The sequence below is a fragment of the Maribacter spongiae genome, assembly GCF_047345125.1.
Lineage (GTDB): Bacteria > Bacteroidota > Bacteroidia > Flavobacteriales > Flavobacteriaceae > Maribacter.
The window spans coordinates 115,344-173,014 of record NZ_JBLFEQ010000007.1; the positions used below are offsets into that span (position 1 = coordinate 115,344).

Below are 57,671 nucleotides of genomic sequence, written 5' to 3' on the forward strand. Positions count from 1 at the left end.
TTCGGTAAAGGTTTTTCGTAGTGCTTCTTCTTTTGTATAGCCTTGTGTTCTCCCCAACTTGTATTTTGCCAAAAAATGTATGGTATCATCTACGGCTATGCCAAAAACAATAGCAAAGACCACAGATAGGGAAGCTTCTAACGGAATGCCCAAAAAGCCGAGTACCGCCCCGGCAAATAAAATAGGCAATACATTGGGTACCAGTGAAATCATGAACATTTTAAAATTCCTGAATATCAAGGCCATGATTATCCCTATTAGCAATAAGCCATAGAACAGTCCTTCTAAAAGGCTTTTCCGAATATATTTTGCGTTGTTGTCCAGTAACATACTTTTTCCCGTAACCTTCACCTCGATTTTAGTGGTGTCCAACGCCGAATTGGCGAATGCATTGATCTGTTGGTATATCTTTTGTAAACTATCCATGCCAACATCTTGGAGTTTTCCGTTGATTCTGGCCATACTTTCATCTTTGTTTACGAATCTATTGAATTGTTTTCCGGCCAGTTTTCGCACATCCTTTTTATAGGCTTCATAGGTCGACTCCTCTTGTGGTAATGTTAAATAGGCGGATTGGTTCAGGTTGTTCGCCTTATGGATTATTTTAAAAGGGAGGTTGGGTGATTGTAGGTTCCCAATACTTTGTATGGATCTTAAATGATTTTCGAGTTTCTCGATTTCTTGGGCAATCGTGAAATGGGTCACTTTGGTTTTGTTTTTTGCCCTTACCGCTATTTCCAATGGGCGAAATCCCGAGTAGTGTTCTTGAAAAAAAATAAAATCTTCGGCTATTTTACTATTATTGGGGAGTACATGCTTAAATTCATAATCGGTACTAATGAGGTAAATACCCAATAAGCAAGTGCACGCAAATACAATTGTCCCCAAGATAATCTGGTTTGGATATTTTTTTGTAATCGTATTGATTTGTAATAAATAATTGTTCCAATTACCCACCGCGGAACGTTTTCCCATGAGCTTGTGTTCCGGGAAACTGATCAATAGGGAACCTGTTAAAAGAATAACGGTAAAGTAAGCTATCATGACCCCAATGGCGGCATTGACCCCAAAATCCTGGATACTGGTCAGTCTGGAGGACAATAAGGTCATAAAGCCGATCGCCGTGGTAATGGAAGTGAGCAAAGTTGTAAGCCCCACTTCCTTAATAGAGGAGAGAATGGCCGTGTATCTGGGAATTCCTTTTCTTATCTTTCTGATAAAACTATCGGTAACATGGATAACGTCCGATGTGCCGACGATTAACATGAGTACGGGATAGAAAGCCGCCATGGCATTGAGCTCTTTGCCCAATGCGGATAACAATCCGAGAAAAAGCAATAAGGACATTCCTATAGAGATCATTGAGATGGTTACCAAGGGGATACTTCTGTAGACCAACCATAAAATAATAAAGACCAGAATGGAAGCTACTATAGCGGTTCTCAAGACTTCACTCTTTTGCATTTCAACAATGGCCTCGTAAAAAAAAGCCCTTCCCAGCATATGATATTTTGAAAGGTCGTTTTTACGAAGCGAATTTCTAATCTGACCGAGCAATACTTCGGATTGTTTATAGTCCAAATTATCTTCTGTTTGAAGTGCAACGACCAATGATTCCGATTTTTTATCTATCAGGACATTCAAGAAAAGGGAATCTTCCTGTATCTTTTTCCAATCTCGTGCATAACGTTCGGTATCTTCTAAGTGAATTATGGGAAGTGCCGTATAGCCCAACGTTGTTTTTAAAGGGTAGGATAATGTGGTCAAAGAGGCGGATCGGGTAACATATTCAAAACTTTTGCTCGCTTTGGAAAAGGAGTGAAACCTGTTTAAGAATTCCTTCTTGAACACATGGGGTTCATTTTCAATAGCGATCAAAAGAAAATTATCGTCCGTTCCGAATTCTTGGATAAACGATTCATAGAAAATAAGATCCGGGTCTTCCTCTGGAAAAAACTGACTGAAATCAAAAGAGAATTTTAGATTGCCCAGAACGGAAACCGAGAGTGTTCCCAGACAAAGAAAAAGAATGATGAAGATTTTTTTTAAGAGGGATAACTTTTTCCTCATAAGGCTATAACGACCGAGTGCTAATATTTATGCACGAATTTTTAAAGTGTCCTGATTTTGCCACGAACTCTATAAAATAGGGTAAATGAAAAAGCTGCCCTAGGGCAGCTTTTAGGTATTAAAAATCGTTTTATTGGATTATTCCGGTACAACTTACCCTTGCGCCCGCTGCCCCGCTAGGTTGTGAAGTAAAATCATCCACACCTTGATGTACGATAACCGCCTTGCCAATAATATTCTTGTTTTCATCATCACATCCAATGCACCATTGATCCGTGGAAAACTCAACAATGGCATTTCCGTCGGCATCCGCGGTAAAGTTTCCGATATCCCCTTTATGATATCCTTCAGCCGCTCCCCATTTGCCATGTGGTTCATTGGTGGGATTCCAATGTCCTCCGGTAGATTTACCATCTGCCGATGAACAATCCGCGGTTTGATGAATATGTATGGCGTGTTCCCCTTCGGATAGGCCGGATAATGAGGCCATCATCTTAACGGTGCCGTTTTCGTCCTTAAAAGATACTTCACCTTTTACATGGCTGTCACTTTTTGGCTCCATCATGAATTTTATGCTTTCCGCCATTATTTCTTCTTTTACCTCTTCCATGACTTCTTCCTTGGTCTCCGAAGTTCCTTTCTTTGTCTCTTTGCAGCTGAAAAATACCAGTAGGGTAAATAATGCCGCAGGGAGTTTAACTATTTTTTTCATCTCAATATTTGTTTTTAGGTTTTATACTTCTAAAATTACTAAAATAGCATCGGTATTTTAGCGCATTTCATAAGGATTTTAAAAGACCTCGAAAATCACGAACATTTTTTTAAAATTTCCATGATGTAAAAATTAATGATGGTTACCCGTAATCGTAGTTTCAAAAACCGCAATTTCCGTTATTCCAAGAGCTTGGTAATCACTTGCGTTTCGCTATGCAAGGTTCTATGTACGGGGCATTTGTCCGCTATTTGCATGATTCTGGCCTTTTGTTTTTCATCCAAATTCCCGGTCAGTCTAACCTCTCTATGAAAAGTGTCGATCTTTGCACTGTCCGCTCCACAATCTTGACAATCTTCGGCATGTGATTTGCCGTATGAGGTATGGACTTCTACATTTTCCACGGACCACCCTTTGCGTTTGGCATACATTTGTATGGTCATGGCCGTACAGGCGGACAAGCCTGCCGAAACCAGTTCATAAGGTGATGGGCCATAGTCATTACCACCCACGTTTAACGGTTCATCGGCAATTAAAAAGTGGTTGCCTACTTTCATGTCCGTAGTAAAATCATCTTCTCCGTTCAAGCTGACGACCACTTGATGTTTTGTTTTCAATATGGGTTTTGAAGGCATATCTACATAGCGCTGTGACCAACCTGCTATGACTTTTCCCACATATTGAGAATCCTCTTTGTTCATTAAAAGATGGTCTGCGCCATCCAGGGAAACGAAACTTTTGGGATGATGGGCGGCAATATAGATTTCCTCGGCATTTTTAATACCTACGGTGTCATCTTGCGGCGAATGTAATATCAATAGGGGTATTCGGAGATTTTTTACTACGGCGGTCAAAGATTTGCTTTCCAGATCTTCCAAAAACTGTTTTTTTATGGTAAAATCCCTACCGCCCAAATTCACCACTGCTTTTCCGGTACTTTCAATTTCCTTTAAGCCACTTTTGAACAAATGTTGAACATGAACGGGACTTGCGGGCGCGCCTATGGTGACCACTGCTTTTATAGAGGGTATTTCGGCCGCCGCAAAAATTACCGCCGCTCCCCCTAAGGAATGGCCTATTATAAGTGACGGTGCCTGATATTCTTGTTTTAAATGTTCCGCTGCAGCGATTAAATCGGATACGTTTCCTGAAAAATTGGTGTCCGCAAAGTCCCCCTCACTTTCTCCCAGACCGGTAAAGTCAAACCGTAAAACGGCAAAACCGTTTGAAGTAAGTGCTTTTCCAATAGTTTTTACCGCTAATAAATTTTTATTGCACGTAAAGCAATGTGCAAAGATGGCATAATTATGAGGGCGTTGATCTACGGGCATTTCCAATCTACCCACCAATGTCTGGCCTTCTTTGTTTTGAAAGGTTATTTTTTTAAGGTTCATCGTTCTTTTTCTTAAAGACACCCCTTAAGTCGGGATTAAAGAACACTCCTATCTGTAACCTGTCAAAATTAAGTGCGGAAAAATGATTTTTAAGATAACCGGCCTGTATACTCAGGTTTTCGGTAACATTTACACCTAATGCCGCATAAAGGCGGTTTTGGCCAAAAACATCATCCTGTAGATTTAAAAATACTTCATCGTAAAAGTTCAGGAAAAATATATCGGTCAATGGCAAGGTCAGTTGCAAGCGATACCTGGCTCGATGTTCGGTTTTTTTAATATTCTGTTCCGGATCACTTCTTGTATCCAAGGACCGTAGAAAGCGCTGTTCCAAACGGTATCTATGTTCGAACAAAAACTCACCGACCTTATTTTTTAAGATGAACTGTTCAAAGATACGGTGCTCGGTACTGTTATCTTGTTCCGTAAAATCCTCAAATGAAGGGTCGGTATCAATATACCCATAACCCACGGTCGCTATGGCATTGGGATTTATATGGTAATTAAGTCCCGTACGGAGCAATAATTGATTAAAATTCTCACCTTGCTGATAATAACGCAGTTGTGCCTCGGTATGGATACTCAATTTTTTGGAAATCCTATTCGTACCAAAATACATATGCCATGATCCCAATCTTTTTTCACCGGTATCTTGTGCGGTTATGGCCATTGACCCTGCTAATACTATCAATAAAATTAAACTTCTCATATATGCTATAATTTGTGCTATTAAACGTAATCGAAACCCTGTTGCATTATTGCTTTGATCGAAAATTTTTATCGTTCCCTATTCTAATTGAAATACCTTTATATCCTTAAATGGGGAATTGTCCAAACTTTCCATCAATGCTCTATAAGGGGACCATTTTTTGGTGAAGAAAATATTGGTTTTATTCAGTGCCGATCGTAGATCCTGTTCGGCATACATTATCAAATCCTTTTCTGTTTTGGTAATACCATTTTTTCTTGTGGCGGTATAAAAGCTAGCGTCATCAATACGTTTCATAATATTTATTTCGGGATTTCTTGTAATACCCTGTCTTTTATCTTCCTTTCCGATATATATGGCTATGACCGAATCGATTTCTTTTATGATATCCTTTGATGCCTTGATCTGTTCTTTGTATTTTTTTTCATCCAGTTTTTTCAGATCCTTACTGTACCGTTCCGCCGTATTTTTGCTTTCCACCAGTTGTGTAACGGCATCGGTCACAGTCTGGATCATGATGTCTAATCTTTTTCCCGCCTCGTAGACCGCATTGATGGAGGCCATATTGATAGCAATCCTTGGGTCGGATTTCACGGTAATGGTCGTTTCCTCGGTAACTTCGCCAAAGCTCATTTTAACTTTGTATATGCCTGGTTTAACGGAAACACCACCGGGCTCGTTCTTGGACTTGGTGATTTTCCGTTTGGGACGATTTGGCCCTTTCTCGTTCATGTCCCAATAAACCCTATGGAAACCTGCTTTTTTCGGGGTTTTATATTTTAAAGTGCGTATCAATCGGTCACCATCATAAAAATCGAATTGAACGGAATCCTTTTTTTGTATTCCCGTCAACGTTTCCGTTGTGGTATTTTCTTCTTTTTTCTTTTCATCATCTTTGTCTTGATTTTCCTTTTTTATATTTTTTTTACCTTCCTTGAGATAATAGGTAATCATAGCGCCCGATTTTCTGTTTTCCCCATTATAGAGTGCATCTGCACCAAATCTACTTCCCGTAGGCTGTTGATAGGCGGCTTGGTAGGCGATCGGAGGTGGAAATAATTTTGCTTCCCGATTTAAAATAGAGGTGTCAGTTGCCAGGGCCCGCAGAGGGCGTATGTCATCCAATACCCATGCTGCACGACCAAAAGTTCCAATGACCAGATCGTGTTCCCTTGGATGTATGATCAAATCCTTTGTAGAAACAGTAGGGTAGCCTTCTGTCCATTTTTTCCATGTCCCTGCCGCATCGAAGGAAATATAAAGACCATCGTCCGTACCTAGAAACATCAAATTGGGATTTATAGGATCTTCCGCAATGCTCAGCGTATAGCTTTGCACATCTTTTTCGTCTACGATACGGGTCCAGGTTTTACCATAATTTTTGGTACGATAGGCATAAGGGGTATAATTGAACCTTCTATAGTCATTGGCGATCAATAAGGCTTCTCCCTTGTTTTTTGATGAAGCCTTTATTTGCGGGATCCAACTTCCTTTTGGTAATCCTTTGATATTGGCGGTTACTTCCGTCCAGGTGGAACCCCCGTTTTGGGAATAATGTACCCGGCCATCGTCTGTTCCCACCCATAACATATCCTTTTCCACCGGTGAGGGTTCTATGACAAGAATGGTGCAATAATTTTCGGCTCCCGTAGCATCTATGGTGAGTCCACCACTCTCGCTCTGTTTTTGCTTTTCCGGGTCATTGGTCGTAAGATCGGGGGAAATGACCTCCCAAGTAGCCCCTTTATTGGTGCTTTTATGTACAAACTGACTTCCAAAATAAACGGTATTGTTATCAAAAGGATCTTGGCCAATACCCGCGTTCCAATTAAAACGCAGTCGAGTATCCGCATTGGGCGAGGTGGGCCTTACGATGTAATTGTTTCCGGTTTTCCAATCATATCGGAATACAAAACCCTGTTGGCTCATAGCATAACCAAATTGTGAATTGTCCTTGTCGGGAATTACATCAAAACCATCACCAAAGGCAATTTCTTGCCAGTAACTATTGCGAATGCCCTGTGCTCGCCAAACATAGGCAGGCCCTCTCCACGAACCGTTGTCCTGCATCCCCCCATAAACATTATAGGGGTATTCATTATCTACATTAATATGATAAAACTGGGCTACGGGAAGATTTCCTATAAAACGCCATGATTTTCCACCATCCTTTGAAATATTGAAGCCTCCATCATTACCGTTCAATATAAACTGACCATTGTTTGGATGTATCCATAACGCGTGGTGATCAGGATGTACCCCGTTATTGGCCTGATATGCCGGCATTAATTGGGTGAAGTTTTTCCCGCCATCCTGGGATACGTTCACATAGGTGAACACAGAATATATACGATTCTCATTTTGTGGATCCACATAAATTTCGGAATAGTAAAACGGTCGATTTCCGATATCTTTCTTTTCATTGATTTTTTTCCAGTTAAAACCACCATCCTCGGACTTGTACAGGGCATTTTTTTTCGCTTCTACCAGGGCATAGACAATATTTGGTTTTCCGGGGGCTATGGCAACACCAATACGTCCCAATTCCCCTTTTGGCAACCCTTCTTCCTCGGTCAGTTTTTTCCAGTTCTCACCGCCGTCATGGGTCATGTAAAGCCCACTGCCTTTTCCACCGGACTTAAAGAACCATGGATCACGTTTATGCTCCCACATGGCGGCAATTAATTTGTTGGGGTTGACAGGGTCCATGACCAGATCGGCTACTCCGGTACTGTTATTTACAAAAAGTACTTTTTTCCAGGTCTTGCCACCGTCCGTAGTTTTAAAGACACCTCGTTCCGGGTGCTCGCCCCAGGGCGAACCAATAGCGCCCACATAAACCGTATTGGGATTCATGGGGTCGATTTTTATCCGATGGATATGACGTGTTTTTTCCAGACCCATGGATTTCCAGGTCTTGCCACCATCCAATGATTTATATATTCCATAACCTCCGTTGAGACTGTTTCTTGGATTCCCTTCCCCGGTACCTACCCAAATAACGGAAGGGTTGGACTGCTGAATGGCGAGGGCACCTACCGAAGCGGTCAGTTCTTTGTTAAAAAGAGGTTTCCATGCAATACCGCCCGAAGCGGATTTCCATAGACCTCCAGAGGCGGTCCCTACATACATGACGTCTGGATTATTATGGACCACATCAATGGCCGTAACCCTGCCACTCATGCCTCCCGGACCTATATTTCTGGGTTTTAGGTCCTGAACAAGGTCCATTTTAAATTCTTGTGCAATAAGGGAGAAAGATGCAAAAAACACCGAGAGAAAAAGTAGTTTTTGTTTCATTATTGGAGAGGTTAATTAGTCGGATTAAATATAGGGGAAAAGGATGATGGGGTTTCTTAAAAGGGTGTTAAGAGATGTATGGGGACTGCGGTTTTAAATCTAAAAGATCTCCAAGGGCTTTTTCCCGGGATTTCCATTCTTGGAATAACAATGGTTTATTGGGTTTTGAGGCTGAACAACCCGGTGGTCGCCAGTATATTGTGCCATGGAATCTGTGGATTTTTATTCCATATCGGTTTGTTTTTCGAGGTTGGGCCTCATCCGGAACAAGTGATTTATAATTAAATGGATTCGTTTCTGAATCTCAATTCCTTGCCGCATTCTTGGCTATCTCATCCAATTTGATATCGATTTCTTCTTTGGAAATCCATTTGCCTTGCCGTATCACCCCTGAAAGCTGTTGTAGGGCATCCAGGTTTTCCAAAGGATTGTGATCTATTAATATAAGATCTGCCTCTAAACCCACTTTCACCTGCCCAAAAGTTTCTTCCATGGTAAAGAATAAGGCCGGATTAATGGTCCCCGCCTGTAAAATCTCCAAAGTACCGAGCCCTGCCCTTTGCATACCATCGATTTCATGATGAATGGAAAAACCGGGCACATTGAATAACTGTGGCGCATCTGATCCCAAAAGCATGCCATGCCCGTTTTCCTGGAGTTTTTTAATAAGTTGAAGTCGAATGGCATCAAAACGTTGCCATTGCACCTCATTAAAACTCTCATCATCCATATACCTGTCCTTAACGGATTTCCAATGGTCCAAAACGGTTTTTGGCATATATTTCATTTCGGGCTGTTCCAGTAATCGGGTTGTGGAAATTGGGGCGAACCAACGTTCAAAAAGACTTTGTGTAGGCACGATCCAAACCTTATTGTTTTTTGCCAGAGTGACCAATTCATTAATTTTAACGGTATCCGCTAAAGGAGTAAAGGCATATCCGAAAAAGCCGTTGTCCGAGGGGGATACATCGGCAGATTTGGGTACCAGGCCTTCTAAAAATCCGTCCACATGATCAATGGAAGCGTATTTGCTTTGTAATGCATGGCGAATCCCCACATTCACAGGAACATGTCCGGCAAAGGGAATCCCCATGGTATTGGCCGTGGTTACTATTTGATCAAAAACGGCACGTTGGATACCCGGATGAATTTTAAGAAAATCATAGCCCGCTTTTTGGTAAGCGGTCACTTTGGTAATGGCCTCGTCTTTAGAGGTAACTGAATTTCCGTTCAAAGAAGGACTGGATGTAAATATTCTAGGACTCAAAATTTCACCCTTTTCGGATTTTTCCCTCAGGATCAAATGAGCGGGATCTCCGAGCATGCCCCTTATGGTGGTAATGCCATTGGAAAGGTATAGGAACAGGGTTTCCTCAATACGTTTCGAATTGGTAGAAGGTGGTGGAATATGTGCATGCATTTCAGCTAATCCAGGCATCAGGAATTTCCCTTTTCCATTGATGATTTGCTTAAATTCCTCTTGTTTCGGGCTATCTTTTAAGATTGCTTTTATCTTTCCCGAATCTATGATCACGGTTTGGTTCTCAATAATTTTTCCCGAACGAACGTCTATGATATTAACGGCCGTAATGGCTATATCCTTAAGTTGGTTTTTGTCCTGTGCCCGGTGGCAAGAGACAAATAAGAGAGCGGTGAGCATAATATACAGGCTGTGCATCGTTTTATTTTTATAGTGTTCAACTAAATATAGGTTTCATTGCTATTAACGGGTACTTCTGGATTTAATGTTCGCTTTGCAGCAACGTATAATTTCTTTTATTCTTTTTTGTCTTGTTTCCTCCCTTTTGGCCTGATTCAACCAATATAGGTAGCTTTTTCGTTGTCCTTGCGTAAAACCTTGATAGTGCATAAAAGCCTCGGGGTTCTCGTCAAAGGCTGTTTTCAAATCTTTAGGTACGATGCCATTTTCCACATCGTCCAAGGCTATCCACGAGCCATTTCCCTTGGCGATTTCAATGGCTTTTAACCCACTTTCATGGATCAAACCAACACTTTCGAGTTCTTCGATATGCGTTTTATTTACCTTGCTCCATACACTTTTGGGTTTTCTTGGACAGAAATATTGCCTTCGCTTACCATTTCCTAAACTTTTAACGGTGCTATCTATCCAACCATAACACAGTGCTACCCGTACGGCTTCTTCCCAACGCATACTCTCTTTTTCATGGGCCACGGTATAGAAAATAAGATAAACACCCTCCTTACGACTGTAATTTTTATGCAGCCATTCTCTAAATTCCCTATCGTTTACAAAATATAATTCGGGGATACTTTTCACCATCTGGACGTGTTAACATTTATTTTTATGAAAATACGACCTTAAGATGACTTCAAAGTTGGTTTATGAACTATCCAGTGCGTATTTTTAAAACCTTTATTAAATTAACAAACCTATGGCTTTTAAGCAAATGAAAAAGATAATGCCCATAGCTGTTCTTTTAGGTCTTTTGATCTTGGGTTCCTGTGGAAATAGGAGAGATGAAGCACCTAGAGTCCTGATTTTTTCCAAAACGCTTGGTTTTGATCATGTCTCCATTCCGGCAGGAATAACGGCTATCCAAAAATTAGGGTTTGAACATGGTTTTGCTGTGGACACCACAAAAAATGCGAATATGTTCAACGAGGAAAACTTAAAACAGTATTCCGCCGTAATTTTTTTGAGTACCACGGGCAATGTCCTGGATCACTACCAGGAAGCGGCATTTGAGCGCTATATTCAGGCAGGTGGTGGTTATGTTGGAATACATGCGGCAACGGATACGGAATATGATTGGGGTTGGTATAATAAATTGGTAGGGGCTTATTTTTTAAGTCATCCTTCTGGAACGCCGGAAGCCGACTTCATTATTAAGGACAGAAATTTTATGGCCACAGCGTTTTTTACCGATACGGTCTGGCGAAGAACGGATGAATTATACAATTACAAAAAAATAAACCCGGAGGTCCATGTCGTCATGACCCTGGATGAGTCTAGCTATAAAGGTGGGGAGAACGGCGATTTTCACCCCATTGCCTGGTATCATGAATTTGATGGGGGAAGGGCCTTTTACACTGGTGGCGGACATACCAATGAAAGCTATTCAGAAGAATTGTTCTTAAGGCATATGTTTGGAGGTATTCAATATGCCATTGGCGAAAATGAGTATTTGGACTATAGTAAAGCCACTTCCCGGATTCCACCAGAGGCAGATCGTTTTTCTAAAAAGACCCTAACTTCAGGGGCATTTAATGAACCTACTGAAATGACTATTTTACCCAATAACGATGTACTTGTGGGGCAACGTGGGGGGGAGATTATGTTGTACAAAGCAGGGACCGGGACATTGATGGAAGTTGCAAAGTTGGATGTGTACCATAAAACCCAGAATACACCGGGTGTCAATGCAGAAGAAGGACTAATGGGTTTACAGAAAGATCCCGATTTTGCCATTAATAACTGGATCTATGTATATTACGCTCCTACGGGCGATAAATGGTTGAATAGACTTTCCCGTTTTAAATTCAAGGATGATACTTTTGATAGGTCTTCCGAACAAGTAATCTTGGAGGTGGACAGCCAACGGGAAATTTGTTGTCATACCGGAGGTTCCATAGCTTTTGGCCCCAAAGGATTATTGTATTTGTCTACTGGGGATAATACCACACCCTTTAATGAACCCGATGAAAAATATGTGAACAATGGCTATGCGCCTTTGAACAATATTCCGGGGCATGAGCAATATGATGCCAGAAGATCTTCTGGGAATACCAACGACTTAAGGGGGAAGATACTTCGGATTAAAGTAAACGAAGACGGTAGTTATGCCATTCCCGAGGATAATCTTTTTCCCGTAGGAATGGAGAAGACCAGACCGGAAATCTATACGATGGGCCATAGAAACCCCTATCGGATTTCTGTTGATATGAAGAAGGGATATTTGTATTGGGGGGATGTTGGCCCAGATGCACAAGTGGATAGTATGGAAACAAGGGGCCCCAAAGGTTATGATGAGATGAATCAGGCCCGTGAAGCCGGAAACTTTGGGTGGCCTTTATTTATTGGGGACAATAAACCGTACAGAACCTATAATTATGAAACAGGAGAATCCGGGAAAGAGTTTGATCCACAGCGGCCCATCAATAATTCAAGAAACAATACGGGTCTAACAGAATTGCCTAAAGCAATGCCGGCCTATGCTTTCTATCCCTATACACATGATCGGGATTTCCCACAATTAACTGCTGGTGGGCGTAATGCCATGGCAGGTCCTACATATTATTCCGATTTATATACAGGGAAAGGTAAACTACCGGATTATTATGATGGTAAGGTCATTATCTATGATTGGATGCGCGGTTGGATGAAAGCGGTTCATTTAGACAAAGAAGGTAATTATAGCAAAATGGAACCTTTTGCTTCCGATATCAAGGTGAATAATTTGATCGATATGGAAGTAGGGCCAAACGGCAAGATCTACTTGCTTGAATACGGTAGTGGATGGTTTGCCCAAAACGAGGACTCCAGCTTGGGCTATATTGAGTATAACGATGGAAATAGGCCCCCGTTAATAGATGGCATAACCGTAAACAATACTTCGGGCAAGGCACCCTTGTCCATATTGGTAAACGTTGAGGCCAGAGATCGAGAAAAAGATGCCCTGACCTATATTTGGGATTTGGGCAATGGCGAGACTAAAGAAACCTCAACTCCTCAAGTTGATTATACGTATACCGAAAAAGGAGATTATCGCATTGCCGTTACCGTTAAGGATGATAAGGGCGAATCTGTTAAAAGTGAAACGGTAACCGTTGTTGTGGGTAACCTAAGACCTGAAGTCATTATTGATCTGGAAGGAGGTAATTCTTCCTTCTTTACGCCCGGACAGGATATAGCATATTCAGTTTCCGTTATAGACCCGGATAGCGATGGGGGTATTGATGAAGGGAATATTTTTGTGAGTGTGGATTATTTAGAAGGAATGGATAAAGCGGCCATGTCCCTAGGACATCAAGAAGTCTCTGAAACGGTTGCGGGAAAAGCTCTGACCCGAGCTATGGATTGCAAGGCATGTCATAAAGAAGCTGAAGCATCTATAGGGCCTAATTATACGGAAATCGCCCAAAAATATAAGAATAAAAAAGATGCCCTATCGTATTTACAGAAGAAAATCAGAACTGGTGGAACAGGTGTTTGGGGAGAAGTAATGATGCCCGCCCATTCCAATGTAACATTGAACGAGTCCCGGCAAATAGCTATGTATATTCAATCTCTGGCGAATGATGGGGACAAAAGACGATCCTTGCCCATAAAAGGAACGATAAGGGCAAAGAACCAAAATTCTGGTCAGGTAATCGCCATTACAGCAAGTTATACGGATAACGGGACCGAAGGGACCGCTCCATTAACGGGCTCAAAATCTGTAGTTTTGTCCAATAATACGGTTACTTTTCACGAGTCTGTCAAAACCAAGGGAATGCAGCACGTACAGTACAATGGTACAGATCTGCAATTATTGGCATTGACCAATGGCTGGTTGGTAATGGAGGACATTGATTTAAATGGTATTAAGACGGTAACCCTTGCTCTGGGGTGGCAAGAGGTACCAAAAAAGGGTTACAATTTTGAAATTCACCTGAATTCATCCGATGGACCGCTAATAGGTAAGGGGGGCATGTCCCGATCTGGCTCCGAGGAGCTTAGGGGCATGGCCATAATTCCTATAACGGAAAAAGTGGAAGGAAAATCAAATCTCTACATTACCTATGCTGTTGAAGAAGGCGGGGAACCTTCAGAAGTAGCGTTGATCAATGCTACCTTTACGAAATAAGATTGCGGCCCATAAACAACAAGGCCCGCTCGTAAGCGGGCTTTGTTGTTTTATGGATATTGTTCATCTGATTTTAAAAAATGAGGGAATTCTCGATAATAATCTATAAATTTTTAAAAAGAACGGCTTATTAATGACTTCAAAATAGTCATTAGTCGAATTTTGTTCCAACGCTAAAGTTTTTGTTTTTATCTTAAAAACCAACTGAACCAGAGTTTTCTATGAAATTTCATGGGTTTTTACGTTTTTTTCGAACAGTACATATTTATTGCAGTTTCTTTTTGTGCTGTTGTTTCTATTCCTGTCAACAAAATTCCGGTATGACCGAAAAAACGGTCGCTATAAATAATATTGGGGACATTCCCGAGCGCATTGATTTTACATTCGACGTTAAACCAATCTTGTCCGACCGCTGTTTCAAGTGTCACGGACCGGATAAAAATGCTATTGAGGCCGGACTTTCCCTTCATAACCCAAAAGACGCCTACGCAGCTTTAGGTGAGCTTAAAGACCGATTTGCCATTGTTCCGAACAACACGGAAAAAAGTGAGCTCATACATCGTATTTATACGGAAGATCCAAATTTATTGATGCCTCCCCCGGAATCCAATTTAACAGTGACTCCCAGGGAAAAGCTCATTTTAAAAAAATGGATCGAACAAGGAGCGGAATACAAAGCGCATTGGGCATTCATAGCTCCGGAACCACAATCGATACCTTCTGTTCAAAATACGGCTTGGGGAATCAATGAAATAGATAGATTCGTGCTTTCCAAAATGGAACAGCAGGGGCTTTCTCCATCAAAACCGGCACGGAAAGAAAAGTTGTTACGTCGTATATTTTTTGATTTGACCGGTCTTCCTCCCAATCCGGAGCAAGTAAATGATTTTGTAAATAATGCTTCGGGCGATGCCTATGAACAAATTCTGGATTCACTTTTGGGTACGGTGGATTATGCGGAGCACATGACTGCGGAATGGATGGATATTGCACGTTATGCGGATACCCATGGATATCAGGATGATTTTGAACGAACCATGTGGCCCTGGCGGGATTGGGTCATACATGCTTTCAATAAAAATATGCCCTATGATCAATTTGTAACCTATCAGTTGGCAGGAGATCTATTACCCGATTCCAATTTGGAACGAATATTGGCCACAGGCTTCAATCGCAACCATAAAATCACGTTTGAAGGTGGTACGATCCCCGAGGAATATCATGTGGAATACGTGGAAGACAGATTGCAGACCTTTGGTACCGCTTTTTTAGGATTAACATTGGAATGTGCCCGTTGTCATGATCATAAGTATGACCCCATTAGTCAAAAAGAACATTTTGAACTGTTCAGTTTTTTTAATAATAACAAGGAAAAACAAATAGTACCGTTGCCGGACGAAACACCGGAACCCTATATTACCATTACGGAAAAGGAAGTAAATGACGTATTGGGTTTTGTGAATCTACAGAAATCAAAGAAAAAAGAGATTCCCGTAATGGTAATGTATGAAAAGGAAGAAGCCAATCCTGCCTTTATTCTTAATAGGGGAGTTTATGACCAACCCACGGAACGGGTTTACCCCAGTACCCCTTCATCCGTTCTTTCCTTTCCGGAACATTATGCTAAAAACAGGATGGGGCTCTCCCAATGGCTTTTTGATAAGCGAAATCCATTAACGGCCAGGGTAACCGTTAATAGGTTATGGCAACGTATGTTCGGTACGGGCCTGGTCAGTACCTCTTATGATTTTGGAAATCAAGGGGCCTTACCTTCCCACCCGAAATTATTGGATTATCTGGCACTTAAGTATCAGGAAGAAGGTTGGGATACCAAAAAAATGTTGAAGTACATGGCCATGTCCGCTACGTACCGACAAAGTGCCGTTATCGGTCCCGAGCTTTTGGAGAAGGATCCGGAGAATAAATGGCTGGCAAGGGCACCCCGTATGCGCCTTACCGCGGAGATGATTCGGGATCAAGCTTTGTTAATTAGCGGTTTGCTCGTCAAAGAAGTAGGTGGCCCCAGTGTAAAACCCTATCAACCCGAGGGTATTTGGGAAGAAACCACGGGCGGTGGTGGCGGTAGTACCGCCAGATATGTTGAAGGCACGGGAAGTGATCTTTATAGAAAAAGCCTTTATACCTTTTGGAAAAGAACGGTACCACCACCAAGTATGATGACCTTTGATACATCATCCAGGGACTTATGTTCCGTAAAACGACAAGAAACGAATACTCCCTTGCAAGCATTGGTTTTACTGAACGATCCGCAGTTAATAGAAGCAGCACGGGCATTGGCATTAAATACGATTTATGACCATCCTGGAAATATCGAAGAGCAGATAGCTCATATTTTTCAAAAAGCTACATCCCGTTTACCCGATGAAGAAGAAATGAATATGCTAACAGAGCATCATAGCGATATGATTTCCGGGATCGAAGATGGGACCTTTATCGCTTCCGATTATGTTACCATCGGTGAATTTATTTCCGACGGAAATATTCCTGAAAAGGAATTGGCATCATTGGCCGTTGTGGCACATACTATTTTAAACCTGGATGAAACCATTACAAGAGGTTGATTATGAGTGAAAAGAAAATTTTACAAGAACGTTCCCTTTTGCTCAATAGAAGGTCTTTTTTGGGCAAGGCTGCTTTGGGAGCCGGTTCCGTAGCCTTGGCTTCATTATTGGGGAATCAGTTTTTTAGGAAAGGTGAAAATGGGATTATAGCCCCTACTTCCGATTTTGGTGGAAATATGGGCATTTTAGATGCATTGCACCATGCTTCAAAAGCAAAGAGGGTCATCTACCTTTTCCAAAGTGGTGGACCTTCTCAGTTGGAATTATTCGATTATAAACCACTTCTCATTAAAAGAAGAGGGGAAGAACTTCCCGAATCCATTCGTAACGGTCAGCGGTTAACGGGAATGACGTCCGGTCAGGACAGTTTTCCCCTGGCGGGCTCTATATTCGATTTTAAACAATATGGAAAAAATGGCACCTATATAAGTGACCTGTTACCCTATACCGCTAAAATGGTAGATGAACTGTGTATCGTAAAATCCATGTACACGGAAGCCATCAACCATGACCCTGCGGTCACTTTTTTTCAGACCGGTTCCCAACAGCCCGGTCGTCCCAGTATGGGATCTTGGTTGAGTTACGGTTTGGGAAGTGAAAACAAGAACCTGCCCGCCTTTACCGTTTTATTGTCAAGGGGTTCCGGAAGGCCTAATGGTCAGCCATTATATACCAGATTATGGGGCAATGGGTTCTTACATTCCCTGCACCAAGGTGTACAGTTCAGGGCGGCAAAAGACCCCGTATTGTATTTGAACGACCCCAAGGGAATTACCAAAGAAAGCAAAAGGGCCATTTTGGATAAACTGGCCCAGTTGAACGAAAAACAATTTGATGAATTCGGGAGCCCTGAAATCCAAAGCAGGATTGCCCAATATGAAATGGCGTACAAAATGCAGACATCGGTACCCGATGTTATGAAAACCGATGACGAGCCGGATTATATTTATAAAATGTATGGAGCGGATGCCAAAATCCCCGGAACTTATGCCGCCAACTGTTTGTTGGCCCGCAGATTGGCGGAACGGGATGTACGTTTTATCCAACTCTACCACATGGGTTGGGACCAACATGATAATTTGCCCGGTGCCATTGAGAAACAGGCGAAAGATGTAGATCGGGCATCCGCCGCGCTGGTAGCCGATTTAAAGCAGCGTGGATTGTTGGAGGATACCCTGGTAATCTGGGGCGGGGAATTTGGACGGACCAATTATTCCCAGGGGCAATTAACGGATACCAATTATGGTAGGGACCATCACCCCAGATGCTTTACCATGTGGATGGCCGGTGGCGGCATCAAACCCGGAATGGTCTATGGCAAAACCGACGAGTTTGGTTATAACATTGTGGAGAATCCGGTGCATGTACATGATTTTCAAGCTACTATGTTGCATTTATTGGGTATAGACCACGAGAAATTAACATATAAGTATCAGGGTAGGAGATTTCGATTGACCGATGTTGAAGGGCAGGTTTTAAATGATATCTTGGTGTAATGAAACGAAGGGATTTTGTTATAAACAGCAGTATTTTTTCCGCAGGTATTGCGAGCGGATTGGCACAGGCCAATAATTTTCTGTCCTATAAAAATGCCGTTATAGGCCATAACTCCCATCAGTACAAAATAGATTTGCAATGGGGGGCGTTAAATTCCAATTTTTACCCTGTGAATGATTGCCATGAAATGGTTCAGGATTCCCAGGGGAGGATTATACTCTTGACCAATCATACCAAAAACAATATTATCGTTTACGATCGTTCCGGCAAACTTTTAGAAGTTTGGGGAACACAATATCCCGGAGCGCACGGGCTTACCCTGCATATTGAAAATGGGGAAGATGTCTTATATATTTCCGATAATAATCGGCATGAAGTAATCAAAACAACGATAGGTGGCAAAGTCATACAAGTATTTCCATACCCCAAAGAGAGCGGTAAATATGAGGCCAGGGAGCATTATATTCCTACGGAGACCGCCATTGCTCCCAACGGGGATGTTTACGTAGCCGATGGTTATGGAGAGCAGTATATTCTCCATTACAATGCCAACGGGAAATTATTGAATGTTTTTGGTGGCAGAGGAGAAGAAGATCGTTTATTCAACAATGCCCATGGTATATGTTTGGATACCAGGGATGTGGCCAACCCCACCTTACTTATTACGGCAAGACAACAAAATAAGTTGAAACGGTTTAGTTTGGGTGGTGAATATCTAAGTGCCATAGACCTTCCCGGAGCTTATATATGCCGTCCGGTGATACATGATAAACATGTGTATTTAGCTACTATTTGGTCCGGAGATGGTTCAGAAGGTACGGGTTTTGTCAGTATTTTAGATGAGGAAGATAAATTGATATCCGCACCCGGGGGCTGTAAGCCGATTTATGTGGATGAACAATTAAACCCCATGTATCAAACGATACAGGTCTTTCGGCATCCTCACGATGTTTGTGTAGATGATGACGAGAATCTCTACGTGGCGCAATGGAATTCCGGGAAAACCTATCCCATCAAGCTATATCGTGTATAATGATAAATAGAATATTGTTCATATTATTTTTTGCATGTGCCATACTTTCCTGTAAGGAAGAGGTTTCCAATGATTTTGCCCCTACACGGACTTTTAAATTGGCTCCGCCCCAATTCGTTGTAGATTCATTGTTATTTAAAGAATCGGCAAGGATAGAAGTGGATTTTGACTTGGCCGATGCGCAAATTAGATATACGGATGATGGTAAGGAAGTAACCGAAAACTCAAATTTGTATCAACATCCATTATCAACAGATACTTCGGCCTTATATACTTTCAGGGCTTTTCATCCGGATTATCAAAAGAGTGATGCGGTATATGTTAAATTGATCCAGATAAAAAATGATATTTCAGGAACAGCGGTAACTGTTGCCCCCGATCCACATTCCAACTATTTGGGCAAGGGAAGTAACGGGCTGACGGATTTGCAAAAGGGAACCATTCAATTTAGGAAGGGAAAGGAATGGTCGGGTTTTCAAACGAAGGAAATCAAAATCAATTTAAACTTTGAAAAAGCGATCCTTATTTCAAAATTAACGGTCAGTACCTTAAGGGATCATGGTTCATGGATTTTTTCGCCCCGATCCATTATTGTCTTAACGAACGGTAAAAAGCTTGGGGAATTGATGTTGGCACCTCCCAAAAATGGACAAAGTACCCAAACAGAATTTTTAGAAATCCCTATCATAAAAGGAAAATATAAGACGGTTGATGTGCAAATACATTCCTTGAAAAAGATTCCGGAATGGCATCAAGGCAAGGGCACCGTCCCTTTCTTTTTTATGGATGAAATTTTAATAGAATAGGTGATGGTACAGTTGGCAATAAATATCGGTAATTTTCACCCTGTCCTGGTACATTTACCTATTGGTATTATCATTTTTGCCTTTATACTGGAACTCTATCAACGGATCAAACCTACCGAACAGGTTGGAAATAGCATTAAACTGGCTATTGGATTCGGGGCGTTGAGTGCCCTTGGGGCTATGGGTACCGGCTTGCTTTTAGAATCGAATGGCACCTATGACGAGGAATTGCTTTTTAAGCATAAGTGGATGGCCATAAGCCTTACCGCAATAACCTTAGTCCTGTTCTTTGCCAAAGGTGCTAAAAACGTATTCTTGAAAAAAGCTTATTTTCCTTTGTTTATTGCAGTAAATATCATGCTGACTTTAGCAGGACATTGGGGAGGTAGTATGACCCATGGGGCCGATTTTTTGACCAAGGCCGATACGCCCAGGAAAATTATTGAAGATGTAAATAAAGCCCTTGTCTTTAATGATATTGTTCAACCCATCTTGGATACCAAATGTGTGAGTTGTCACAATACCAAAAAGACAGAAGGAGCGTTGTTGCTCACTTCGCAGTCGGAAATTCGTAAAGGCGGGGATTCCGGGAGTATTTTAGATTCCATTGAAACAAAACCACCGTTGTTGGTACAACGGATAGCCCTGCCCATGGAAGATGAAGAGCATATGCCCCCCAAGGGGAAAATACAACTGACCCCTAACGAAATTGCATTACTAAATTGGTGGATGGAAAATAAAAACTGCTTTGATTGTGTTGCCGGAACGCTAAAGCGATCTAAAAAAATACAGGGATATTTGAATGAATTGGAAGAGGATACCACCACCCGGGCATTATTGGCCAAAAGATTGGAACCCGCTTCAAAAGAATGGCTGAACGATCTTTTGTCCGGGGATATTTCCATTTCTCCGTTACAAGAAGGAAGTCCGCTTTATATTGTAAACCTTTCCAATACGAAGGACCTTTCCAAAAAAAGTTTTAAGATTTTAAACGATTATGTCGAAAATATTGTAGAAATGAATCTGGGGAATTCCAATTTTCATGACTCATTGGCTATTGTATTGCCTTCCTTTAAAAATTTGACCAAACTCCAATTGCAGAATACGGCAATTACAGATGGGGCTATGGATCAAATAGAAGGATTGACTTCTTTGGAGTCCCTTAATCTTTATGGTACGGCCATTACGGACAGGGCATTGGACGGGGTGAAAAAGCTCACCAACTTAAAAGACCTTTACCTATGGGGAACTGAAACTTCTGAAAATGCTGTAGACCGATTAAGGAAAGAACAAGTTGGGATTACAATCCATGAGATCGACCGGGATATATTTAAAGAATCTGCCTTATTGCCACCGACCGTGGTTGCGGGTTCCTATTTTATAAAAGACACTTTGACGATAGCATTGAGCTATCCTTTTGAAAATACCGATATATTTTACACCCTAAACGGTTCGGAACCGGATACCACCTCCCTTAAATATAAAGATTCGATTGCATTGAACAAGGCCACCGTCTTAAAAGCGATTACCTATAAAAAGGATTGGGGGAAGAGTGAAGTTGTTATGGCCAACTTTAAAAAGAGTACCGTGACCTATGATGCAGTGGTCTTGAACAAATCGCCCAATGAAAAGTATGCGGGGCAGGGAAGCCAGACCCTGGTGGATTTAAAACGGGGTTCCAATAATTTTGTAGACGGGAATTGGTTGGGGTATGAAGGTTCCCATTTCAACGCTACATTTACCCTTGCAGAAGAGCAGGAGATAAGTTCCGTATCTGTGGGTGCCCTTTCCGCACCGGGCAATTGGATTTTCTTCCCAACAGGTTTCAAGGTGTATGTTTCCAATGATGGTCGGCAATTTAGGTCGTGGCATACCGTAAAATTAGATGAACAAGAACCTTCTTCCTCCATTGCCCTGGATTTTTTTGATGTTGAGTTCCCAAAGACAAGTGCCAAATATGTACGTGTTGAGGTACGGAGTATTTTAAAAAACCCTTCATGGCATCAATCGCCCGGTGGTAAAAGCTGGCTTTTTGTTGATGAGATCGTAATCAATTAATGTGATTTGTAGTCTTTGTATCGGTTTTTTCGAATGTTTTATATCAGGGTCATAGTATGATTAGTCGGGGATTTTTCCAAAGGAAATTGTCCAGCTGCTATCAATTATGCACCGTGTTGGAATTGGTTATTACCTATATAATCGTTGAATCCCACTCCTAGATTTGAGTTTTCGAATTAAAGAGAAAATAGCAATTGAGATTAAAAAGACATAACCATAATTTTATGAATTTAGCGATGCCCTAAAAGGGGTAAGTCTTCATTTTTAGGGAAGGCTACAAAATAATGTAGTGCCTCTTGTTCGGAAACGGTCTTGATGTTTGATCTTTCATTTTCAACGAAAGCATCGTCGGTATCACAGTGCCATAACAATAAGTATTTTTATAGGTTGTAATGTGGTTTGTATTTATTAAGCTAGTGACAAGGTTTTAGATTGAATGACTTTCCAATTTCCATTTACTTTTGCTAATAGATATAAAATTTCTGTTCCTGATAATTTTCCATAACTTTCCCTAAAAATTAACGCAGCTTTATCTTTAGAATTATTTAAGCTAATGTCAGAAAAGGAAACGATAACATTAAACTTTTTAAATATTTTTTTTCTTTCATAATTTGAATCAACTAATGTGATGTCATGGAAGCTTTTGAGACTAGAAAAATCCAAATTTAGTTTTTGTTTTTTTCCATCAAAAAGTTTCTCCACAATTGAAACGTAGTCTTCATGTCCTTTTAATTCTGGTGGTGCTCCAATTGGGTTTATAATGTCAGAAGAAACAGCGATATTTAATCTTATTTTCGTTATTGAATCAATCTTTTTTTGAGAAATCGTGATAGTGGAATCTCCTATATTTGGAGGTGCAGGTGGAGGCAAAGATTTTACACTGTTTTCTATGGCCAAAAGAAAAATTTCGGCACTATCCGATGAATTACCATGCTTACAGTTCAAATTAATTGTTACTAAAACAATAATAATAGTTAATCTTAATAATTTTAGTTGCATGATATTTGTGAATTTTGAATTACAATCTTTCTATATTGTTCATATTTTGAGTTCATCTCCATTTTAAGTAAACCATTGGCGTCCCATGCTCGAAGACCATCCCATGCAAATGCTTTGTAATAATCCAAGGGGTATCTATTATCATCTAACAGTCGCAATGAGGATGCGAATGGATTAATATATTTCTCCGTCATGTATACATGTTGTATGTTACCCGTATCGTAGTTCAAATCACGATAATATTTGTAAAGTTGAAATATTCTTTTACGGTTATTAGGATCTACCCCCGATTGAAATCTACTTACGTATCTGTGCAGTTCGGCATGTATAGCTTCATGTAAAATATATTGAGCTATTTGTAATGGATTAGTATTTGAATCTTCAATTGTGATTACAATGTTGTTGATATCGGAGGAATTAGTGCAAGCGTCGTCGGTGCTAGGACAATCTCCATTTTGAAATGTTAAATTATATTTTGGGTCATCGATAAACTCGGCGATGGTCTTTTTGAACAAATTTCCATTTTTTGATTTTAATTTGTTATACACACAATCTGCTTTACCCGTAAGTTTATTGATAACCTTTACCGGAGCATATGTGCTTCCCCTCCACCACCATGTCCCCAATACTGACTATCATTAAGTAGATATCCCAGATTTCTATGGGGGTTAACAAGATATTGGACTTTGGTACGGTTACGACCACTTCATTCAGTATATTTGTTAATACACGATATATATCTTCGCCGTTTTTAATTAAGAAAGACTTAAAGATAACATGGTCATAAAAAGGTTTTAAAAGAAAGATAACGGAAAAAAACCGAACTCTCGATTTAACCCTTTTCTACTATTTTTCATATACCATCATTATGGTCTGACATTAAAAGCAAATCAATTCTATTGCAGAGACCTTGTTGGAACGATCAATTTTAAATGATAGCCCAACACTTCCTGTATCTTTATCGGTAAAATTATAGCTACTATCTGAGGGATTGAATAACAAATTTCCAAACTTATTTTTATCATCCCCTATTTTTATAGATAACCCTTTTACATTTACAATAACGTTTGAATTTAAGATATCTATATATGTCAAATCATAATTATTTCCAGAATCGGTTTCATCTTCAAAACTAAATACAATGTTATTATTTGACAATTCTTTTCCAATATATGGACCTGTATCATTAGCTTCTTCTACAATATTATTTCCAAACAAAATTTTCATTTGGTTTAGCTTTCCTTTCGATTTCATTATCTGACTCAGGGTTACATTATTAAATCGTATTCCATCAAACAATTCTGTATCGTTTAGATTATTTAGCTGTGATTTGCACGAAATTGTAGCAAATAAAATTATTATGGTTAAAATTATGTTTTTCATGATTTTTTATGCTTTTAAATTAATTACAAGGATTTGTTACTTTTCCTGTTTGAGGGTCTATCGTTGTTTTCAAATAAGGTAACGGATCTACATTTGCTCCATTTTCCTGTGCTTTTACATGAACATGAGATACTGCATACCCCTGCTTGATTCCGTTTTTTAAATTGCCAGAGTCTCCTTGATACCCTATTATATCACCTGCTTTAACCGTGCCAGATTTTCGATTGTTTTTTTGCATATGAAAATATAAAACCTTTACAGTTTTTCCATTGATACCAGAGGTTATTCCAACATAATGTCCAGCTCCAGCAACATTCCCTTTCTTATTATATTGTGTAATCAATTTTGAATTACCATCATACATAGCATATATAGGGGCTCCATAGGGACTTTTTAAATCTAGTCCATTGTGTTTTTTGGGAATTAATTTTGTATGGCTTTTATTCCATTTTTTTCTAGTCCATCCATACATTCCACCTTTTATACCTGAATTGGTTTGTTGTGCAATCTCAGGGTTTTTAATTGGGTCACCCTTGCAAGGCTTTTGGTCTTGGTTTTCCCCTCCACTATACTCCCAATAAGGAAGGGGTGTTGGATTGGTGTTGGTATTATTTGTGTTTTGTACTATTGGGCCTATTTTCCTCTATCCATTTTTCCAAATCTCCAATGTTCTCATTGACGAAAGTTTTCCAGTCCATACCTCTAAATTGAAACCCTTCTTTCTTTAAAGCATTGATATACCAATTTTTATATTTGAACATAGGCATTCCATAGAAATCTGGAACATCTGTTCCCTCAAACCATAATTCTTCAATATAATTAAGTATTTGTTTTTTCGAAAGCTCCGTTCCATTAAGTTTTTCGTTATAATTCCCCCAGTGGAAAACCTCAATCAATTCTAAGTCAAAGAGTAGTTCGATGACCTCAAGACCTCCGTCTCTAGCTTGCTTTGTACTGAGGTTTTCGTAAGTATATCCTAGTCCAAATAGAATTGTCGAAATGAATTCAATACCTTCAGGATGGAACAAATCCATATCACTTTTTTGAAAAAGGTCGCCTTTCGTCATATTATCATTTATTAAGGAATTTCACATTTCTTTGCTTTGACCAAATATTTTTAAAATCCAACGATATGGTTGCTGGAGCATTACTGAAAGATGCAGATATTGGTCTAAAAGTAATAAAATTCCCATTGCCCATATTGGCCTTTATGGCGCCATTCGTATCTGTAGTTTTGGACATTGCATGTTTTGTCAATACAGTGAAAGACTCTATTGCTTTTGTATTCTTTAAAGTTGTTGAACCAATACGTTACCATGAGGTTGTTGGAATTGATTCGACAATAGACCACTGCCCGTCGTTTTTTTCCAAACAAAATATGGTTGAATAACCGCTCAATCTACTTCGGCTAACACCTGCTTCAAAAGCTGCTCTGGTTTTTTCTTTGTTGTACCAAATTCTAGAAAAATGATAGAGTAAGTTAAATTGTTTAAAATCGTATGACTCTTTTAATTTAATTGTATCGGCCAATTTTATCGTATGTTCTTTTTTACTCAGGATACCATAAATATCTTTTAGAATCTTAGGTTGCTGGGAGGTATCGATTATCTCTTCAAAACTTTTTGGGATTTTATTTCTTCCTTGCCTATCTAATGTACTTTCCATTATTGGGTAAATAGCCACGACCATCTTAATTTTAAGAAGTGAGTCAACTATTTTACTTGGAATAACTGTGTCTTTATCTCCTATTGATGGGGGTGGGGGCATTGGAAAGGAGAATTCATCAATTATTTTTGATATAATCACTTTGTCCTCTTTCGTGATTTCGTTGGATTGAACACAACTATTGAGTAAAATACAAAGACAAAAGATTGTTAATATTAATTTAAACAATGCTGATATTTTAATGTTGTTTATGTTTCTTTCAAAGACGAACCTACTGACAAACTGTACCATTGTCAAAGAGGTCACTTTGGATAATATTCTTGTTTTGAACCCTTCAAAGGCCTTGGAATGGTTCCTTCTTATCATGAACTGGTCGCACAATTGTGAGAACGGTGTCTCTATGCGCTTCCTGCACTTTCTTAGGGAAAAGGGCTGTTGTCGGTATCCTTTTTGGTTGGTCCGCATCGGTGTCCGTAGTTTTATGTTGCACGTGCTGAACAGGTCTAGTTGCCATTGCGTTGAGAGATAACCTTTGTCGCCAAGTACGGTGCAGTCGGCCATTTGGTTCTTGATATCCTTTAGGTAATTCACATTGTGCACCGATGCGGGACTTATGTCCAAGCTATGGAAGACACCGCTATTTGAACAGACCGCATGCAGTTTATACCTATAATAACCGCTCCCTTGTGAAGCGCAATACCCTTTGTCAGGTGAGGAAAAAGTCTCCTCCCTACAAACAGTGGAACGGCCGCTCCTTGAAAGTCTACAGACCTCCAACGGCATACTGTCCACTATGAATACGCGTTCATCTACGTTCAACTTCTCGGAAAGCTTCCTCCTTATGATCTCTACATGCCCAAAAAGCCTCCTTCTACGTTTGTTGAAAACCGACCTTTCGATGCGGGAGTCCACTCGTGGCGGAAGCCTACGGAACATATCGCTCTCGCTATCCATGCCAAGATACTCTCCACAAAGGGATAGGCAGATAACCTCTAGGTCACTCATTCTTGAACGTCTCCGCTGATGGGTTTGAAACTGTTTGGGCGATATTTCTCTGAGTACTTCCAATATTCTTTCGTAAATTTCATCAAAGTTGTGCATATAGATTGTTTTGTCGCTATTACAATTTACTGACGTTCAGTAGCTTGCACAACTTCTTATCTCTCGATCAAAATGCACAACGGGTATTCTTTCAATATGTCCTTATATATATTTTTGTTATTAGTTTAGAATTCTTATCATAAGCTATATGAACATATTTATCATTAGGGTCTTTTAACCAAATTGTTAGGTGTTCTTCTCCTTTTTTATTGAAGCTAATAGGATAGATTCTTTTAAGTCTATTGATATTCTCTCCAATTTTTATGTTATGCTTAGTAAACTTAAAGTTCGAATTTAAAATTTCATAATCATCAACTAAATCATTTATAACATAAAAAATCACCCCATTATAATGGTGTAGATACATATCTTCATTACTCATTTCAGAAAAATCTTTATCGATTTTAACAGGTTGCCCAAAATGTTGTATTAGTATTGGTTTCTTTTTTCCTATTACATTTATTCCATTGATAGTAAGAGTACTTGAATCAACTGTGTTTTGGGAGCTGCAATTAAAAGAAATGATCCCTAAAAAGATTACTATAATTTTTTTCATGGTTTTAATTTTTAACATTTATTAGGTATCGAATTATAGTTGCTATCAAATTTGGTGTGCAAAAAATTTGCTGGATTTATACTTTTCCAATTAGAATCATATGTTTGTATATGTATATGAGGAATAACTCCCTTGGCAGCAGCATTTCCCGTGTTCCCATTAATGCCAATGATATCTCCTGCTTTTACCTTATCTCCTTTTTTGACACTAACCTTATTCAGGTGATTATATTTAATGAAAATTGTTTTTCCATTTACCTTAGCGGTTAATAACACGAAATTTCCGTAAGAATCTTTTTTATATTGTCCTGGATTAAATGAATTTCTTATTTTTGAAACAGTAGCATCATGCATAGCAAAAGTAGAAGTATTAACTTTTGCTTTTATGTCAATTCCATCATGGTTTTTCAATCCTTTGACACCTCCACAGACCATGTTAGAGTCCTTTCTTGTGCATCCAAATGTTCCACCTTTCTTTCCAGATTTTCCAGAAGAAACGATTTCAGGGTTTTTAACTGGGTCACCCTTGCAAGGCTTTTGGTCTTGGTCTTGGTTTTCCCCTCCACTATACTCCCAATAAGGAAGGGGTGTTGGATTGGTGTTGGTATTATTGTTACCAAGCCCATTTCCCGGATTTCTATAGGGATTGATAAATATATCACTGATATTTATATTGTTATCGGACCTTGGTGCGGTTACCGTTACTTCCGCTTTGTCCAGCCTGTATCCATAAAGCAGTTCGTCCTTCAGGTCGAAGGCATACATCTTGCTCAAATATTTATAGACCGTATTCAATCTCTAGTTTTCCATTTGTAGCTTTATACGGATTAAAAACCCAGATAACATCTTCTGCTCCGTAAAAATCTCCATTTAATATAGTGTCTATTTTTCCAGATAGAATTATATTATAATGACCTTCTCTTTCGATTTTTATACTGTCATTTGTTTCACCGTTTACCTTAACAAAATATGCATGATAGGTTTTATCTTCATGAGGCCGTAAAGTATCAATTCTTTTTTTTGAGAAATCTATAATAGTAATTTTTTTATAATCTCGGATGTGTTTGTTGGCACAAGAGATTACCAATAAAATAATAAATAGCATTGCGCTTCTTTCTTTCATGACCATTTAATTTGTAGGTATTAATTGTGATTGATTTGTTGCCCTGCTAATACCTCCATGTAAATGCGATAAATATCGTAACTCTCCGTTTGACATAGCATCCAATATACTTTCTGATAGAGAAGAATAACCATTTGATAACCAATTTGACCTACTCCGCCCAACACTGTTATTAAATAAATCCATCTGTTTTTCTTTGTTACTATATGCATAAATGGGAGGTTTATCTTCATGAGCCGTTGCTAAATTGGTCGCTAAAGCATCTCCCAATAAAATCTCATTTAAACCATTCCAATAGGCATGTCTGAATGCATCTCCTTTACCATTACGTAAAGAATTTGGAAAAAGCTCCTTGGCTTTCCATGAAGCTTTTTGCGCATTAAATAAGTAACCTAATTGTTGAGCTCTTGACATTGATTCAAATATTGCCTTTTCTGAAGCCGCCATACGATTTTTATAATCTTGTTCAAATCGTATAATATCATTGCAATTAACATTTATAGCTAAATTTTTAAGGATAATACAATCTGTGTTAACGCCACCACCACCACTTCCACTACCATATCCCCAATATTGACTATCATTAAGTAGATATCCCAGATTTCTATGGGGGTTAACAAATATGTTATTGTTATCGGACCTTGGTACGGTTACGACCACTTCATTCAGTATATTTGTTAATACACGATATATATCTTCGCCGTTTTTAATTAAGAAAGACTTAAAGATAACATGGTCATAAAAAGGTTTTAAAAGAAAGATAACGGAAAAAAACCGAACTCTCGATTTAACCCTTTTCTACTATTTTTATATACCATCATTATGGTCTGACATTAAAAGCAAATCAATTCTATTGCAGAGACCTTGTTGGAACGATCAATTTTAAATGATAGCCCAACACTGCCTGTATCTTTATCGGTAAAATTATAGCTACTATCTGAGGAATTGAATAACAAATTTCCAAACTTATTTTTATCATCCCCTATTTTTATAGATAACCCTTTTACATTTACAATAACGTTTGAACTCCTAATTCTGATATAGGTTAAATCATAATTATTTCCAGAATCGGTTTCATCTTCATAACCAAATGAAATATTATCATTCCACAAAAATTTAGCCAAAAATGGGGCAGTATCATTAGATTTTTCTTGAATATCGTTGCCAAACAAAATTTTCATTTGGTTTAACTTTCCTTTCGATTTCATTATCTGACTCAGGGTTACATTATTAAATCGTATTCCATCAAACAATTCTGTATCGTTTAGATTATTTAGCTGTGATTTGCATGAAATTGTAGCAAATAAAATTGTTATGGTTAAAATTATGTTTTTCATGATTTTTTATGCTTTTAAATTAATTACAAGGATTTGTTACTTGACCAGTAGTAGGGTCTATTTTTGTCTTAAAATGGTTTAACGGATCTACATTTGCTCCATTTTCCTGTGCTTTTACATGAACATGAGATACTGCATACCCCTGCTTGATTCCGTTTTTTAAATTGCCAGAGTCTCCTTGATACCCTATAATGTCACCTGCTTTTACGGTTCCAGTAGCTCTTTTGTCTTTTTGTAGATGAAAAAAGACCATTCTAACGGTTTTTCCATTTACAGTTGATTTTATTGCAGAATAATATCCAGCTCCTACAAGCTTGCCTGTCTTTTTGTTTGTTTGCTTATGTATAGTTGCTACACCATCGTATATAGCATATATTGGTGCTCCATAAGGGTTTTTAATATCTACGCCATTATGCCATTTTCTTCCTCTGATTCCCTTACAAGTATATGCATCATTTCTCCTTGCGCAAGTATCATGCATTCCACCTTTTATACCCGAATTGGTTTGTGGTGCAATCTCAGGGTTTTTAACTGGGTCACCCTTGCAAGGCTTTTGGTCTTGGTCTTGGTTTCCCCCTCCACCATACTCCCAATAAGGAAGGGTTGCTGGATTGGTGTTACCAAGCCCATATCTTGGATTTCTATAGGGATTGATAAATATATCACTGATATTTATATTGTTATCGGACCTTGGTGCGGTTACCGTTACTTCCGCTAACGTATTCGTTATGGTATGGCATCTGGTCCCGTTTACCATTTTATAAGACCTGAAGGTAACATAGGCCCTCCAATCGGGAACCACAATATAATCGCCCGTGCAAATGCAGTTGAAATATAGGTAAAAGCCGGATTTCCCCGTCTGATCTTGATTTTTTGCCGTTGCCCCTTCAGTTTCATTATTTTGTTTTCTGATCAGCTTGGAAACCGTTTTGCCCTCTTGTACCTTATAGCCGAACAAAAATTCATCTTCCAGGTTAAAAATATACAGAATACCCGTATAACTAGCTTCGTTGGAAGACTCGTTGGCGGTCATATGTAATTTAACGCTTTGTATGCTATCGTTTATCTTTAACATTAAGATCCTACTTTGCAGATGCTTGCGAATGGGATCGTCGATGTCCATTACCAATAAGGACTCGGTACTGTTCCCTATTCTTTCATAGGCTATGGCATCGGCCTTAAGCGTAGTACCGTTTTTGCCGGATAGCCCTTTTAATGAATTACCGGCTATTTTACCCGTTAAATATTGTAATGGCTCTTGTTCGGAAACGGTCTTGATGTTTGATCTTTCATTTTCAACGAAAGCATCGTCGGTATCACAGTGCCATAACAACAGGGGGATTATGAGAATCGCAATCGTTAATTTTTATGGTTGTTTTTTATGGTTCTTTTTCCATAATCTTAAAGTTCATTATTAGCGGTCTTTAGTAAAAATCCGTTTCGATAATATACCATAATCCTAAAATACGGTTACCGGTCAATATTAAATGGTATTCTCAAACTAAATATAAGTATAAATACTAAAGCTTGTAAGATTTAAACTTAATTTTATTTGACCCGATATTAGGGCAAGGATGCGTTGGCCGTTTAAATTGATTTTGGAACATGCCATTGCACATTGGGATTCAACGAAGTATAGACGAAGAATGGTAAATTGCTCCCGGATGTATGGCATGTAATTATTCTTTGGAATAATGCCTTTATTTTCATAATCGTCTAATTGTATGTTCTTTTTTATACAACAGAATAACTATATAACCCTTGATCATATTCCTAATTACAGTTTCTTCCGTTCCACAAAAAAATCACGATCAACCTTTAAGTTGCCCGAAGCCGTGTTAATTTTCTTGGTTTGCCATTCCGCAGTGGGATAAATACTATGGGACGTTTTGCCCAACTGTATTTTTAAGGGCATATTAAAATCTTGGACCACATGGGTATATCTGTATTTCAGCATATTGGGAGACAGTTTATACTCCAAGACCGGAATCAAAGTGGTCCGTAAATACTGATCAAAAATAGGTTTTAGGTCCAACCCCGTTTTTTCGATCAGATAATTTTCAATTTGTTCCGTGGTCACGGTCCGGTGGTAAAAGGTTGTATTGAGGCCCCTTAATATTGCTCTCCATTTTGTATCATCGTCTACCAATTTCCTAAGGGTATGTAGCATATTGGCACCTTTGTAATACATATCCCCGCTACCTTCTTCGTTTACGTTGTACGGGCCAATAATAGGACGATCGTTCAGGATACTTTTTCGTGTACCTATCATATAATCCGAAGCTGCCTCCTTACCGTAGTAATAGTCCAGGAACAGGCTTTCGGAATATGCCGTAAAACTTTCATGGATCCACATATCCGCAATATCCTTGTTCGTAATATTATTGGCGAACCATTCATGGCCCGCTTCGTGTATAATGATAAAATCAAATTTTAACCCCCAGCCCGTACCGGACAGGTCCCGCCCTAAATAGCCCTTCTTGTACTGATTTCCATAAGTGACCGAACTTTGATGCTCCATGCCCAGATAGGGAACTTCCACCAACTTAAAACTATCCTCATAAAAAGGATAGGGGCCGAACCAATGTTCAAAGGCTTTCATCATTTTGGGCGCATCTTTAAAATGTTCCTTGGCCTTTTCCAAATGGTCCTTGAGTACATAATAATCCATATCCAATGTGCCTTTTTCACCGGCATAGGTTTCCCCAAAATGCACATAATCGCCAATATTGACGTTTACCCCATAGTTGTTTATAGGATTGGAGACGAACCATTCGTAACTTTTATACCCTTTATCATCATGGTCATACGTATGGCGTAACCTACCGTTGGCCACGGCGACCAGATCTTTGGGAACGGTTACGGTAATACGCATACTGTCCACTTCATCATACATATGGTCTTTGTTGGGCCACCATACACTGGCACCCAAACCTTGGCAGGAGGTAGCGATAAAATGTTTCCCGTTCTTGTCCTTTTTCCAGGAAAGGCCACCGTCCCACGGTGCGCGAACGGCTTCTTTGGGGCGGCCCGAATAGTAAACATAAAGCTCGTTGTATTCCCCTGGAACCTGTTTTTTCTTTAAATCGATGAAATAGGCCGGACCTATTTTGGAATAGTCCAACGGTTCGCCATCCTGGGAAATGCCGGTAATTTCCATCGGTCTTTGTAGATCGATCTGTAGTCTGTTATGTGCTTTAAGAACTTTATAACGTACAATATTATAGCCCGATATGAATTTTTTATCCGGTTGAACCTTAATATTTAGGTCATAATAGTTCAAATCCCACCAGGCCCTTTCCGGGGTGATACTTCCACGAAGGGTATCATGTTTGGTAAAGTTTTTCTTTTCTTGGAGTAATTGTGCATTTGTTATTAGTGTAAAGCAGAAAAACGTTATAAAAAATATGGTTTTGGTCATTCTTATAATATATTGGATTTATGTCTCTAAGTCCTGTTTTGATAAGTTTTGTGTCTTGTTTTAAGAGGGTGAATTCGGGAATGGAGTTGTATTCATCGAAATATCCCGTTGGGGAATACTACCGGACTTTCAAACCCATCTGCACCTACCGAAGCTATTCCAAAAAAGTAATTATCAATAACAATGCCGTTCAACGTAAATTCGGTTACATTGCCCACATATCTACTATGGTCCCAAGTAGGGGAGGTGGTGTCTCGCCAATAGATTTTATAGCCTTTGGCACCGGATACTTTGCTCCATTGGAATTTGGCGGATGGTGCAACAATACCGCCGATTTTCACTTCTTCGGGGGCCGGTGGTGCCCATGCCAATGAGGCCAAATTAATGGCGTTGACGGCCGTAAGCTTTTTGGCATATTCAAAATTCACGTGTTCCAGAACATCACCGTAGGCGATACCGTTTTCCACTCGGATATCCTGGTGCTGCTGGGTGTAGTTTTCATGGGCCTCCATAATACGAATGCCTGCAAAACCGGCATCGTTAAAAGGGCGATGATGGCCGCCACGCCCAAAACGATCCAGACGATAGATCATCATGGGATTCATTTCCGGCATATAGATTTTGGTGTTTTTGTGGACATACCTGGCCAATTGGCGCGAAATTCCATCAACTTCACCACCGTAAAAACGTCGTGCCCTTCGCTGCTGTTCCGTTTCATTGGGCGGAACCGGTTCGGAAAATATCCTAAAGTCGGTACTGCTGGTAATACCGTCTACCCCTGTAATATTCCCGATCATATCATTATTGAAAATACCCATGATTTCCCATCCTTGTTCCTTGGCATAGCCCGCAACACCACCACCACCGAACAGTCCCTGTTCCTCACCCGAAAGCCCCATATAGATAATGCTATTGTCAAAGGTGTATTTGGATAGTACCCGAGCGGCTTCAATAGTACCGGCCATTCCACTGGCATTGTCATTGGCACCGGGCGAATCGTCCGTATAATTGGCCCCATCGCTTATCCGGGAATCAATATCACCGCTCATAATAATAAACCTGTTGGGGTATTTGGTTCCACGCTGTATAGCGAGTACATTCACCACTTCCACATCTTTTATAATTCTTGCATTGGCCCCTTTCTTGACCAGGTCTTTTTGGTATAAAACATCCAGACAATCGTTACAGGCGGCAGATATTTTTTCAAGTTCGGATTTGATCCATCTCCTGGAGGCTCCGATTCCACGGGTATGTGAAACGGTATCACTAAATGTGTGACGTGTCCCGAAATTGGCCAAAGCGGTAACGTCCCTTTCTATTCGCTCCGCAGAGACGGCATTGATGATGTCGTAAATCCGTTGATCCGTCTGCGCATAGCCCAACATGCAGAACAATAGGACGGGAATGCATACTTTTTTCATTTATAATTATGATTATCAGATTATTGTAAAATATCACGTTGAAATAAAACAATAACAAACAAAGTAATGGTAGAAGCGATACCATCCCTTAAAAGCCAAAGTTTTACAGCAATTTTGTTTTAGTTAAAAGTATTAAAAATTAATCGGTTTTTCTATAAATTAACTGCCATACCCCCAATAAAGGACCTATTGCCAAAACCATAAAAAGATAGGTGGGATGTATTCTTTCAGATAAAAAAGATAACAGTTGTATGCTTAGAATGGTAATGGCAAAACCGATAGAATTGACCAACGTTAGACCGGTACCTTTTAATTCAGGCGGAATTGCCGAGGCTACCAAATTGGAAAATTGAGGAGAATCGGCTATGACGGCCATGCCCCATAGGCACCAGATGGCCAAAAATAAAAATGCGGATAACTGATAAAATAATGGGGAGGTCAAACAACAAAATCCCGAGACCAACAGGGAAAATAAAGCTACCTTGTTACTTCCGAGCTTTTGGGACAATAATCCGCCCAATACACAGGATATCCCTCCCAGGGCAATGATAATACCTGTCCATAAGGAAACGGACAAGGGGGTATCCGAAAATTGATTGAAAACGGTTATGGCAAAAGGCGTAAATGCCCAAAAAGCGTAAAGTTCCCACATGTGGCCAAAATAACCAAAAGCTGCTTTTCTAAAATTTGTGATATGGAACAATTTTGGACCAGACCTTAAATCGAGTTTTGTGCTTCTTTTTCTATAGGGGCCATTGGGAACGAAGACAAACATCAATAATCCGCCCAATACCGTTAATCCTGACGTGAACCTTATAACAAAGGTTGGATCCGTACCTAAAGAGGATCCTCCAAAAATATAAGGAAAGGCGGTGCCCAACACCAATGCACCTACTAAAAATCCCAGGGCTTTTCCCAGTCCCTTTTCATAATAATCAGCTGCTATTTTCATTCCCACCGGATAAATACCGGCTAAGAAAAATCCGGTTCCGAACCTGGCCAAAAGCAGGGATGCCAGGGTTATATTTTTGTGAATAAGGACCAAATTACATAAGGCCGCCAATACCGCACAACCAAAAAATACCCGGGCAGGAGGGAAACGATCGGCAAGCATCAACAATGCAAAGATCAGCGTACCGCTTATAAAGCCAAATTGAACGGAAGACAATACGTATCCCACAATTTCGTTGCCCAGGCCCGTTTTTTCGATAAGATTTTCTATAATGGCATTTCCGGCAAACCAGGGCGAGGTACAGGCAAATTGGGAAAGGATGATTACGGACAGGATATGCGGTTTGATCTTTATTGTATTATCCATTAAAAATTACATCGGCGACCATGCCATTCTTAAACTCATTTATAAATAGATTCCCATATTGGGCCTTGCAAGAACACGCTGAAAGGACAAAAACGAATATACTACCGGTATGTTATACACTCCTATTGCTTTGCTGTATATTAGCTTTTATCGGCGAACCTTCCCAGAATATTGCGTACATTTTTGGTATTGTCCACAAAGTAACGTGCATGTGTTTTTTGGCGACCTACTTTTACCGTAACCGCCGTTTCGGGTAGTTCCTGAAACATGAACTCATCGGTCCAGTCATCACCAATGGCAAAAACAAAGTTGTATTCGTCCTCTGAAAAAACGCGCATAGAGGCTCTACCTTTATTCACATTACTGCTTTTGATTTCCATGACCTTATTGCCGTTCAAAACACTTAAATCGTCATTGGCGATCAGACTGGTCAATACGGTATTGAGCTCCACGGCCCTCTTTTGCCCAAAATCGGGGTCTGTATTGCGATAATGCCACGCCAATGAATAGTTTTTTTCTTCTATAAAGCTACCTGGAGTGCGGTCTACAAAAGATTCCAAAACGGGGAGTATTTTTTCCATCCAATCTTTTTTTACATTTTCCAACATTCTAAACTCCTCACCTCCCTGCGAAATCCATACCCCGTGTTCCACGATCATATTGTATTTTTTAGGCAGGAACCATTTGGCAAAAGTTTCCTTGTCCCGCCCACTGATCAAATACATCTCCGTACCTTCCTGGGACGAAATCTCATCCAGTAGTTTATAAAGGGCCGCATCTGGACTAGCTTTTTGAGGGTCGTTTTTAAAACCGGCCAAAGTGCCGTCATAATCAAGAAAAACAAGTCGCTTTTTCGCTTTTGTATAATCCGTCACGATTGTATTCAACAAATCTTTGGATAACCTTCGGGAAACAGCGGTCTGGTCCCTTTGCTTTTGATTTATGAGCGAGGTCATGAAGTCATTGGCCCATTTTTCAACATTATAACGTTCCAATCGCTTTTGTAACAATATGTTCCTTCTTTGTTGCTCACCCTCGGGCATATTTATGGCCTTGTACAAGGTATCCGCGATCTGTTCGAAATTATTTGGGTTAATGAGGAGGGATTCGTTCATTTCATTGGCGGAACCCGCCATTTCGCTCAATATCAATACCCCGGTTTTATCCGTTCGCGTGGCTACATATTCCTTGGCCACTAAATTCATACCGTCACGAATAGGTGTTAACCACGCAATGTCACAAGTGGTATATAGATCAATAAGGTTCTCAAAGGGCATTGATCTATAAAAATACCAAATGGGTGTCCAGCTTACGGTAGAAAGTTCACCGTTGATACGCCCTACCAGTTCATCTACTTCTTTTTTCAAAAGTTGGTATTGAGGTACATTGGAACGGGAGGGAACCGCCAGGATAATCAGGCGTACCTTCTCTTTATATTCCGGATATTTGTTTAAAAAATATTCAAAGGCGTTCAACCGTTTGGCAATTCCCTTGGTATAGTCCAAACGATCGATGGATAGAAAGAATTTAGCATCTGGAGCCGATTTTTTATGGGTGTCTAGCCGCTTTTGAAGCTCTGATTTTTGTTTTTCGTTTCGTTGTGCATGTTCCTTTGCGGCCGTACTGAACTTTTTATAATCGATACCCATTGGAAAAGAATCTACTTTGATTATCCTGTCATCCAAATAAATATCGTTGAAACTTACATCCAACCCTAGAAGCCTGCGCACGGAACTTAGAAAATGACGCTCGTAATCATAGGTATGAAAACCGATAAGGTCCGCTCCCAATAACCCTAAAAGAATTTCCCTGCGCCAGGGCAGTGTCCTGAAAATCTCAAAGGAAGGAAAGGGAATGTGCAAAAAGAAACCTATGGATATATTGGGACGTTTTTCCCGGACCATTTGCGGGACCAGCATTAATTGATAATCGTGGACCCAAATGGTGTCCTCTTCTCCGGCCTTTTCCAAAATGGCATCGGCAAATTTTTGATTTACCTTTTTATAGATTTCCCAACTGTCCAGTTCAAATTCCGAATATTCTAAAAAATAGTGGAACAGGGGCCATATGGTCCTATTGCTAAACCCAAAATAAAATCCGTCTACCTCTTTTTGGGTCAATTCAACCTTGGAAGAACCATGTTCTGCCAAAGCCTTGTCTATTTTTGGGGAAAGCTCCTTTGGAATTTCCTCGTCCGTAAGCCCGCTCCAACCGATCCAAAGACTGTCACCGCTGGAGTGAACAGATTTCATACCGGTTGCCAAACCACCTACACTGGGAGTTGCGTTTATGGTACCATTGCTAATTTGCAATTGTACGGGTAATCTATTTGAGATTATGATAGTTTTGGACATAAATAGCGGGTTTTACTTTGATATAAATTTTATTTCTCTCAATTTCGGGAAAAAGATGGGTAATAACAATTGAAACCCCGATTGAATTAAGATTTTTATTGAATGGATAATTTAGATTACGGAATTATAGGAAATTGTAGAAGTGCTGCCTTGGTATCCAAAACAGGTGCGATCGACTGGTGTTGTCTGCCCGAATTTGATTCTTCTTCGGTCTTTGCCAAACTGCTGGATGAAAAGATCGGTGGTAGTTTTGAGATCATAACGGATGGTTCCTATAAAATAAAGCAACGTTACAAAAAACATACGGCGATTTTGATAACCCATTTTTCCGATGGCAAAAATGCCTTTGAAATCCGTGATTTTATGCCGCGATATCGCAAGGAAGATAGCGGATACAATGCCCCGCCGGAAATCGTCCGATACATAAAACATATATCTGGAACCCCCTGTTTTAAGGTGCTTTATGACCCTAAATTGGAATATGCCCAGGGAAATACGGAAACTTACGTCAAAAAAAACTTTATCGTAAGTCTTACCCATGGTGAAAAGTTCGACACCTGCTTCTTATACACCTCTTTCAATAAAAATGCGGTTATGGAAGGGCGTGAGATCGAAGTGACCAAAGACGGTTATTTTTTATTGGGGTACAATGAGAAATTATTTCAACCCACGGTTCGGAAAATGTACACGGAACTGGAACGTACCAAGGTATACTGGTTGAATTGGAGCAGTAAGACCCCTAATTACAAAAAGTACAATTCCCAAATTAGCCGAAGTGCCGTGACCTTAAAATTATTGAGTTATGATAAGACGGGCGCGGTCCTGGCAGCGGCTACAACATCACTCCCCGAGACCATAGGCGAAGTACGCAACTGGGACTATCGTTTTTGTTGGATCAGGGATGCTTCTATGGTCATTAAGGTCATTGGGGAGCTGGGCCATAAAAATGTGGCCAGACGCTATTTGCAATTTATTGTGGATTTGATTCCGGACAAGGACGAGAAGCTGCAGATTATGTACGGTATCAATAAAGAGAAGAAACTCACTGAGGAAACTTTGGACCATTTGAGCGGTTATCGGGATTCCCGTCCGGTAAGGATCGGCAATGCGGCCTATAAACAACGACAGCATGATATTTATGGAATCCTCATGGACGTAATTCATGAACAACTGGCCAAATACAGTAATGATATTGAGAATGGTGAGGAACTTTGGGGAATTACAAAGGGTATTGTTTGGATCGTTTCCAACCACTGGAAAGAAGCAGATAAGGGGATTTGGGAGTTTAGGGCGGAAGACAGGCATTTTACTTTTTCCAAAGTACTTTGTTGGGTGGCTATAGACAGGGCGATAAAAGTGGCCCGGTTATTTAGAAAGACCCGAAAAATTGAAAAATGGGCCGCTTTGGAACAGGAGATTAAACAGGATATCCATGCGCATGCCTGGAACCCCGATGTAAATGCTTTTGTCCAATCTTATGGTTCTGCCCATTTGGATGCTTCGGTATTATTAATGGAATCCTATGGCTTTATCCATGCCAGAGACCCCAAATTTGTAAGTACCGTAAAGACCATCGAAAAAGAATTGAGTAATGACGGATTGTTATATCGCTATAAAAACGAAGATGACTTTGGGCTGCCTTCTTCTTCCTTTACTATTTGTACTTTCTGGTTTATCAATAGCTTGTTCAAGATAGGCGAGGAGGAAAAGGCCATGGCGCACTTTGATCAATTGTTAAGCTATAGTAACCATTTAGGCTTATTTAGTGAAGATATTGATTTTAAGACCAAACGATTATTAGGGAACTTTCCACAGGCATACTCGCATTTGGCATTGATAGAATGCGCCATTAATTTTTCCAAAAAGGAAAGTGAGGAACAGGTATTGGAATCGTTGAGGGTATAGGGGTTTAATTTTTTTTCAATAGTACGGAATGGGCGGTCTTTTTAATTTTTACCAATAATTTTTTAAACTGATCTGTTGTGGTAAACGGATTCATTAGCGAAGTTCGTAAATAATGGTTTCCCCTCAACTTTGTTTGTACCAAATAGAATTCCCCGTCAGCCAATAACTGTGCCCTAATTTGGGCATTCAATGAATTCAATTCATCGTTTACAAGACTGGAATCCACATATCTAAAGCATAAAATGTTGGATTGAGGTGTGATCGCAATTTCAAAATTTGCATCGTTCAATAACAATTGTGCCAGCTCACGGGCCAAATCGTATTGTCGGGTAACAAACTCATCAAAAAGTGCTTCACCATAGCACTTTAACAGGGCATACCAATGCAGGCTCATCATGGTTTTGGTACATTCAAAAGTACGTTTGCCACCATTATACCAGTCTTCATGATCTGTGTCATTCAGCAGATAATCCGCTTTTTGACTAAATGTGGCATGGGAATCCATACCATTTTTAAAGAGGAGGGCCGTAGTGAGAGCGGGCATTAGCATCATTTTATGTCCGTCTATTACCACAGAATCCGCTTCTTCCATTCCGTTGAGGAGATGCTTGTATTTTCGGGAATAAATGGCCGCACCGCCATGGGCACCATCCACATGAAACCAGAGGTCATGTTGTTTCACAAAATTTCCAATAGCTTTTAAGTCATCATAAATACCGGTTGCTGTAGAGGGTGCGCTACCTACTATTGCAAATACTTCGATTCCTTTTGCCTTGGCTTCCCGATATGATGTTTCTAACTGGGAAGTATCCAATGCATAGCCATCATTTGCGGGAATTTTAATAATACCCTTTTCGCCCAACCCCATTATTTTTGCCGCTCTGTCCACACAATAATGTGCCTCTTCACTTACCATGATTCCTAAGGGTTTGATGTTGCCCTCGTTCCATACGTCATGGGAAACTTTTGCTTTTCTGGCCGCAAGTAAGGCGGTGAGGTTCGCTAAGGTTCCACCCGAGGTCAATAATCCACGGGCATTGGAATCCCATCCGATTTTTTGGCATAAATGATCTGTTACGATCCGTTCCATGGCCGTGGAGGACATTCCCATTTCATAGACCGCCATCCCGTTATTGAACATGGCGCTTATAAGGCTGGTCAATACGGTAATAGGAGCGGTTGCCGCTATCTGATGCCCTATATATTTTGGATGGTGAACATGGATGCTTCTTTTTAGGGTTTCGGAAAAAAGGTCCTTCTCATTTCCTTTTTTTAAGAAATTCCTCCAAAAGTCCAGTTCGTTTTCGGGCTCGTTCCAGTTAATGGTTTTAGCATTTTCTCCCGTAGTGGTGTTTTTCAGATGGTCTGCCAGCTCAATTATAATTTGCTGTCCTTTCTTTTTAAAGTCATCCGGGGAATAAACGGATGCGAGAAGTTTACTTTTCATCCGTTAAAAGTATAATCCCATTGGTTTGTAACCAAATAAAAACCGCTCCAATTGGAGCGGTTTTTCTTCTGTCTAAAAAACAAAAGGGCAATCTGAATTAGTCAAAGGTATAACCATTGTCCGCAGCTACTTTATCCGCAATTTGTATGCGTAAAGCCACTACGTTGGGGTTATTGGTATATTTTGTAAAGCGTTTTAAGCCCATGAGCATCATGCGTTGTTCGTCACCTTGAACAAATGAGACTATCGCTTCTTTTCCTTTTTGGATAATAATATCGGTAGCCCTGTACAAATAAAGTTTGGACATGGCTATTTGGGTAGATTGCGATGCTTCGCCAGATCGCTTTGCATTCTTTTCGGTTCTTAAAATGGCGGATTCGGCCAAATACACCTGTATTAAAATATCCGATGCGGATAATAAGAGTTGTTGATGCTCTTCCAATTGGGGCCCGAATTTTTGTACGGCACTGCCCGCTATCATCAAAAACACTTTTTTCAAACGTTTTATCAAATCCTTTTCCTCGGCAAACAATTCCGAAAAGTCAGGAGCATCAAATGACGGAATACCCATCAATTCTTCGCCCACTGCCGTTGCAGGGCCTAATAGGTCTACATGGCCCTTCATGGCCTTTTTGACCAACATGCCCACGACCAACATTCGATTGATCTCATTGGTTCCTTCATATATCCTTGAGATACGGGCATCTCTCCATGCGGATTCCATAGGCGTATCCGCACTAAAACCCATTCCTCCAAAAATTTGGATGCCCTCATCGGTCGTGTGTTGTACGTGTTCCGATACCCCCACTTTTAGGATGGAACATTCTATGGCATATTCTTCAACGCCTTTTAGTTCTGCTTCTTGATGCGAATTTCCTCCGGCTTCACGAAGGGCGATCCTATCTTCAATATTTTTTGCGGCCCTGTAGCATGCGGCTTCGTCCACATATGCGTTGGTGGCCATATCTGCAATTTTAGCCTTTATAGCCCCAAAATTGGCAATGGGCGTTTTAAACTGAATACGCTCATTGGCATATTTTGTAGCCTCATTGATAACCCTCCGTTGTGCTTCCAAACAAGCTGCCGCAAGTTTGATCCGACCTATATTCAGGGCATTCATGGCAATTTTAAATCCGTTACCACGTTCGGAGAGCATATTTTCAATAGGAACCTTGGTCTCACTGAAAAATACCTGACGGGTAGAAGAGGAGTGGATTCCTAACTTTTTTTCCTCATCGCCCAGGGTAATCCCATTGGCAGGATCATTTTCAATAATGAAACCGGTAATATTCTTATCATCTTCAATACGGGCAAAAACGATGAACAGATTGCAAAAACCGGCATTGGAAATCCACATTTTTTGTCCGGTAATGCTATAATATTTGCCATCATCGGATAAAACCGCTTTTGTTTTTCCCGAATTGGCGTCCGAACCAGCACCTGGTTCCGTTAAGCAATAGGCACCAAACCACTCCCCGGAGGCCAGTTTTGGTACATATTTTTGTTTTTGTTCTTCCGTTCCGTATAATGTAATAGGCATGGTGCCGATTCCGGTATGTGCCCCAAAAGCAGTACTGAACGAACCTGTAGCCCCAGAGATATAATCGCATACCAATACGGTAGATACAAAGCCCATTCCCAGACCTCCGTAGGACTCGGGTACGGCTATACTCAATAATCCCAGTTCACCCGCCTTGTGCATGGTTTCCTCGGTATAGGCATAGTCTTTTTTCTCAAAACGTTCCCAATGCGCCCAAAGTTCCCGATCAACAAATTCCTTGGTACTCTCACGCATCAATTTTTGCTCTTCGTTCAAATCCTCCAAAGTGAAGACATCTTCACAACTTGTTTCCTTGATAAGAAACTGACCTCCACGAAGGATTTCTTTTTGTGTTGTCTCGGTACTCATATCGATTTGTATTACATGTTTAATAATAAGTATTGGGGTTAAGCTAGAGAAATCCAACTGTTCAATACCAACACTTTTCTTAATTTAAAAATTCAAAAATCCCGGCAGCCCCTTGTCCTGTACCCACACACATGGTCACCATACCGTATTTGCCCTGCATTTTGCGCTTACGCATTTCATCGAACAATTGCACCGATAATTTAGCCCCTGTGCAGCCTAACGGATGACCAAGTGCAATGGCTCCACCGTTAACGTTTACAATGTCGGGATTCAGATTCAGTTCCCTTATGACCGCAAGGGATTGTGAAGCAAAGGCTTCGTTCAATTCGATCAGTTCAACGTCCCCTTGTTTTAACCCCGCTTGTTTTAATGCCTTTGGGACAGCGGCTACCGGCCCAATACCCATAATTCTGGGTGGCACTCCCGCGGCGGCGTAGTTGACCAACCTGGCAATGGGTTCTAAATTTAATTCTTTGACCATTTCTTCGCTCATGACCATTACAAAAGCGGCACCATCGCTCATTTGCGAAGAATTCCCCGCAGTTACGCTCCCATTGGCGGCAAAGACAGGCCTTAATTTGTTCAGGGTAGGGATATTGGTCCCGGCCCTTGGGCCTTCATCTTTGGTTACCGTATATTTTTTAGAAGCCTTTTTCCCATCTGGACCTACATAGGTCTGTTCCACTTTAATGGGGACAATTTGATCTTGAAAACGATCTTCTGCCTGTGCCCTTAAAGCTTTCATGTGGGAATTATAGGCAAATTCGTCCTGATCTTCCCGAGAAACCTTATATTCCTGTGCTACGGCCTCTGCCGTGTTTCCCATGCCCCAATAATAATCTTCATGTCCTGCTTTTACGATATCATAATTCAATTCTGTTTTATACCCTGTCATGGGAACGGAACTCATACTTTCGGCACCTCCGGCAATGATACAGTCTGCCATTCCCGCTTGGATTTTTGCCGTGGCGATTCCAATGGTCTCAATGCCCGAAGAGCAAAAACGATTTACGGTAACCCCCGGTACATCAACAATATCCAGACCCATAAGTGAAATCAAGCGGGCCATATTAAGGCCCTGTGACCCTTCTGGCATGGCATTGCCCACAATAACGTCGTCAATACGTTTTTTGTCCAACTGTGGAAGTTCCGCCATCATATGTGCAATAGTCTCTGCGGCCAATTCATCCGTTCTCTTGAACCGAAAAACACCTTTTGGGGCTTTGCCCACTGCTGTGCGATATCCTTTGACTATGTATGCTGTTTTGTTCATGTTTTTTTCGGATTAAAGATTGAAGGAGCAAAGACATGGGATTATTTGTCTAATCCTCCCTGAAATCCTGATGTCATTTTTTGTAATTGTCGTATTCTTTGTTCAAGATTTTTGAATTTTTCATCGGTCAAATACCCTTGGTTAAATGCAATTATGAGTTGGGTTTCCCACTCAAAAGCAGAGCCTAAACTGATTTCTAAAAACTTGCCAAAATGCTTATTTGTACCCTTACTACTTCCTTCGGCAATATTGGAAGGTATAGAAACTGCACATCGAATCATTTGACTTGTTAGATTAAATTTTTCAATATCTGGAAAATTTTTAGTCATTCTATATGTTACATTCACTAACGATATTCCTTCATTCCAAACCTTTAATTTTCTAAAATTATGTGTCATTCCAATCCTTACTCTTTCATTTAAGGTCTTTCAGTCTTTTTTCTAATTTCTAAGTACGGTGTACCAAGTACCTGATACTAAAACCTTTTAGTTTCTTAAAGGTTTTCCTGTTTTCAACATATGTTGAATTCGCTCTAAAGTCTTACGTTCCGTACAAAGCGATAAAAATGCTTCTCTTTCTATATCTAATAGGTATTGCTCCGAAACATAGCTTGGTTCCGATAAATCGCCTCCGGCCATAACATAGGCCAGCTTATTGGCGATTTTTTTATCATGCTCGCTAATATAACGGCTTGCTTCCATGGCATCCGTACCCACCAGGAACATGCCCAAGGCCTGTTTGCCCAATACTTTTACATCCTTTCTTTTTGGTGGTCTGGTGTAACCGGCTTCCGCCATTAATTTTGCATGTGCCTTGGCCGTGGCTATCTGTCTGTCTTTGTTCACTACAACAATATCCTTTCCTTTTTGAAGGATTCCAAGATCATAGGCCTCGTAGGCCGAAGTAGAGACTTTGGCCATGCCTATAGTGAGGAAATATTCCTGCAGTATATTCAATTCCACGTCTCCTTTTTTAAAGGAATCGGAAGCCCTTAATGCAAATTCTTTGGAACCGCCACCTCCGGGGATTACGCCAACGCCAAATTCTACCAGACCTATATAGGTTTCGGCAGCGGCCACTATTTTGTCCGCATGTAATGAAAGCTCGCATCCACCGCCTAGCGTCATTCCATGAGGGGCGGAAACTGTTGGGATCGAAGAATAGCGCATACGCATCATTGTGTCCTGAAAGACTTTAATGGCCCTATTCAATTCATCATATTCCTGTTCCACGGCCATCATGAATATCATTCCGATATTGGCACCAACAGAGAAGTTAGCGGCTTGGTTACCCACTACTAAACCTTGATAGTCTTTTTCGGCCATATCAATGGCTTTGTTCAATCCTGCTATAACGTCTCCTCCAATGGTGTTCATTTTGGACTGGAATTCACAGTTCAAAATACCATTGCCTAAATCCTCAATAACCACTCCGCTATTTTTAAAGATTTCGTTAGAGGTTCTGATATTGTCTAGAATGATAAAAGCGTCCTGACCGGGTACTTTTACCATTTCCTTCTTCGGAATGTCATAATAATAGGTAGCTCCTTCTTTTATGGTATAGAAAGAATCAATACCTGCAGCTTTCATTTCCGATATCCATTTGGCCGCTTCTTGATTTTCCGCGGTAATATACTCCAAGCCTTTGTCCAGACCTATGGCATCCCAAATTTGGAAGGGGCCATGCTCCCAACCGAAACCGGCTTTCATGGCATCGTCTATTTTGTAAAGCGCATCCGTAATTTCGGGAATCCGATGGGACACATAGGCGAAAAGTTGTCCAAAACTTTTTCTATAGAATTCTCCCGCCTTATCTTTTCCGTCCGCCAGAACGGAAAAACGATCTATTACCTTATCTATGGTCTTGGTATGTTCCAAGGTGGCAAATTTGGCACGTTTTTTAGAGCGATAATCCATCGTATCCAAATCCAGGGTAAGGATTTCGCTTTTGCCTTTATCCCCTTTTATCTTTTTATAGAATCCCTGTCCTGTCTTACTTCCCAACCATTTATTTTCTACCATGGTCTGGATAAAACCAGGTAATGAGAATAATTGATGGCGTTCGTCATCCTTACAATTTTCCGAGATTCCATTGGCGACATGCACCAATGTATCCAGCCCTACAACATCAACAGTTCTAAATGTGGCCGATTTAGGCCGGCCGATTACCGGTCCCGTTAATTTATCGACCTCTTCAACGGTCATTTCCAATTCTTTGACCGCATGAAAAAGACTTTGAATGCTAAAAATACCGATTCGATTGCCGATAAAGGCAGGGGTATCTTTAGCGACTACGGAAGTCTTTCCCAAATATTGTTCGCCATAACTATTTAAAAATTCCAAAACCTCTGTATTGGTCTTGGGACCGGGAATAATTTCAAAAAGCTTTAGATAGCGTGCCGGATTAAAAAAATGTGTTCCACAGAAATGTTCTTGAAAATCGTCGCTCCTGCCCTCGGACATGAACTTAATGGGAATACCGGAGGTGTTGGAGGTAATTAAAGTTCCGGGGGTTCTGTGTTTTTCCAGATTTTCAAAAACTTGTTTTTTAATGTCAAGGCGTTCCACTACCACTTCAATAATCCAATCTACTTTACCTATTTTGGCAATATCATCCTCCAAATTTCCCGTAACGATCCTATTTGCGAATTTTTGGTGATAAATAGGGGAGGGCTTCGACTTTAGGGCCATCGCCAAAGAATCGTTCACCAAACGGTTGCGAACTGCCTTATCTTTAAGGGTCAACCCTTTGGTTTTTTCTTTTTCATTGAGTTCTCTGGGAATAATATCCAACAATAAGACTTCAACCCCAATATTGGCAAAATGACAAGCGATACCGCTTCCCATGATACCGGAACCAATAACGGCAACTTTAGTAATATGCCTCTTCATTATATAGGAATTAATTCGATGTTTTTGTATATATTTTTTTATCCAAGATCAATTTGTTGATAACCTCTACCGTATTAAAAAACCCCGCAAGATCATTTTTACTTACATGGGCCCGGACTACTTCATTGAAGCGCAATACCACTTCTTTGGAATCTTTACGTTTTTCCAGCCCCAGTTCCGTTAAATGAATCAAAACACCTCTTCCATCCTCTGGATTGGGTCTTCTTTCTATATAGCCTTTCTCCTCTATACGCTTTAGGATTCTTGAAAGACTGGTAGATTCCATTCCCATCTTTGGCCCCAAAGCGGTACTGGGCGTTCCCTTTTTTGGATCAATGCTCAATAATGTAAAACCAATGGCCATGGTGGTCTCATAGTTCTTGGCTTCTTCATTGTACATTCTGGCAACTGCTTGCCAAGTAGCCCTAAGGGCATAATCAATGGTCAAATCTTTCATAGGCTCAAAATCCGCTCTCAAATATAATGAAATTTATTATGCATGCATAATAAATTTCATTAATTAATGCTAAAAAATTCAGAAAGGTTTATCTGGAAGAGGTAAGGTTGTTTCTTTCCGTTATTATGGCCTTATTAAACCAGTTCATTTATAAAATTTTTGCGGTTCAATTTAACGGTCATAGATATTATTATATAAATGAATATATTTTTCTTTGACGATTTTTCTGCGCAATTTCATGGTAGGGGTCAGGTGACCACCATCTATACTCCATATATCCGGTGTTAAACGAAATTGTTTTACTTTTTCCCATTTGGCAAAATCGGCATTGGCCAAATCCACTTCTTCCTGTATTCGTGCAATTACCTTTTCATTCTGTACAATATCCGAATTTTCGCCCAATGTAATTTTATGGAGTTCCGCCCAATCGTATAAAAAATCAAAATTGGGCTGGATCAGGGCGGCAGGCATTTTTTCACCCTCACCAACGATCATGATCTGTTCTATAAAACGGGATTGTTTAAATCTATTTTCCAATAATTGCGGGGCGACGTATTTACCGCCCGAGGTCTTGAACATTTCCTTCTTACGGTCCGTAATGCGTAAAAAACCATCGGTATCTATTTCACCAATATCACCGGTATGAAAATACCCGTCTTTTAATACTTCTGCGGTTTTCCCCGGATCTTTATAATATCCCATCATAACATTGGGGCCTTTGCATAGGATTTCACCGTCTTCGGCAATTTTTATTTCCACGTCTTTAATGATCCTGCCTACGGAACCAATTTTCCATCCATCGCCTTTTTCCTGGTTTACGGAAATTACGGGAGAAGTCTCCGTTAATCCATAGCCTTCCATTACGGGGATGCCCGCAGCGCCAAAAACACGGCTCAAACGCTGTTGTAATGCCGCACTACCGGAGACCATCGTTGTTAGGTTCCCGCCTAACCCTTCTTGCCATTTACTAAAAATAAGTTTGCGCGCCAACCTTAATTGTTTTTCATACCACCATCCGTTTTTACCATAAGGTTCGTACTTGAGCCCAAGGGCTACCGCCCAAAAGAACAGTTTCTTTTTGATGCCCGTTAATGCCGCTCCCTTGGCGATGATGGCATCATAGACTTTTTCCAATAGGCGTGGCACCACGGTCATAACATCCGGTTTTACTTCCTTTAGGTTATCACTGATCTTGTCCAGGCCTTCCGCAAAATAGATTTGGATACCGCAATACTGATACAGGTATAAGATCATACGCTCAAAAATGTGGCAAACGGGTAAAAAACTTAGAGCGCTTGCTCCCGCCTCAAAAGGTACCCGAAGCTCACTGGAAATAACATTGGAAACAATATTATGATGGGACAGCATGACCCCTTTTGGTCTCCCGGTTGTTCCCGAGGTGTAGATCAGAGTGGCCAAGTCTTCCGGTTTAACGGCCGCTTTCCTTTGCTCCACTTCTTCCTGATTGGAATCATCTTTTCCCTTTTCCAGTACCTCGCTCCAATGGCTACAATTTTTTAGATCGTCAAAAGAAAATACCGCTTCCAGTTTCTTTAACTTGGAACCAATGGCCATTACTTTTGCATGCACTTCGTCACAGGACACAAAACAATATTTGGCTTCTGAATGGTTAAGGACATATTCATAATCTTCTTCTGAAATTGTTGGATAAATGGGTACGCTTTGTGCACCGGTCTGTAGAATTCCAATATCCACAATATTCCATTCCGTGCGATTGGTCATGGCAATAACGGCAATTTTATCATTGGGTTTTACTCCCAAACGCAATAACCCTCTACTTATGGCATTGGCCTGATCAATATATTCCCGGGTGGAGGTTGCTATCCATTCCCCGTTCCGCTTTGTAACAAGGGCCTTGTCCATGTTATATTTTTCTAATTGATAGAAAGGAAAATCAAATAATCGGGTTACCGTTTGCATATCTTGTCGCTGTATAGTACTTGCAAATTAGGGAAAGGAAGCGGGATTTTAAAACGGATCGTTCATAATTGGATGTTCGGATAGTCGGATGCATGCCTTTTTCTTGATTTTTTTGAGGATTATATCCTTTTATATGTTTAGCGAACAATCCCCCTATTTTGTACCTTATGTGATATTTGACAGTGATTTTATAAAAAGATAATCACTAATTTCAATATGGTCTTATGAAAAATATTTTGGTAACATTGCTTGTTCTTGCATTTTTATGCTCATGTAAAAATGAAGGTCCCGTAAAAAAAACGAATGGGCATACGGCCCCAAAAAACAAGAACGTAGTATTTATTTTGGTAGATGATCTGGGTTGGAAAGATTTGGGCTGTTATGGCAGTTCTTTTTATGAGACCCCGAACATAGACCGATTGGCGGAGCATAGTAAGGTGTTTACAAATGCCTATACCCCAAATCCGGTATGTTCACCGACAAGGGCGGCAATATTAACGGGACGTTATCCATCCCGCATAGGTATCACGGATTGGATTCCGGGGGATGACCCCAAAAATAGAAGTTTGCTGGGTCCAGAAGATTTACATCAGCTACCGTTGGAAGAGACGACCATTGCGGAATCCTTGAAACCTTATGGTTATAAGACTTTTTTTGCCGGAAAATGGCATTTGGGCAATGCGGGTTATTTTCCGGAAAATCAAGGTTTTGACAATAATAAAGGAGGACACCATATGGGACAGCCACCGGGAGGTTACTATTCACCTTATAAAAATCCAAAACTTTCCGATGGCCCGGAAGGGGAGTACCTTACGGATAGGTTAACGGACGAATCCATAACCTTTCTAAGGGAAAATAAGGAATCCCCTTTTTTATTGTATTTGGCTTATTATACCGTACATACACCGATCCAAGCCAGCAAACGACACTTACGCAAGTTTCAGGATAAACAAAAGAAAATAGGAGATAGTTTGGCATTGACACATAGGGAAGGAAAAGCCTTTACGGTCCAAAATCAATATAACGCCGAATATGCTTCTATGGTTTACGCTTTGGATGAAAATGTTGGCAGACTGTTCCGGGAACTGGAACGGTTAAAGCTTACAGATGAAACGTTGATTATCTTTACTTCGGACAATGGCGGGTTATCCACTATTACAGGAGAATGGAAAGCCCCTACCAGTGTTAAACCGCTCCGGGCAGGAAAAGGATGGGCCTATGAAGGTGGCGTTCGGGTACCATTGATCATAAAGCCACCTGGTGAAACCAAAGCTGCCAAAATCACCGCTCCGGTCATAAGTATGGATCTTTTCCCTACCATTTTGGATGAAATGGACCTGCCGTTACAACCCCGGTTGCATAAAGACGGATCAAGCCTTAAACCGATAATGGATGGCGAGGTCCGTACGGTCCATGAAGCCTTGTTTTGGGATTATTCCCATTATCACACCAGTGGTTGGACACCCGGGCAAGCCGTCCGAAAAGGAAACTGGAAACTCATACACTTTCTGGAGGACGATACTTTTGAATTGTACAACCTCAAAAATGATATTTCCGAACAATATGATCTGGCCACTGAAAACATTGAAAAACTTCAGGATCTTAAAAAGGAATTGGAACAATTTAACCGTCGTTTAAAAACGGCCAGACCTAAAATCAATCATTGATGCTTCTTAAACCGATTGGAAATTGTCGATCCATTCCCTTGCGTTGATGAAAGCCTGCAACCAAGGGGAAACGGTATCTTTTTTGTCTTTTGGGTAATATGCCCAGTTCCAGGGGAAGATAGAACGCTCAATATGGGGCATGGTTACCAAATGACGGCCCGTTGCATCACAAAGCATGGCGGTATTGAAATCACTGCCGTTGGGATTGGCAGGGTAGCTTTCATATCCGTATTTGGCGACTATATCATAGTTTTCCTCGGAAAGGGGCAAGCTAAATTTACCTTCACCATGCGAGATCCAAACACCCAAAGCGGTACCTTCCATATTGGAAAGCATCACGGAATTGTTCTTCTGGATTTTCACGGAGGTAAAATTGCTCTCGTGTTTAGCGGAATCGTTGTACGTCATTTTTCCATGTGATCCATGTTCGGGATTGATCAGGTCCAACTCCATGAATAACTGGCAGCCATTACAGATACCTATGGACAAGGTATCAGGTCTTGCAAAGAAATCTTTAAGCGCTTTATTGGCCTTTTCATTGTATTTGAAGGCACCGGCCCAACCTTTGGCACTTCCCAGGACATCGGAGTTGGAGAACCCACCTACAGCTCCGATAAATTGGATGTCTTCCAAAGTTTCCCGACCGGAAATCAAATCGGTCATATGAACATCCTTTACATCAAACCCTGCCAGGTACATGGCGTTGGCCATTTCACGTTCGGAATTACTGCCTTTCTCACGTAGAATTGCGGCCTTGGGCCTTTCTTCTCCATTTGGTCCGGCGATTAAGCCCGTAAAATTTTCGGGGAAATTATAATGTAAGGGCTGCTTTTTATACTGTTCATACCGAACTTTGGCCAAACCGTTCGAGGTTTGCTTATCATCCAATAAATAGGATGTTCTATACCAGGTATCACGAAGTGATGTTACATTTAAACCAATGTCGATTCCGTGGTTTTTAATATTGAGTTCCCCCTTGGAGGATACTTTTCCAATAGCATGGATGTGGATTCCTTCGTTTTTTAGTGTTGTGGCAACGGTGTCATCCTTTGCCTGTATGACCACACCGATATTTTCCGAAAATAATAATTTAATGGTATCCGCTTCTCCCAAAGAGGTCAGATCCAATTCCGCACCCAAATCATTATCGGCAAAACACATTTCCAATAAAGTGGTCAGTAATCCTCCCGAACCAATATCGTGCCCCGCTAAAATAAGACCTTTGGAAATTAACCTTTGAATGGCATTAAAGCTGTTTTTGAAATACGAAGCGTCCAAAACATTAGGGGCTTCATTACCAATGGCATTAACCACCTGGGCAAAAGAGGAACCGCCCAATTTAAAGTTGTCCTGAGAGAGATCGATGTAATAAATAGTACCACCTTCTTTTTGTAGGACGGGCTCTACCACCTTGGTGATATCATTACAATTTCCGGCCGCGGAAATAACTACGGTCCCGGGAGCGATGACTTCCTCGTCCTTATATTTCTGTTTCATGGAAAGGGAGTCTTTTCCTGTTGGTACGTTTATACCCAGATCAATGGAAAACTCGGAAACCGCTTTTACCGCTTCATATAAACGGGCATCCTCGCCTTTGTTCTTACAGGGCCACATCCAGTTGGCGGAGAGGGAAACCGATCGCAACCCATCTTTTAAGGGTGCCCAAACAATATTGGTCAAGGCTTCCGCAATACTGTTACGGCTTCCCGCTTCCGGATCTATGAGTCCGGAAATGGGGGAGTGGCCAATACTTGTGGCTATACCTTCCCGGCCCTTAAAATCCAAGGCCATTACCCCGCAATTGTTCAATGGTAATTGTAAGGGACCCGCACATTGTTGTTTGGCTACATGGCCACCAACACAGCGATCCACCTTGTTGGTCAACCAATCCTTACAGGCCACGGCTTCCAACTGCAATACCTGTTCCAGATAGTCATGAAAAAATTCCAGCGAATATTCGGGGTTTTTATACTGGATTTCAACTTTTGAGTCTTCCATAATGGTCTTGGGCGAACTTCCGAACATATCGGAAAGTTCCAAATCCATAGGCTTGTCCCCTTTGGTGCCGGATTCAAACGTAAAACGGTGTTTTCCCGTAACATCGCCCACGTCATACATGGGCGAACGTTCACGATCGGCAATTCTTTTTAATAGACTTTTTCCTTCCTCATCAATAACAAGGCCCATACGTTCCTGGCTCTCGTTACCGATTATTTCTTTGGCCGATAGGGTAGGGTCGCCCACGGGGAGTTTATCCAAATTAATATGTCCGCCCGTTTCTTCTACCAATTCGGAAAGGCAGTTTAAATGTCCGCCCGCACCATGATCATGAATGGAAACAATAGGGTTTTTCTTGCTTTCTACCAATCCACGGATGGCATTGGCAGCACGTTTTTGCATTTCCGGGTTGGAGCGTTGTACGGCATTCAATTCTATGGCCGATTCAAATTCGCCCGTATCCGCACTGGAAACGGCAGCTCCACCCATACCGATCCTATAGTTGTCCCCTCCCAGGATAATTATCTTATCGCCTTTTCGCGGTATATCCTTTAAGGCTTGGTCCAGTTTGCCATAACCGATACCCCCTGCCTGCATGATGACCTTGTCATAACCCAATTTTCTTGTTTCCGTTCCGTTGGACGATTCGGTTTCATTATACTCAAAAGTCAGTACGGAACCTGCGATCAAGGGCTGGCCAAATTTATTCCCAAAATCCGATGCCCCGTTAGAGGCTTTTATTAATATATCCATTGGGGTTTGGTACAGCCACTCACGTTCGGGCATCCCTTTTTCCCATTCCCTATTTTCCTCCAATCGGGAATATGCCGTCATGTATACGGCAGTTCCTGCCAAGGGCAAGGAACCTTTCCCCCCTGCAAGACGATCGCGGATTTCTCCCCCGGAACCTGTTGCGGCTCCGTTAAAGGGTTCTACGGTCGTGGGAAAATTGTGTGTTTCCGCTTTTAGGGACAAGACCGATTCAAATTCCTGTTCTTCATAAAAATCGGGTTTATCGGCACTTTTGGGTGCAAATTGTACCGCTTTGGGACCTTTTATAAAGGCCACATTATCCTTATAGGCCGAAACAATAGTATTAGGGTGGGTTTCCGATGTCTTTTTTATAAGCTTAAATAGCGATGCCGGCTTTTCTTCCCCATCAATAATAAAGGTGCCGTTAAATATTTTGTGGCGACAGTGTTCTGAATTTACCTGACTGAAACCAAACACTTCAGAGTCCGTAAGTTTGCGGTCCAGTTTTTTAGAAAGGGCATTTAGGTAGTCCACTTCATCTTGGCTTAACGCTAAACCTTCCTGCTGGTTATAAGCGGCAATATCCTCAATCTCTATAATGGATTCGGGAACAATGTCCACCGTATATATTTCTTGATCCAGTACGGTATATTTTTGCGATAGCATGGGGTCATAATCCGAGAAATCCGCTGTTACCGATCGGAATTCCTCGATACGGATAATCCCGTTAATCCCCATGTTTTGTGTAATTTCCGTGGCATTGGTACTCCATGGGGTAACCATGGCGGCACGTGGACCGACAAAAAAGGCGTCAAGAGACGCCATGTTGAGTTTGGGGCGGTTGCCGAACAACCATGTTAATTTTTTTTCGTCTGTTGTGGTAATTTCTTGAGCGGTCTGGACGGCAAAAACCTTGCTGTTGGCGTCCCCAAAGAAATGAATCATATTGGCGTTGTTCTTTTGCAAAATAGAAAATGCAAATTTACCATTTTATATGTCATTATTTGCGGTTATTCAAAACAGTTTTGAACCATGGATGTTGATTACCCTAACTACACGTAACGCAACTTTTATTAACGTTGGCTTCAATTATCAATATAAAATACCTAAAGCATTGAATAAACCGTTTTATTATTTTAGATAAAGGAACACCCCATAAATAGAGGCACTGCAAATGGCCGCAATCGGTAAGGTCAAGACCCAGGATAATAATATGTTCCGTATCACTTTTAAATCCGCTTTTTTCGTTACGGTGCCTATGCCAAAAATTGACCCTACGGATACGTGTGTTGTTGAAACCGGTAATCCGTGTACACTGGCCGTAGTAACCAATAATCCGGTCACCAGATTTGCGGTAAACCCTTGTCCATTATTCATAGGGGTAATCTTTTTGCTCATTAGTTCCCCTACTTTTTTTGCGTTTAATAACCCTCCTATAGCCATTGCGATCGCAACGGAAATCATCCCCCATTTAATGTTCAGCGCATTAATTACTATCAGAAGGCCGACAATTTTCGGGGTATCATTCAACCCTCTTGCAAAACTCACGATTCCTGCACTTAAATAATGGGCAAAATCCAGCATTTTTTGTGCATTGATACCGATGAAATTTCCTTTGTACTTTTCGATGCATTCCTTTTCATCCATAAGATTAACAATCCTTGGGGATTCGGTCTCCAAGGTTAGAAACTCATTTGTATTCCCTGTTTTTATCACAGGAATTTTTTCAGCCCCCACACAGATACAGGTTTCTTTGTTGACACCCACGACGACCCGTAATTTTCGAAAAAGAAGGTAAGCCAATAAACTAACGATTGCTGCCATAAGTGGGCTGACGATTAAGGGCATTAAAAAAGTATTGCCCAGTTTTGTAAAATTAAATGCCGTACCAACGGCGACAACACCACTCCCGAACAAAGCCCCCACCAAACTATGTGTTGTGGATATGGGCATTCCAATTTTTGTGGCAATAAAAACTGTCAATGCCGCACCTAAGGCTATGGAAATGGCAAACTCGGGGGATTGGATCAAAGTATCGGGGACAAGACCTTTTCCTGAAAAATTCTTGACCAGGGTGCCTGCTAAGAAAATAGCGGCAATAGAACCTGCGAAAGTAGTGGTCGTGGCCCAAACTATGGCTTTTTTATAGTTAGTGGTTCCGCTACCGAATAAAGTTGCCACTCCTTTAAAATTGTCATTGGCCCCGTTGCTATACGCCAAAAAACAAGCGGCGATAAAAAGAATAATCAAGATCATTGTTTAGTTAGGTTTTGAGTGAAAGTTCGATTTTGATATAGATTTATAAATAGTCGAATGAGGGTAACTTTAATTACTGATTAATTTTTGGGAAGGACGATATTTATCGGAGGTAATAGTTTTATTAAACGTATCTCGTCGAATTTAAGATATTGGGAATGAAGATATGGTATCCGGTATTTAGTAGTCGGTATTTGGTAGTTAGTATGAAGTAGTATTCGGTATGTATAATTGAAGAAGGTTATTTCTTGATCAATAAGGCCATATAAAACCCGTCAAAACCACTTTTTGAAGCATAGATTTTCTTTTCTTTCTCCAGGGTAAAATCCTTACCTTCTTCAGAAGCTAAAAAAGAGGTTATTTGATCGTGATTTTCCTGTGGTAGTATAGAACAGGTAGCATATACCATTTTTCCGCCCGGTTTTACAATTTTACTATAGGAACGAAGAATGTCATGTTGCACTTTAGTGATTTTTTCCAAGAATTCCGGTTGCATTTTCCATTTGGT

General features: G+C 40.6%; 40 protein-coding genes and 1 pseudogene (2 of these 41 cut by a window edge). 8 read left to right on the forward strand and 33 right to left on the reverse strand.

Features of this window, described 5'->3' with window-relative positions; translation table 11 throughout:
• From ACKWB9_RS11325 to ACKWB9_RS11355, 7 genes are all read right to left on the reverse strand, one after another.
• Positions 1-2,070, reverse strand: the 5' portion of a protein-coding gene (locus ACKWB9_RS11325; RefSeq protein WP_414003129.1) for an efflux RND transporter permease subunit. Its footprint begins 180 nt before the window's first position; only the first 2,070 of its 2,250 coding nucleotides appear in the window; its start codon is at positions 2,068-2,070; its stop codon lies off the left edge, out of view.
• A 130-nt stretch (positions 2,071-2,200) separates the two neighbouring features.
• A complete protein-coding gene (locus ACKWB9_RS11330) occupies positions 2,201-2,782 on the reverse strand; it encodes a superoxide dismutase family protein (RefSeq protein ID WP_414003130.1) in 582 nt (193 codons plus the stop codon).
• A 179-nt stretch (positions 2,783-2,961) separates the two neighbouring features.
• A complete protein-coding gene (locus ACKWB9_RS11335) occupies positions 2,962-4,176 on the reverse strand; it encodes a bifunctional alpha/beta hydrolase/OsmC family protein (RefSeq protein WP_414003131.1) in 1,215 nt (404 codons plus the stop codon).
• A complete protein-coding gene (locus ACKWB9_RS11340) occupies positions 4,166-4,885 on the reverse strand; it encodes a DUF2490 domain-containing protein (RefSeq protein WP_414003132.1) in 720 nt (239 codons plus the stop codon). The genes ACKWB9_RS11335 and ACKWB9_RS11340 overlap by 11 nt, the downstream gene beginning before the upstream one ends.
• Positions 4,886-4,963: 78 nt before the next feature.
• Positions 4,964-8,185: a WD40/YVTN/BNR-like repeat-containing protein gene (locus ACKWB9_RS11345; RefSeq protein ID WP_414003133.1), complete on the reverse strand. Its 3,222-nt coding sequence runs from the start codon at positions 8,183-8,185 to the stop codon at positions 4,964-4,966.
• 304 nt (positions 8,186-8,489) lie between these two features.
• The gene (locus tag ACKWB9_RS11350; RefSeq protein WP_414003134.1) at positions 8,490-9,863 is read right to left on the reverse strand and encodes an amidohydrolase family protein; all 1,374 of its coding nucleotides are present in this window, start codon (positions 9,861-9,863) and stop codon (positions 8,490-8,492) included.
• 45 nt (positions 9,864-9,908) lie between these two features.
• Positions 9,909-10,487 (reverse strand): YdeI/OmpD-associated family protein, encoded by a 579-nt coding sequence (locus ACKWB9_RS11355; protein ID WP_414003135.1) that lies wholly within the window; start codon positions 10,485-10,487, stop codon positions 9,909-9,911.
• Positions 10,488-10,599: 112 nt separating this feature from the next.
• Between ACKWB9_RS11355 and ACKWB9_RS11360 the strand changes: the two genes are divergently transcribed.
• The 6 genes from ACKWB9_RS11360 (at position 10,600) to ACKWB9_RS11385 (ending at position 21,989) form a co-directional block, all read left to right on the forward strand.
• Positions 10,600-14,013 (forward strand): ThuA domain-containing protein, encoded by a 3,414-nt coding sequence (locus ACKWB9_RS11360; protein ID WP_414003136.1) that lies wholly within the window; start codon positions 10,600-10,602, stop codon positions 14,011-14,013.
• Positions 14,014-14,333: 320 nt separating this feature from the next.
• On the forward strand, positions 14,334-16,595 hold the full coding sequence (locus ACKWB9_RS11365; protein ID WP_414003137.1) for a PSD1 and planctomycete cytochrome C domain-containing protein: 2,262 nt from the start codon (positions 14,334-14,336) through the stop codon (positions 16,593-16,595).
• Between the two features lie 2 nt (positions 16,596-16,597).
• Positions 16,598-18,091 carry a DUF1501 domain-containing protein gene (locus tag ACKWB9_RS11370; protein ID WP_414003138.1) on the forward strand — a complete coding sequence of 498 codons (1,494 nt, stop codon included), beginning with the start codon at positions 16,598-16,600 and terminating at the stop codon, positions 18,089-18,091.
• Positions 18,091-19,125, forward strand: a complete 1,035-nt coding sequence (locus tag ACKWB9_RS11375; protein WP_414003139.1) for an NHL repeat-containing protein — start codon at positions 18,091-18,093, stop codon at positions 19,123-19,125. Before ACKWB9_RS11370 ends, ACKWB9_RS11375 begins: the two co-directional genes overlap by 1 nt.
• Positions 19,125-19,931 carry a chitobiase/beta-hexosaminidase C-terminal domain-containing protein gene (locus ACKWB9_RS11380; RefSeq protein ID WP_414003140.1) on the forward strand — a complete coding sequence of 269 codons (807 nt, stop codon included), beginning with the start codon at positions 19,125-19,127 and terminating at the stop codon, positions 19,929-19,931. Before ACKWB9_RS11375 ends, ACKWB9_RS11380 begins: the two co-directional genes overlap by 1 nt.
• 3 nt (positions 19,932-19,934) lie before the next feature.
• Positions 19,935-21,989: an FN3 associated domain-containing protein gene (locus ACKWB9_RS11385; RefSeq protein ID WP_414003141.1), complete on the forward strand. Its 2,055-nt coding sequence runs from the start codon at positions 19,935-19,937 to the stop codon at positions 21,987-21,989.
• A 408-nt stretch (positions 21,990-22,397) separates the two neighbouring features.
• Here the strand turns inward: ACKWB9_RS11385 and ACKWB9_RS11390 are convergent, their stop codons facing one another.
• The 16 genes and pseudogenes from ACKWB9_RS11390 to ACKWB9_RS11465 all read right to left on the reverse strand — a co-directional run bounded on the left by ACKWB9_RS11390 (position 22,398) and on the right by ACKWB9_RS11465 (position 38,666).
• Positions 22,398-22,988 (reverse strand): hypothetical protein, encoded by a 591-nt coding sequence (locus ACKWB9_RS11390; RefSeq protein WP_414003142.1) that lies wholly within the window; start codon positions 22,986-22,988, stop codon positions 22,398-22,400.
• On the reverse strand, positions 22,979-23,614 hold the full coding sequence (locus ACKWB9_RS11395) for a hypothetical protein (protein ID WP_414003143.1): 636 nt from the start codon (positions 23,612-23,614) through the stop codon (positions 22,979-22,981). The genes ACKWB9_RS11390 and ACKWB9_RS11395 overlap by 10 nt, the downstream gene beginning before the upstream one ends.
• A gap of 253 nt (positions 23,615-23,867) precedes the next feature.
• The gene (locus ACKWB9_RS11400; protein ID WP_414003144.1) at positions 23,868-24,371 is read right to left on the reverse strand and encodes a hypothetical protein; all 504 of its coding nucleotides are present in this window, start codon (positions 24,369-24,371) and stop codon (positions 23,868-23,870) included.
• Between the two features lie 19 nt (positions 24,372-24,390).
• Entirely contained in the window at positions 24,391-24,843 is a 453-nt protein-coding gene (locus tag ACKWB9_RS11405) for a M23 family metallopeptidase (protein WP_414003145.1), read from the reverse strand.
• A 136-nt stretch (positions 24,844-24,979) separates the two neighbouring features.
• Positions 24,980-25,438, reverse strand: coding sequence for a hypothetical protein (locus ACKWB9_RS11410; protein WP_414003146.1), 459 nt, complete (start codon positions 25,436-25,438; stop codon positions 24,980-24,982).
• Between the two features lie 823 nt (positions 25,439-26,261).
• Positions 26,262-27,137: pseudogene (locus ACKWB9_RS11415) on the reverse strand (IS982 family transposase); the annotation flags it as partial.
• A 91-nt stretch (positions 27,138-27,228) separates the two neighbouring features.
• On the reverse strand, positions 27,229-27,693 hold the full coding sequence (locus ACKWB9_RS11420) for a hypothetical protein (protein WP_414003147.1): 465 nt from the start codon (positions 27,691-27,693) through the stop codon (positions 27,229-27,231).
• Between the two features lie 11 nt (positions 27,694-27,704).
• Complete coding sequence (locus ACKWB9_RS11425; RefSeq protein WP_414003148.1) at positions 27,705-28,457, reverse strand: M23 family metallopeptidase; 753 nt, start codon at positions 28,455-28,457, stop codon at positions 27,705-27,707.
• A 13-nt stretch (positions 28,458-28,470) separates the two neighbouring features.
• Complete coding sequence (locus tag ACKWB9_RS11430) at positions 28,471-28,815, reverse strand: hypothetical protein (RefSeq protein ID WP_414003149.1); 345 nt, start codon at positions 28,813-28,815, stop codon at positions 28,471-28,473.
• Positions 28,816-28,821: 6 nt separating this feature from the next.
• On the reverse strand, positions 28,822-29,475 hold the full coding sequence (locus tag ACKWB9_RS11435) for a DUF6973 domain-containing protein (RefSeq protein ID WP_414003150.1): 654 nt from the start codon (positions 29,473-29,475) through the stop codon (positions 28,822-28,824).
• A gap of 173 nt (positions 29,476-29,648) precedes the next feature.
• Positions 29,649-30,152, reverse strand: a complete 504-nt coding sequence (locus ACKWB9_RS11440; RefSeq protein ID WP_414003151.1) for a hypothetical protein — start codon at positions 30,150-30,152, stop codon at positions 29,649-29,651.
• A 19-nt stretch (positions 30,153-30,171) separates the two neighbouring features.
• Positions 30,172-31,485 (reverse strand): M23 family metallopeptidase, encoded by a 1,314-nt coding sequence (locus ACKWB9_RS11445; RefSeq protein ID WP_414003152.1) that lies wholly within the window; start codon positions 31,483-31,485, stop codon positions 30,172-30,174.
• Between the two features lie 444 nt (positions 31,486-31,929).
• Positions 31,930-33,573, reverse strand: a complete 1,644-nt coding sequence (locus ACKWB9_RS11450) for a M1 family metallopeptidase (protein WP_414003153.1) — start codon at positions 33,571-33,573, stop codon at positions 31,930-31,932.
• Positions 33,574-33,665: 92 nt separating this feature from the next.
• Positions 33,666-34,994, reverse strand: a complete 1,329-nt coding sequence (locus ACKWB9_RS11455; RefSeq protein ID WP_414003154.1) for a M28 family peptidase — start codon at positions 34,992-34,994, stop codon at positions 33,666-33,668.
• 139 nt (positions 34,995-35,133) lie between these two features.
• Positions 35,134-36,312 carry an MFS transporter gene (locus ACKWB9_RS11460; RefSeq protein WP_414003155.1) on the reverse strand — a complete coding sequence of 393 codons (1,179 nt, stop codon included), beginning with the start codon at positions 36,310-36,312 and terminating at the stop codon, positions 35,134-35,136.
• Between the two features lie 140 nt (positions 36,313-36,452).
• Positions 36,453-38,666: a bifunctional alpha,alpha-trehalose-phosphate synthase (UDP-forming)/trehalose-phosphatase gene (locus tag ACKWB9_RS11465; protein ID WP_414003156.1), complete on the reverse strand. Its 2,214-nt coding sequence runs from the start codon at positions 38,664-38,666 to the stop codon at positions 36,453-36,455.
• A gap of 102 nt (positions 38,667-38,768) precedes the next feature.
• Between ACKWB9_RS11465 and ACKWB9_RS11470 the strand changes: the two genes are divergently transcribed.
• Complete coding sequence (locus ACKWB9_RS11470) at positions 38,769-40,571, forward strand: glycoside hydrolase family 15 protein (RefSeq protein WP_414003157.1); 1,803 nt, start codon at positions 38,769-38,771, stop codon at positions 40,569-40,571.
• A 4-nt stretch (positions 40,572-40,575) separates the two neighbouring features.
• Here ACKWB9_RS11470 and ACKWB9_RS11475 read toward each other — a convergent pair whose 3' ends face one another.
• The 7 genes from ACKWB9_RS11475 to ACKWB9_RS11505 all read right to left on the reverse strand — a co-directional run bounded on the left by ACKWB9_RS11475 (position 40,576) and on the right by ACKWB9_RS11505 (position 50,489).
• Positions 40,576-42,018, reverse strand: a complete 1,443-nt coding sequence (locus tag ACKWB9_RS11475) for a pyridoxal phosphate-dependent decarboxylase family protein (protein WP_414003158.1) — start codon at positions 42,016-42,018, stop codon at positions 40,576-40,578.
• Between the two features lie 97 nt (positions 42,019-42,115).
• On the reverse strand, positions 42,116-43,927 hold the full coding sequence (locus ACKWB9_RS11480; RefSeq protein WP_414003159.1) for an acyl-CoA dehydrogenase family protein: 1,812 nt from the start codon (positions 43,925-43,927) through the stop codon (positions 42,116-42,118).
• 79 nt (positions 43,928-44,006) lie between these two features.
• A complete protein-coding gene (locus ACKWB9_RS11485; protein WP_414003160.1) occupies positions 44,007-45,200 on the reverse strand; it encodes an acetyl-CoA C-acyltransferase in 1,194 nt (397 codons plus the stop codon).
• Positions 45,201-45,241: 41 nt separating this feature from the next.
• Positions 45,242-45,598, reverse strand: a complete 357-nt coding sequence (locus tag ACKWB9_RS11490) for a four helix bundle protein (protein WP_414003161.1) — start codon at positions 45,596-45,598, stop codon at positions 45,242-45,244.
• Positions 45,599-45,685: 87 nt separating this feature from the next.
• Positions 45,686-48,091, reverse strand: coding sequence for a 3-hydroxyacyl-CoA dehydrogenase/enoyl-CoA hydratase family protein (locus ACKWB9_RS11495; protein WP_414003162.1), 2,406 nt, complete (start codon positions 48,089-48,091; stop codon positions 45,686-45,688).
• A 10-nt stretch (positions 48,092-48,101) separates the two neighbouring features.
• Positions 48,102-48,548 carry a MarR family winged helix-turn-helix transcriptional regulator gene (locus tag ACKWB9_RS11500; protein WP_414003210.1) on the reverse strand — a complete coding sequence of 149 codons (447 nt, stop codon included), beginning with the start codon at positions 48,546-48,548 and terminating at the stop codon, positions 48,102-48,104.
• A gap of 171 nt (positions 48,549-48,719) precedes the next feature.
• Positions 48,720-50,489: an AMP-dependent synthetase/ligase gene (locus tag ACKWB9_RS11505; protein ID WP_414003163.1), complete on the reverse strand. Its 1,770-nt coding sequence runs from the start codon at positions 50,487-50,489 to the stop codon at positions 48,720-48,722.
• Between the two features lie 224 nt (positions 50,490-50,713).
• Between ACKWB9_RS11505 and ACKWB9_RS11510 the strand changes: the two genes are divergently transcribed.
• Positions 50,714-52,156 (forward strand): sulfatase, encoded by a 1,443-nt coding sequence (locus ACKWB9_RS11510; protein WP_414003164.1) that lies wholly within the window; start codon positions 50,714-50,716, stop codon positions 52,154-52,156.
• Between the two features lie 6 nt (positions 52,157-52,162).
• Here ACKWB9_RS11510 and purL read toward each other — a convergent pair whose 3' ends face one another.
• From purL to ACKWB9_RS11525, 3 genes are all read right to left on the reverse strand, one after another.
• Positions 52,163-55,852 carry a phosphoribosylformylglycinamidine synthase gene (gene purL / locus ACKWB9_RS11515; protein ID WP_414003165.1) on the reverse strand — a complete coding sequence of 1,230 codons (3,690 nt, stop codon included), beginning with the start codon at positions 55,850-55,852 and terminating at the stop codon, positions 52,163-52,165.
• A 186-nt stretch (positions 55,853-56,038) separates the two neighbouring features.
• Complete coding sequence (locus ACKWB9_RS11520; RefSeq protein WP_414003166.1) at positions 56,039-57,163, reverse strand: inorganic phosphate transporter; 1,125 nt, start codon at positions 57,161-57,163, stop codon at positions 56,039-56,041.
• Between the two features lie 241 nt (positions 57,164-57,404).
• A protein-coding gene (locus tag ACKWB9_RS11525) for an RsmB/NOP family class I SAM-dependent RNA methyltransferase (RefSeq protein WP_414003167.1) crosses the window boundary here: on the reverse strand, positions 57,405-57,671 show its 3' portion. 945 nt of this gene lie beyond the right edge of the window; 267 of the gene's 1,212 nt are visible here — the last part of the coding sequence; its start codon lies beyond the right edge, outside the window; it ends in the stop codon at positions 57,405-57,407.

Bases quoted from the DNA above. Each gene is read 5' to 3' on its own strand.
- ACKWB9_RS11330 (WP_414003130.1), bottom strand. From the start codon at position 2,782: ATGAAAAAAATAGTTAAACTCCCTGCGGCATTATTTACCCTACTGGTA.
- ACKWB9_RS11335 (WP_414003131.1), bottom strand. From the start codon at position 4,176: ATGAACCTTAAAAAAATAACCTTTCAAAACAAAGAAGGCCAGACATTG.
- ACKWB9_RS11340 (WP_414003132.1), bottom strand. From the start codon at position 4,885: ATGAGAAGTTTAATTTTATTGATAGTATTAGCAGGGTCAATGGCCATA.
- ACKWB9_RS11345 (WP_414003133.1), bottom strand. From the start codon at position 8,185: ATGAAACAAAAACTACTTTTTCTCTCGGTGTTTTTTGCATCTTTCTCC.
- ACKWB9_RS11350 (WP_414003134.1), bottom strand. From the start codon at position 9,863: ATGCACAGCCTGTATATTATGCTCACCGCTCTCTTATTTGTCTCTTGC.
- ACKWB9_RS11355 (WP_414003135.1), bottom strand. From the start codon at position 10,487: ATGGTGAAAAGTATCCCCGAATTATATTTTGTAAACGATAGGGAATTT.
- ACKWB9_RS11360 (WP_414003136.1), top strand. From the start codon at position 10,600: ATGGCTTTTAAGCAAATGAAAAAGATAATGCCCATAGCTGTTCTTTTA.
- ACKWB9_RS11365 (WP_414003137.1), top strand. From the start codon at position 14,334: ATGACCGAAAAAACGGTCGCTATAAATAATATTGGGGACATTCCCGAG.
- ACKWB9_RS11370 (WP_414003138.1), top strand. From the start codon at position 16,598: ATGAGTGAAAAGAAAATTTTACAAGAACGTTCCCTTTTGCTCAATAGA.
- ACKWB9_RS11375 (WP_414003139.1), top strand. From the start codon at position 18,091: ATGAAACGAAGGGATTTTGTTATAAACAGCAGTATTTTTTCCGCAGGT.
- ACKWB9_RS11380 (WP_414003140.1), top strand. From the start codon at position 19,125: ATGATAAATAGAATATTGTTCATATTATTTTTTGCATGTGCCATACTT.
- ACKWB9_RS11385 (WP_414003141.1), top strand. From the start codon at position 19,935: ATGGTACAGTTGGCAATAAATATCGGTAATTTTCACCCTGTCCTGGTA.
- ACKWB9_RS11390 (WP_414003142.1), bottom strand. From the start codon at position 22,988: ATGCAACTAAAATTATTAAGATTAACTATTATTATTGTTTTAGTAACA.
- ACKWB9_RS11400 (WP_414003144.1), bottom strand. From the start codon at position 24,371: ATGAAAAACATAATTTTAACCATAATAATTTTATTTGCTACAATTTCG.
- ACKWB9_RS11405 (WP_414003145.1), bottom strand. From the start codon at position 24,843: ATGTATGGATGGACTAGAAAAAAATGGAATAAAAGCCATACAAAATTA.
- ACKWB9_RS11410 (WP_414003146.1), bottom strand. From the start codon at position 25,438: ATGACGAAAGGCGACCTTTTTCAAAAAAGTGATATGGATTTGTTCCAT.
- ACKWB9_RS11420 (WP_414003147.1), bottom strand. From the start codon at position 27,693: ATGAAAAAAATTATAGTAATCTTTTTAGGGATCATTTCTTTTAATTGC.
- ACKWB9_RS11425 (WP_414003148.1), bottom strand. From the start codon at position 28,457: ATGTATGCCTTCGACCTGAAGGACGAACTGCTTTATGGATACAGGCTG.
- ACKWB9_RS11430 (WP_414003149.1), bottom strand. From the start codon at position 28,815: ATGAAAGAAAGAAGCGCAATGCTATTTATTATTTTATTGGTAATCTCT.
- ACKWB9_RS11440 (WP_414003151.1), bottom strand. From the start codon at position 30,152: ATGAAAAACATAATTTTAACCATAACAATTTTATTTGCTACAATTTCA.
- ACKWB9_RS11450 (WP_414003153.1), bottom strand. From the start codon at position 33,573: ATGACCAAAACCATATTTTTTATAACGTTTTTCTGCTTTACACTAATA.
- ACKWB9_RS11455 (WP_414003154.1), bottom strand. From the start codon at position 34,994: ATGAAAAAAGTATGCATTCCCGTCCTATTGTTCTGCATGTTGGGCTAT.
- ACKWB9_RS11460 (WP_414003155.1), bottom strand. From the start codon at position 36,312: ATGGATAATACAATAAAGATCAAACCGCATATCCTGTCCGTAATCATC.
- ACKWB9_RS11465 (WP_414003156.1), bottom strand. From the start codon at position 38,666: ATGTCCAAAACTATCATAATCTCAAATAGATTACCCGTACAATTGCAA.
- ACKWB9_RS11470 (WP_414003157.1), top strand. From the start codon at position 38,769: ATGGATAATTTAGATTACGGAATTATAGGAAATTGTAGAAGTGCTGCC.
- ACKWB9_RS11475 (WP_414003158.1), bottom strand. From the start codon at position 42,018: ATGAAAAGTAAACTTCTCGCATCCGTTTATTCCCCGGATGACTTTAAA.
- ACKWB9_RS11480 (WP_414003159.1), bottom strand. From the start codon at position 43,927: ATGAGTACCGAGACAACACAAAAAGAAATCCTTCGTGGAGGTCAGTTT.
- ACKWB9_RS11485 (WP_414003160.1), bottom strand. From the start codon at position 45,200: ATGAACAAAACAGCATACATAGTCAAAGGATATCGCACAGCAGTGGGC.
- ACKWB9_RS11490 (WP_414003161.1), bottom strand. From the start codon at position 45,598: ATGACACATAATTTTAGAAAATTAAAGGTTTGGAATGAAGGAATATCG.
- ACKWB9_RS11495 (WP_414003162.1), bottom strand. From the start codon at position 48,091: ATGAAGAGGCATATTACTAAAGTTGCCGTTATTGGTTCCGGTATCATG.
- ACKWB9_RS11500 (WP_414003210.1), bottom strand. From the start codon at position 48,548: ATGAAAGATTTGACCATTGATTATGCCCTTAGGGCTACTTGGCAAGCA.
- ACKWB9_RS11505 (WP_414003163.1), bottom strand. From the start codon at position 50,489: ATGCAAACGGTAACCCGATTATTTGATTTTCCTTTCTATCAATTAGAA.
- ACKWB9_RS11510 (WP_414003164.1), top strand. From the start codon at position 50,714: ATGAAAAATATTTTGGTAACATTGCTTGTTCTTGCATTTTTATGCTCA.
- purL (WP_414003165.1), bottom strand. From the start codon at position 55,852: ATGATTCATTTCTTTGGGGACGCCAACAGCAAGGTTTTTGCCGTCCAG.
- ACKWB9_RS11520 (WP_414003166.1), bottom strand. From the start codon at position 57,163: ATGATCTTGATTATTCTTTTTATCGCCGCTTGTTTTTTGGCGTATAGC.